Source organism: Trichococcus flocculiformis, from assembly GCF_900113645.1.
In the GTDB taxonomy this organism is placed as follows: domain Bacteria; phylum Bacillota; class Bacilli; order Lactobacillales; family Aerococcaceae; genus Trichococcus; species Trichococcus flocculiformis.
This window is the reverse complement of sequence record NZ_FOQC01000004.1, coordinates 57,672-115,342: the sequence shown is the minus strand read 5'-3', so window position 1 is coordinate 115,342 and position 57,671 is coordinate 57,672. Positions and strand designations below refer to the sequence as shown.

The window sequence follows — 57,671 nt, the reverse complement described above, 5'->3', positions numbered from 1 at the left end:
CAAAAACAGTCTAAACTAATGTACCCAGTGCGCGGATTGTTCGCGCTGCTGTTCCCATTGTCTTTTTTGATTAGGTATGGTCCTGCTCGTAGTGTTCTATCTTCTTGTTCAGTGTTTCCAACGTTTTTCCTAGTTCATTGTAACGTTCTTGCATTTTTTTCTGTTCTTCGATCAGGATTTCTTTCCTGGCAGCGACGGTTTCCAGGCCTTTGTTGAACAGGGTTGTGTATTCAATCAAGGATTCAATCGACAAACCGGCATTGCGCATGCACTTGATGAAATCGATCCAGCCAAGATCGGATTCTGTATATAATCGGACGCCACCCTTGCCCCGCGTCACAGGTGGAATCAGGCCGATCCGTTCGTAATAACGCAAGGTTACTGCTGTCAGTCCTGATTTTTCTACTGCTTCTGAAATATTCATGTTTTTCACCTCCAGATTGGTAAATATCTGCATGTACTAAGCATACAACTTAAAGTGAAGGTTAAGTCAATTAAAACTTTCAGATGAATCAAAAGAAAACGGTTCTCAGCTCCAATGAGGGCCGTTCACCGTAGCAGCTGGAGCAACACCGTCACTTGTGCTGTACGTACCAAATAAATAAAAAACGAAAACACGCACAGCCTCTACCGGTGTGCGTGTTTTGACATTTCTAACGTTTTTAAGTGGTTTGGGTTTCAAGAATGGACGATTTTTCGTCGACCTCAAAGTCTTCCTGCCGCAACTGTTTCCGCTTGAATGCGTAAAAAAGGATGATCAGCAGATTGAAGACAACCAGGATCGCCAACAGGATGAACAGATCCACAGAGATGCTACCGCCGATGCCGAACAATTGGCGGTAGGCATCGATCGAATACGTCATCGGTAGATAGGGATGGATGGCTTCAAAGAAACTGTTGGACAACTGGATCGGATAAGTACCGCCCGATCCCGATAGCTGCAGGACGAGAAAAATCAGCATCAAGAAGGAGCCGACTTTATCGAACAGCAGATTGAAGAGCATGACGATGGAAACCGAAACGAAGGCGGTCAAAATGGTGACTAACAGCGTCTTTTCGATCGACAACGGCGCTAAACCATTCACCTTCACCAAAAGTGCGACCATGATTACAGCTTGGCCGACACCGACAGCCGCAAGTACAGAGATTTTGCTGGCCCACCAGCTGATGCCGTTTCGCGGATATTTCTGCGGCGTAAAGCTGTCGTACATCAGGTTCAGGCTGATGGAGCCGACGAAGAGGGCGACGGACATCATGTAGGGAGCCATGCCGGAGCCGTTGTTGGCGACCGGAGCCGTTTCGATTTGGTTCGCGATGACCGGTTCGACCATCATTGCGTAGGTGTTTTCGTTTGCATCGACTTCATTCAGCGCGGCGCTGCCGTCCAGCAGTTTGGCACCGAGTTCGTCTGTGCCGCTGAGCAAAGATACCAGGCCGGTATTGAGTTGCTCCGACCCAACCGCTAATCTGGCGGAGCCGTCACTGATTTTTACAGCACCGTCAGCAAGTTGGTTGGTCCCATCGGTCAGCAGGTTGCCGTTTTCGACCAACTGCATGGTTCCGTCGGCCAGTGCCTGTGTGCCATTCTGGAGTTCCATTGCGCCTGCTGCGAGGGTTCCGGTCTGTTCATTCAGGGTGTGCAGACCGGCGCTTACTTGTGCATTGCCTTCCGTCAGGCTCTGTCCCCCTGCAGCCAATTGTTCGGAACCGGTTGTAAGCTGGTTCAGGCCGGCTGAGAGTTTCTGGGATCCGCTTTGTGCGCTTCCGATGGCCGTCTGCAATGCTTGGGCGCCGCTCAGAAGCGCTTGGCTTGTCGTTCCGAGTTGGTCAAATCCCGATACGAGTGTTGTAGCTCCGCCGTAGACAGCGGCATAGCCGGTCGATAGGTTGCTGACGCTGCTTTGAAGTGCGGCAACCTGCTGCGCGATGGCAGAAGCATCGATAACGCTCAGCCCAGAAAGACCGTTGAGGCTGGTAGTGATCGATTGGACAGAGTACGCTTGTTCATTTGCGACGGTCGCCAGCTGTGCAGAGACAGCTTGGCTGACTGCAGCTTCCTGCTCAGCGGTCAATTCGGTTCCACTTTGGGAGATCGCAGTCATGATGGCTGCGGTATTGTTGACGGGGTCCACCGAGGCCGTGATAGTGTTGAGCTCGGTTTGGACTGCCGCAATTGTGCCTGAGAGGCCGTCCAGTTGGGACAGGACAGTCCCCAAGTCCGATGAAAGATTGGAGTGTTTGAGTTGGCTGTCGAGCGTTTCGATACCGTTTTTCATTTGGTCGAGTCCACTCTGCAATGCAACCAGTTTTGCCTGTTGTTCAGCACTCGTGAGACTCGTGTTCAGTGCAGCCAAGCCTGCTGTCAAAGCTTTACTGCCATCCGCCAGTTGGCCCATGCCGCTGTTCAAACTATCCATGCCTGCCGAAAGCGTAAGGCTGTTCGTGGCCAAGCTGGAAAGCCCGGTACTCAACGATGCACTGCCGGCAGCCGTTGCAGAAGCGCCAGCGTTCAGTTTGCCAACGCCTGTTTCCAACGCCGGCATGGCGGCTGTCAGCTTGGCGGTGCCATCGTTCAGTGCTTTGGCGCCGGCATCCAACTGGCCGACTCCATTCAGATACGTCTGCAAGCCGACTGCCAGCGTCTCTGCTCCGTCACGGAAGGTGAGGGTGCTGCCCGCCAGCGTTTCGAGGTTTGCTGTAATGGTCTCGTTGCCTTCCTTGATCTGGGCTGTACCGTCGCTGAGCTGCGCGCTGCCGTCAGCAGCAGCAGTCATCCCATCTGCGACGGTCTGCAGCTGGTCAAAGACGGTTTCGGCGTAGATGGCCGTCACTTCATCGGAGATGGTGTCCTTGATTTCGTTTGCCGCAGAAGCGGTCAGTTTGGAGGCAATGTAGCTTCTGCCAGCGCTGGTGCTGTAAGTCAATTCCATCCGCTTGGGTGTTTCATCCAACAAGGTGGTTGCATTTTCCGAGAAGTCCTCCGGGATGGTGAGCGCCATATAGTAGCTGCCATCCGCCAGTCCGGCTTCCGCTTCTTCCTGAGAAACGAAATCGAAGTCCAAGGCATCGGATTCCTCCAAACCGGCGACAAGCGAGTCGCCTACCGCCAAAGTTTCCTCATTATAGTTGACGGCCTTATCCTGGTTCACGACGGCGACCGGAAGTTCGGCCAGTTTACCGTAGGGATCCCACATGGAACTGAGAAAGAGGACGGTGTAAAGGGAAGGGATCAGGCTGATCCCGAACAGAATGATTAACATTTTTTTCGATTTTAAAACAGATTTCCATTCTTGCTTCAACAAGATCGTGCACTTCCTTCATTTAAATTTCTGCAGACAGGACGATGGCTTCCCAATCTACGTTTTCGACCCTGTCCGATCCTTCGACCAAGAGGGAATCAAGTGTGTATTTCTGCAAGCGGGCTTTGAATTGCTGCTCTGCATCGAAGAATACTGAGAGGACTTCCTTCTTTTTGTTCTTGATTTTATCCGCTCGCAAGAACACCTTTTCGGCCAGATTGGTGGGGCGGACAAAGCTGTGGGTTCCTTCGATTGCTTCATAGATATGCAGCATTGTGATTTCTTCCGGCATCCGGTTCAATCGGAATCCGCCATCTTTGCCTGACTCTGAATCGACTAAGCCTGAAACGACAAGGGAGCGCATCACTTTCTTGAGATAGGAATCGGAAACTGACAGACGCCTGCTTAGGATAGCGCTCTTGATCGGGCGTCTATCGATTTGAGTCGCTAACATGATCAGTATGCAAATGGCTTGTTCCACGCCGCTTTTCATTTTCATCATTTTCGCCTTCTTTCGTAGATGTATTTCATCCATGGATGTATTTTATCGCTCAATAAAGAATTGTTCAAGAAAAAGTTTATAATTGTGATGCAAAAAAATAACCGAGCAAGCCAAAAAGGCGGTTTGCTCGGTCTTTTCCTTAATTATCAGAATATTTCAATTTTGCGTTTGGAAGGTATAGTAGGTTCTTTCTTCGGAAGCACCAAGTTCAAAACGCCTTCTGTCAGAGTAGCGGTTATGCCTTCTTCGTTGATGCCTTTCAGATAAATTTCCCTGTGGACGGAACCCGAAGAACGTTCTTGGCGGATGATTTGGCCTTTTTCATCTTTGTCGACTTTTTCCGATTTGCGTGTGGCTGAAATGGAGAGAATGTCGTTTTCATAATCCACAGTGATATCCTCTTTGGCATAGCCTGGCAGATCGGCGGTCACTTGGTAGTTATCCTCGGTTTCGTGGACATCCATTTTTATTTCCTGGAAGAAACGATTTTGGAACAGCGAACCGGTGTCCGACAGCAAGTCGAAGAAACTGTTGCTTCTGCGTAACTCATTTGACATTTGAAAAATCCCCTTTCGTTTTTTTGAACATTTCTTTCATCATCAGTATAAACCTTCAGACATCAGAACTCCACAATTTTGAATACGGTTCCATTTTATGCGCCTGAAGCAAAAGCTGATTCCAAAAGGTTTATATGGTAAACTGTTAGAGGAGTTTTGAGACAGTAAGCGCCTGACGCCGTATGAACGCGCGGGCCGAGAAAGGGTAGTATATCATGAAAAAAATTGAAGCGGGCAGTCTCTATCTGAAAAAGCATCGGACCCTTTTCCAGTGTCCAATCTGCAAAGCGGACTTTGAAAAGGTGGACGGGCATAGTATTATTTGCGCGAATGGACATCACTTTGATGTTTCCAAAAAGGGGACCCTGCATCTTTTGATGAAGGGCGGCCAGAACGAATACGGCAAGGAAATGCTGTCGAGCCGGAAAAATTTGGCGGACACCGGTTTCTTTTTCCCATTGTTGGATGCCGTATATGCCCATATCGACAAGCCGGAGTCGGCGACGGTTCTGGATGTCGGTTGCGGGGAAGGGTCGCATCTGCATTATTTGACCGAAAAAGGCTTGAAGAGGACAAAAATAGGCTTTGATATTTCGAAGGATGCGATCCAGTTGGCGGCCAGCAACTTTTTCCCGGATGCTTTCTGGTGTGTGGCCGATCTGGCGCATTCGCCTTTTGCAGAGAGTGCTTTTGATGTCATCTTGAACATCTTCTCACCATCGCAGTACCAGGAATTTGACCGTGTTTTGAAACCAGGCGGCAAGGTCATCAAAGTTGTGCCGAATGCACAGTATCTGATCGAATTGCGGGAGCAGTTGTATGCCCTGGATACGACAAAAAGAGAGTACGACAATCAACAAGTGGTGGATCGATTCTACGAAATCTATCCGGATGCAATCAGCGAAGAAGTAGCTTATAGTGTGGCTCTTGATGCGCAAAGCTATGGCTGGCTGATGGAGATGACGCCTTTGTCATGGGGTGCTTCTGAAACGGCGTTGGCAAATGCGGCGGCAAATCCTTTGAAGTCCGTCACAGTGGCAGTCACACTTTTGGTCGCCAGCAAGTCAATCTGATTTATGTACAACCGGACTATGACCTCAATTTTCAGAAAAATGTTGACACAGCGGTGTGATATGCTATAATACGTATATCATTTTGTAGCCATTATTATCGTTTTGTTTGACAAAATGACCTTGACCAACGTATCGCATTCGCCGTGCCTGACACCGAAACGATACGTTTTTTTTGTGCGTATTTTCGCAATCTTTTTCGGAGGTCGACAAGGACACCGAACGGTACATAAAATACTGATTGTCAGGAGTATAGGAAATGGATTTTGCAGCATTAAAGGCTGAAATAATAGAAGAAAGCAAAAAACTCGGAATCGATAAAGTTGGTTTCACGACTGCCGAACCTTTTGAATATATGTTGGAAAGTCTGAAGGAGCAGCATGCGAAGGGCCACACTGTCGGTTTTGAGCACCCGGTTCTGGAGGAACGGATCTATCCGGACCGGATATTCGATAACCCGCAAGCAATCCTTTCGATTGCGCTAGCTTATCCGAGCAAAATGACCGAAAAGGCTGAGCGGGTGCGCGGAGAACGCCGCGGCAATTTCTCGCGCGCTTCCTGGGGGACTGACTACCATGTCATCCTCCGCGAAAGGATGGACCGATTGATTGCTTTTATCCAGGAAAAGATGCCGGATGCCCGCTTCAAGCCGATGGTGGACACGGGCGAGCTGATCGATACAGTGGTGGCGCAACGGGCTAGATTGGGCTTCATCGGCCGTAACGGGCTGTTGATCACGCGCGAATTCGGGTCCTATGTCTACTTGGGGGAAATCATCACCGACATTCCTTTCCCAGCGGATGAGCCGGGTGTCTTCGGTTGCGGGGAATGCACGCGCTGTGTGGACTTCTGTCCGACCGGAGCGATCCTCGGTAATGGCCAACTGAACCCGAACATTTGCCTTTCCTACCAGACGCAGACAAAAGGGTACATGCCGGAAGAATACCGCCAAAAAATTGGCCATGTCATTTACGGATGTGATATCTGCCAGCAAGTCTGCCCGTATAACCGCGGCATGGATCATCATTTACATCCCGAAATGGAGCCTGAACCAGCAAGCGTCACGCCCGTGTTGCAACCGATGTTGACGATTTCGAATCGGGAATTCAAGGAGCAGTTCGGTCATCTGGCAGGCTCATGGCGCGGCAAAAAACCGCTGCAGCGCAACGCTGTCATCGCCTTGGCGAATTACCGCGACCGGACGGCGATTCCGGAACTGCTGCGGATGATCGAGCAAGATCCCCGTCCAGTGCTGCGTGGAACGGCTGCTTGGGCTATCGCGGAGATTGTACGCGAGCCTAATCCGGAAATGTTGGCTTTTTTCTCCGAACGGCTTATAATCGAAACGGATGAAGAAACCAAAGCTGAAATGGAGAAAGCGTATCTGAAAATGCTTGAAATCCAGAAAACAGATTAATCTAACAGAATAAAGGAGCCTCATTTATGACCAACCATATCGTACTATTTGAACCGCAGATCCCTGCGAATACAGGCAATATCGCGCGCACTTGCGCTGCAACCAACACTACTTTGCATCTGATCGAACCGTTGGGCTTTTCGACCGATGATAAGCAGCTGAAACGTGCCGGGCTTGATTATTGGCATGACGTGAACATCATCCATCATGCGGATCTGGCGGCTTTCCTCGACTATTTGGGCGATCGCCAGCTCTATCTGATCACCAAGTTCGCCGACCGCATCTACAGCGAGGCCGACTTCACGAAGGACGAGGACATCTTCTTCATCTTCGGCAAAGAGACGACGGGCCTACCTGAATCTTTCATGCAGGAAAACGCTGAAAAATGCCTGCGCATTCCGATGAACGATGAGCATGTGCGCTCCCTGAACCTGTCGAACACAGCCTGCATGGTGGTCTACGAGGCGTTGCGTCAGCAAGGATTCCCGAATCTGGAATTGACTCACACGTATGAGAACGATAAATTGAAGGGCTAAAGCCTCACCCAGTTGATAATTTCACAAATAGAATGGCCAAAAGCGAAAAAGCTTCGGCCGTTCTTTTTTTATTTCCAGTGAATAGGTATAATGGATGTAACGTAAAATTGAAAAGGGGATGGAATAATGGATAAAGCTGCATTATTGGCCTTACAGAATGGATCGGATGTCCGCGGGATTGCGATTTCGACGGAAAAACATGAAGCGACGCTTACGGCGGACAAAGTGACGCGTATCGGATACGGTTTCGTGGAGTGGTTGCAAAAAGATAAAAATATCAATCTGAACAGCGAAAAGAAAGTCAAAATTGCGATCGGACAGGATAGCCGCTTATCCGGAGGAGACATCAAAACTGCACTGATGGCTGGGATGGCGCCTTTTGCCATCGAAATCGTCGATGTGGGCCTTTCCACTACACCGGCGATGTTCATGTCGACGCAGTACAAAGATTACGCGACGGATGCAGCGATCATGATCACCGCCAGCCATCTTCCTTTTGAATACAATGGACTGAAATTCTTCACTAAAACAGGTGGAGCGGAGCACGAGGACATCGAGGCAATTTTGGAATACGCCTACGAAATACCGGAAGCATTCGCTGAAGAAGAACAAACCGCAGTTGTGACCGAGATGGATCTGCTTTCGACTTATGCAGCCGATCTCCAGGAAAAAATCCGCAAAGGCATCGCTTCAGCGGAAAATCCTGAGAAACCATTGACTGGACGCCACATCATCGTGGACGCCGGTAACGGAGCGGGCGGATTCTTTGTGGAACGGGTGCTGCAGCCTTTGGGGGCCAACACTTCCGGTAGCCAATTCCTGGATCCGGACGGCACTTTCCCGAACCACGTCCCGAATCCGGACAATAAAGCGGCAATGAAGAGCATCCAGGATGCGGTGATCGCAAACAAGGCCGATCTTGGGATCATCTTCGACACGGATGTGGACCGTTCCGCGATCGTCGACAGCGACGGAAAAGCGTTCAACCGCAACAATCTGATTGCGTTGATTTCGGCGGTGTTGTTGAATGCAGAGCCAGGCGCCACCATCGTCACGAATTCGGCGACATCCGCTCACTTGGAGACGTTCATCACGGGCCTTGGCGGGGTCCAGGACCGTTATCTGACCGGCTACCGGAATGTCATCAATCGCGGCATCGAATTGAATGAAGCGGGCACCAATGCAGTGTTGGCGATTGAAACGAGCGGACATGCGGCGCTGAAAGAAAATTATTTCCTGGATGACGGTGCCTACCTGATCGCAAAGCTGCTGATCGCAGATGCGCAGTTATCAACGGAAGGAAAACGCTTGGGCGATTTGATCGCGACACTGGGTCAACCGGCGGAAACGATGGAGTATCGCTTTACGATCATCGAAGAACCGATTTTTGAAGTGGGTAATGCCATCATAAAGGATTTTGCGGCTTTCATCGCTGCGACCGAGGACATGGCATTGGTTGCAGATCATCTTGAGGGCGTGCGCGTGAATCTGAGTGGCCAGTACGGGGAAGGCTGGTTCATCCTGCGGTTGAGCCTTCATGAACCGTTGTTGGTATGGACAATCGAAAGCGATGTAGTCGGCAAACTGCCGTTGATCGCACAGACCGTGCTGCCTTTCTTCAAAGGGCGTTCGGAGTTGGATACAGGGCATCTTCATTAAGAAATCTCATCAAAAAAAACTTTGCGACAGGCGTTCAAAAGCCTGGTCACAAAGTTTTTTTTTGCTTAGCATGTAGGAATTTATAAAATTTGTTCAACTCAAAAGTGCATCACCGTAGGTGTTTCACAAGTTTGGAAAATGTTTCATGCATCTAAAATGATGTCCAGCTTCACGGGTTAGCCCTTCGGAAATTAGATAAATCTGTCCTATTGCGCTCTTCGATGCTCAGTCGGACAGATTTCCTAAATTTCTTTCAGGGCTGAACGAACCCGTTCAGCTTTTCTTATTCGGTTACTTCGGGTTCTTCATTTTCTTCCGAATCTGCAGATTCGACTTGGTTCTTCATTTTCTTTGTCGTGAAAATATCGATGACGATAATTGAATTTTTTTCTTTTTGGATCGCCTTGAAGCGGTAGCCGTGGTATTCGACTTCTTCGCCTTCCTTGACGTCATACTTTTGGTCCAGCAACCAGCCACCCATCGTATCCACGTTTTCGTTGTCGATGTCCAAGCCGAACAGATCATTGACATCGTCGATCAACATGCGGGCACTGATGCGGTAATGGTTTTCGCCAAGCATGATGAATTCAGGTTGATCTTTCGTCTCGAAATCATCGCTGATGTCACCGACGATTTCCTCCACGATGTCCTCCATCGAAACAAGGCCGCTTGTGCCGCCGTACTCGTCGATCAGAATGGCGACTTGGTTGTGTTCCTTTTGCATCTTGACCAGAAGTTCCTTGATCGGAATCGTCTCGATTACCGTGATGACCGGACGAACGAAGTCGGTGACGGTGAATTTGCTTTCGTCTTTATTCTGGACGGCTTCGACAAAGGCGGCAAAGACTTCTTTCGTGTTGATGACGCCTACGATCGAATCCTTGTCATCGCGCATGACCGGATAGCGGGTATATTTTTCCTGTTGGACCACATTTGCGATATCGCTAAGTGACATATCGAAGTCCACCGCTACGATTTCCGTCCGGGGAACCATGATTTCACGTGCCATCCGCTCATCGAAGTTGAAAACATTTTCCACGAATTGATACTCTTCACGATTGATTTCACCGCTCTTCAAGCTTTGACTCATGATCAAGCGCAGTTCTTCTTCGGACACATTGTCGTCCGATTCGCCGATCGTTTTCATCCCGATCGCTTTGGAAATGCCGTTAGCCGTTTTATTCAGCACAAAAATCAAGGGAAACATCACGCGGTACCAAATATTCAACGGTCTTGCGATACGAAGGCCCATTTTCTCCGTGCGGCTCAAGGCTACGTTTTTGGGAACGAGTTCACCGATGATGACTTGGATGGAAGTCAAGACAGAGAATGAAACAACAAAGGACAGGATGGTTGCGGCCGCATCGGGGATCGGCAAGTTACCGAAAAGCGTATCGAACAGGCGCTTAAAGGTAGGATCCCCTAACCAACCAAGGGCAAGAGATGTGATCGTAACCCCCAGTTGCGTCGCTGAAAGATAGCTGTCGAGTTTAACGGTCATATTTTTTAATAATTTTGCTTGCGGATTTCCTTCTTCAACCAGGAAATCCAGCCGGGAAGGGCGGATCCTCACGAGCACATATTCGGACATAACGAAAAAAGAAGCAATGAAAAGAATGAGGGAAAATAATAGTAAACCGGTTGTAATTGACATAATTGATTGCCTGCTTCCTTTATAGAGAGCAGACTTCACCTCCTGTGAAATAATGATCCTGAATAGGAAATTTCTTCACGAGATCTCTGGTTTCACGCTGAAACAAATGAAAGCGACCAAAAGAATCCCTGAAAATACGCGTTTTCGAAAATTCTTTTGGTCTACAGATGGTTGTCATCTGATGCGTTCTGTCCCACTGGTGCCACCTACCTTAATAATTATTTAAGCAAAATTCGGTTAATTCAAAACGATACTTATGCTAAAATTATAAATCAAAATAGAGAAATTGCAATACGAGAGCATTTCTGCGACTTAAGTCGGTTTCTTATTTGAGCGATTCCTGTTACTATGATACGGAATCTGTTGTTGCAATGTGCTTTCATGTGAAAAGCTTAGGTTGTGTCTCCACTGCCACGCGCACCGCAAAGGCATTCAGCAAGTTGGGGGGATGTATTAAATGAAGAAGGATGAAAAAATGCAAAATAAACCATTTAAAGAAATGTTGAAAGCCGGATGGGCCCGTTTCAATGAGAAACGCAAGAACCTCTGGCGGAAATACAGGATCAACAAGTTTATCATCTTGTTCTTGTTGATCGGGACATTAATCAGCAGCACCTATCTAGTATTTTTGGCTAAGACCGCCAATGTCGAAAATCTCAAGGCAGGTCTGGAACAGACAACTGTCATCTACGATCGCTACGGCAATGAAGCCGGGGAACTCTATTCGCAGAAAGGGACGTTCGTGACGATCGACCAGATTTCTCCAAATATCCAGACTGCCGTCGTTTCAACGGAGGACAAACGGTTCTATAAGCACACCGGTGTTGACCCGATCGGAATCGGCCGTGCCGCTGTCGGTTTCGTTCTGAACGGCGGTAATATTGTCGGTGGGGGTTCGACGCTTACCCAACAGTTGGCCAAAAATGCCTACCTGACATTGGATCAGACATTGATCCGCAAAGCAAAAGAGCTGTTTTTGGCATTCGAAATCGAAAGTAAATACACGAAGGACGAGATCCTGGAGATGTACCTGAACAACGCTTACTTCGGTTCCGGGGTGTGGGGTGTCGAGGATGCCTCGCAGAAATACTTCGGAAAACCGGCGAGTGAAGTCAGCTTGTCGGAAGCAGCGATTCTGGCGGGAATCCTGAAGTCGCCGAGTTACTACAATCCAATTGACAATAAAGAAGCGAGCATTGCTAGAAGGAACACGGTTCTGCAACTGTTGGCGGACAACGCGTTCATCGATCAAGCCACCGCTGATGCGGCAATGGCTGAAGACATCAATGTGGTGGGTACCTATTATGCAAACAGCAGTTACAACTATCCCTACTATTTCGATGCGGTCATCGATGAGGCCGTCAATACCTACGGCTTGGATGAAGAGGATCTGCTGAACCGGGGCTACAAAATCTACACCGGTCTGGATCAGGATTATCAGCTTCAGATGGATAATGCCTATGCGAATGCCTATCTGCCGACAGCGGAAGATGGGACTCTTGTACAGAGTGCCTCTGTGGCTATGGAACCGGCAACCGGTGATGTACTCGCGGTTGTCGGAGCGACAAAATATGAAGGTTTCCGGACCTATAACCGTGCAACGCAGATGCCAATGGCGCCTGGTTCGACCATCAAACCATTGTCCGTCTACACACCGGCTCTTGAGGCCGGATACGCAGTCGATGCGGAAGTGATGGATGATGATTCCTTGACTTACGGTGATGATGCTTATTCTGTTTCGAACTATGACCGCAACAGCTTGTATGACACTTTACCGATGTACCAGGCGATTGCCGAGAGCAAGAACACATCTGCAGTATGGCTGTTGGATAAACTGGGTATCCAAAGAGGAATCTCCAAACTGGAAGATTTCGGAATCTCGATCGGCGAAGCGGATGAGAATTTGGGCGCTATTGCGCTCGGTGGGATGAGCAAGGGCGTGACACCGGTGCAACTGGCCAGTGCCTATACGACTTTCGTGAATGAAGGGGTGCGCACGCAAGCACGTTTCATCACGAAGATTGTCGATGCGACCGGAGCGGTGATCGTTGACAATACCAAGCCCAAGACGAACCGGGTTACGACCGCCGCGGTTGCGGAAGAAATGACAAGCATGCTGATGGGCGTGTATGCAGATGGCGGAACCGGGGCATCGGCGCAACCATCGAACGGCATGGTGATCGCCGGCAAGACCGGAACGACGGAGCTTGATCGGGAAACAGGCTACATCAAGTCACAATGGATGGTAGGATACACACCGGATCTTGTTGTTGCTACCTGGTTGGGATATGATAAAACCAATGAAATATACAATCTTAACAATGCCGGCAAGACGATGGCAAATTTATACAGTGCCGAAATGGGGGCTTTGCTGTCGATCAGCCCGCAGACAGAATTTGCCGTCGCTGCTGCCGAAGAAACCTATGATAGTGGCATCATTAATGGGCTGAAAAATGGCTTGGATGAGTTCATGAATGACATGGGTTCGTTCGGTCAAAGCCTAGGTGAGGGTTCAAAAAAATTGTTCGATTGGGCCAACGAGGCTTTCGGGCAGTAAGAATTGATTTAAGGGGAAGGCAGGCTGTGACGGCTTGTCTTTTTTTGTGCTCATCCTCTCCCCCGAATCATCACGCTCTGCGTAAACGCGTTCTGAATCCCAGAAATCTGTGCCTAAGCTGACTACCACACACGGACAAAAAGCGTCCGCTTAGTGTTAGTCCTCTTAGTGCTCGATTTCTACCCGGGATTCATCACGCTCTGATAAGAACGTATTTTCGTGTTTTTTGATGGCTTTATTGTTCGGATAATGTTATAGTTTATGTAATATGCGAATGGAAGGAATGAGATAATGAGTAATATTTATGATACAGCTTATGAGTTGGAAAAAAATCTGCGTGAAGCTCCTGTTTTTACGGAGTTGTCTGCAGCTTATACTGCAATGAGAGAAGATCAAGTTGCGTTTGAATTGTTTGAGGAGTTCCGTAATGTGCAAATAGGACTGCAACAAAAACAAATGACTGGCGAAGCGATCACTGATGACGATGTGGCTTCTGCTCAGGCCATCGCTGAAAGAGCATCCGGCAACGAAGTTATCCAATCTTTGATGGCTAAAGAGCAACAGTTGAGCCAATTGATGGAAGAAGTCAATGCCATCATCACAAAACCGTTGCAAGAACTATACGCGCCTGCACAAGATTAAGACTTAATTTTTGACGACAAGCTGTGACCATTTCCGAAAGAATGGCCGGATGATAGACAAGGACAGGATTCAACGCATTGCCGATCAATGCCATCCAACGTTCTTCATCCGCTATTTGGAAGAAATGGCGCAGCTTTTTTGATGCTTCTAGGACCATATAAAAATTTTTAGAATCAAAAGTGCGTCACCGTAGGTTTTTCACAGGATTGCAAAATATTTCATGCATCCAATATAGATGGCTAGCTTCACGGGTAAGCCCTTCGGAAATTAGATAAATCTGTCCTATTGCGCTCTTCGATGCTCAGTCGGACAGATTTCCTAAATTTCTTTCCGGGCTGAACGAACCCGTTCAGCTTTTCTTATTTAACAGATTTAGCATAGAATGCAGAGAGAAGGACAGCTTGTGATTACATTTATCCATACAGCGGATCTCCATCTGGATAGCCCTTTTAAAGGAATCAAACAGCTGGAACCGCAACTTTTTGATGCGATTTACCAGTCCACTTTTGCTTCTTTTCGGGAATTGGTGACGCAAGCCATCTCGGCAGAAGTCGATTTTTTCCTGATCAGCGGGGATATCTACGATGAGGAGAATCAGAGTGTGAAGGCGCAGGCTTTTCTGAGGGATGAATTGGGACGGCTGGATCGGGCGGGTATCCCGGTTTATTTGTCGCATGGGAACCACGATTTTCTCGGAAGGGAGTCGCTTAAACTGCAGCTTCCCGGAAACGTAACTGTCTTCGAAAAAGAGGTCACCACCGAAATTTTGACTACGAAAGCAGGTGAGCGGGTGGCTATCACCGGCTTCAGTTACCCGTCCAGATGGGTTGAAGAGCGGATGATTGTCGATTATCCGAACCGGAATCATACAGTGGATTACCACATCGGGATGCTGCACGGCTACCTTGAAGGACTGAACTCTTCCGAAGGTGTCTATGCGCCGTTTTCTTTAGGCGAATTGAACGCGAAAAACTATGATTATTGGGCTTTGGGACATATCCACAAAAGACAGCAGCTTCAGGAGGCTCCTCCTGTCGTCTATTGCGGAAATACGCAAGGGCGTAATCCGAACGAGACAGAAGCAAAAGGTGCGTATTTGGTGACACTCCGGAAAGGAATGTTACCGACATTGACTTTTCTCCCAACGGCGCCGATTGTTTGGGAAAAAGAAATGATGTCGTTACATGGCTGTAAAACTTTGAATGATGTGCTTGCGCGCATCGAGGAACGTATGGAGCAGCATCGTGCTATGAGTGAATCGAGCGTACTGTTTTCGTTACAGTTTACAGACATCCAAGGGCTACATCCCGATGTCGTCAAAAAAATCGAGGACGAAGAAATACTGGACGGTGTCCGGCAAAGGTTGGAACAGCCTTTCATTTACCTGTACCAGTTGAAAATAGCAGTCGATACGGAAAAAGAACTGTTTTCGTTCGATCAGGTCATGAAGGAAAGTTTTTCGAAAAGTTGGACGGAAATCAGCGGAGATGACGTATTCTATCAACAGCTGGACAACTTTTTCCAGCATCCACTCATCAGGACCACTTTCCCTGATTTAAAAAAAGACCGAAGCTTCAAAGAGGAAGCGTTGGCGGCTGCCAAAAAGAGGATCGTGCAGGCCGTCGCGTTTGAGGAGGAAGACAGTGAAGATACGGAAGATTGAAATATACGGCTACGGAAAATGGGTGAACCGAACCTTTGATGATGTGCAGGATCTGCAGGTCTTCCACGGCAAAAACGAAGCCGGCAAAAGTACCTTGTCATCCTTCATCAACAGTATCCTCTTCGGGTTCCCCAATGCCCGCAAGAAAGATCAGAATCTGTACGTTCCGAAGCAAGCGCAAGCATACGGTGGTCGCTTGTTTTTGGCGGACACGCGGTTCGGTGATGTCATCGTGGAGCGGGTGAAAGATCGCAATAAGGGGCAAGCAGTTGTTACGCTGGCAGATGGCGTGCAGCAGACGACAAAAAATCTCGGGCGGTTTTTATTGGGGATGGACAGGGAAACTTTCGAGTCCCTTTATACATTCAAAATAGACAGCTTGCTTTCCTTGAAAAAAACTCAAAAAGAAGATCTCAATCATTATCTGCTGAGCATCGGCACCAGCGGGAGTGAACGCTTGCTGCAATTAGCGAAAGAATACCGGGACGAAGCGGCGAAACGTTTCAAACCGACAGGCAGCGTCCCGCCATTGAACAAGAAAATACAGGATGCTGAAAAACTGCAAAGGAAGCTTCAGCAAGCAAAAGCGAAAAATGCGACGTATGAAACGTCGCTGCTGCATTTGTCGGATAGTCAAAAACAGCAGGCCGAACTATTAGCCCGTCAACAGGAACTGGAGCAGGAACAAACTGCAATCGCAGAGAGCTTACGGTTGGCGGACAGTTATCAGGAGTGGAAACGGCTGAACAAGGAAATCACGGCAGTCGATTACAGCGAAGTGCCGGAAGATGCCCGCTACCAATGGCAGAGCCAGCAGGAAAGAATGGCCACTTCGATCCAAGCGCAGACGCAGCTTCAGGAAAAATTAGCGCAAATGCAGAAACAGTTGGGCGAATTTGTCCACGTGGAATGGTACAAAGAGCACCAATCCGATTTTGCTGCTTTGCAGCACAGTGTCGCCAAAACGCAAGCGGATCTGAATAAGATTACGTATCTGGAAAATGAAGTCAGCAACAACAAAGCCGATTTGGCCAAACAAAAAATGGCCTTTGGGTTGAATCTGGCCCTTCCCACACCGGAGCCGCTTAAGGAAGAAGAACGCGTCCGACTGCAGCGGCTTGCCCAGGACTTCAAACAGATCGAAGAACAACTACTGCGTTTGGACCACAACATCGGCTTCCATGAAGACCAGCTGGAAACGCTCCAGAAAGAAGAGACACGTCTCCAACACGAGAAGTTGGCTGATGATGCTTATGCGGCGCTGCAAAGCGATGTGCAACAGCCGAGCCAAAGGAGGCCTACGCCTGCAGTTACGAAAAAAAGTCCGCTCGGCCTGTTGTTTGTGGCTGCAGCTGTATTTCTGGTACTGTCCTTTGTGCTGGCGGATTTCAGGGTAATCGCTTGGACGTTGTCTGCTGTGCTTGCTGTCGGTGGTGCTATCCTGACCAGAAGGAAACAACAGACACGAACGAAGGACGTTGCCTCCCCAGAAGGCTCTCCCGAAAATACGATGGAGCAATTTCTGAAGCAGGCTGCCGTCCGCGAAAGAATCTCGGCAATAACAAGAGAGCTCGAAGACTTGCAGGATAAATTCCTGGAGATTTTGAACGATCGTGAGGAGCTGGAGGAACGCGGAAAGATACTCAAAACCGAATGGGAGATCTTCCTGCAGCAGAAAGGCTATCCGGCCCGCATGACGGCACCGGAACTCCTGCAATTGGATCCCGGTGCCGTGTTGGCGGATAAATCCACCTTGATCATCAAACAGGAAGCAGAAATGGACGATCTGAGTCTCGCCGTGGACAAATGGAATGAGCAGACTGCGTTCATCCGCAGCCGTTTCCATTTTGAACATCTGACAGTCACTGAAATGGCCGCACGCTTCCCCGAGATACTGAATGCCGTCGTTTTGGAAGAAAGCATGGCTGCGAATGTTCAGGATAAAATCAACGAACTGCAGCAAGAGCTGGAACTGATCCAACGCGACCTTGCTGAGTCCCATCGACAGCGGCAGCAGCTCTTGGATCAGGCCAACGCAAAGACCGAAGCCGAGTTCTACCAGTTGCTGGCGTTGAAGGAGAAGCAAGAACAAAACCTCAAGCGCAAGGAATTTCTGGATGAACAGGTCAATGGCCGCGAGCAACTCCTGGATCGATACGGCGATGCGAAGAAAAGCATGTCCCTTTACGAAAAGAATGATTTGGAAATGCAGCAGCTGAAGACCGAATTGTCGAGACTGCAAAGAACGGAAGTAGAACTGAAGCATCAGCTGGAACAATTGGAAGAAGGCGGGACATACAGCGCCTTGCTGCAGGAATTTGCTTTGGCCGAAACCGAGCTGAGGGATCTTGCCGTCGAGTGGGCTGGCTTGGTCACTGCCGGAGAATGGATAGAACGGGCACTGCGGTATGGAAAAGAGGATCGCCTGCCGCTGATGCTCGACGATACGATAACCTTCTTCAGTCGTTTGACGGAAGGTGCATACACCGGCATCGCGTTCCAAAAGAACGGTATGAAGGTGCAGCGTAAGGACGGAACAACCTTTTTCCCGAATGAATTGTCGCAGGGGACAGTGGAACAGTTGTATATTGCGCTGCGGTTGGCGTTTGTGAAGAACACTGCCGATATCGTCAGCATGCCGATCTTGATCGATGATGGTTTTGTGAACTTCGACGAGGACAGGAAAAACATCATGTTTACTTTGCTGGAGGAGCTGAGCGAAGACGTGCAGGTACTCTTTTTCACATTCGATGACGCTTGCGTTCAACGTTTTTCACAGAAACAAGTATACATGTTAAAATAGGAGTGAAAGGGGCTGGTAGGGGTGGCCAAAAAAATATACGAACATGAAATCGATGATAATTTTGAAATTTATGTACTGATCAAAAGTGCGGATATCCGTCTGGCGAAAAACGGCAAGAAATTCATTGCCTTTACTTTCCAGGACCGCAGCGGTCAGATCGATGGGAAATACTGGGACGCAAAAGAGGAGGACATCCAGCAATTCCAAGCTGGTCAAGTCGTTGCCGTAACCGGCAAACGGGAACTGTATCAGAACAATCCCCAACTGCGCATCACAAAGCTAAGGCTCGCTAGGGAAGGGGAACCAAGCCGACCTGAACTTTATATGGAACGTGCTCCGTTGAAATCGGAAGAAATGGTGGAGGAAGTCAGCCAAATTTTGTTTGAGATCACGAGCGCGCCGATCAACCGGATTGTCCGGCATATACTCAAAAAATATCAACGGGAATTTTTCGAGTATCCCGCTGCGAAGCGTCATCATCATGCCATCGTGGGCGGACTGGGTTTCCATACGGTTTCGATTTTGCGGATGGCAAAAACGGTCATTCAACACTATCCATCAGTCAATAAGTCTTTGTTGTACGGTGGCGTGATTCTCCATGACATCGGAAAAACGATTGAGTTGAGTGGTAGTATGTCGACAGAGTATACCCTGAAAGGGAACCTGATCGGACACATCGTCCTTATCGATGAAGAAATCACCAAAGCCTGTCTCTCTTTGAACATCGATGAGGATAGTGAAGAAGTCATTCTGTTGAAACACATTGTTCTGGCGCATCACGGCAAACAGGAATTCGGCTCGCCGGTAACACCGCATCTCCTGGAAGCCGAAATCATCCATCATCTGGACAATTTGGATGCTTCCATCAATATGATCGATACGGCTTTGTTGCGCACGACGCCAGGAACGTTCAGCGAGCGCATTTTCGGGTTGGAGAACCGCAGCTTCTATAAGCCGCTCTTTGTCCAACCTTCTGAAGAAGGGCAATAATAAAAACACGCAAGTTACCGGAATCAAGAGCCGGTAGCTTGCGTGTTTTACGTTATTGGTATTAGTTTGAAGATTCGGATGTAGCTGATTCCGCTTCTTCAATTGCAGAAGTTGCTTCTGAACTAGTCTCTTCTGAAGTTGTTGCTTCGGATGTTGCATCTGATGAACTAGTTTCTTCAACAGGTAAGAATTGATCGATCGCTGTTGCCAGGTCTTCGTCTTTGATTTCAACGTTCGCGGCTTGGACGATTGTGGACATGACGGATGTCAGATAATCATTGTCGGCAAGTTTTTCGTCCATCATCACTTTCTCGATGTTTTCGCGTTCTTCTTCCAATGTTCCTTTTTCTGTCTTCTCGATCATTTTGATGATGTGGTAGCCGTATTCGGTAGCGACTGGTGTTTGTGTCACTTCACCGACTTCTAGCGCATAAGCGGCTTCTTCGAATGCTGCGACCATTTCGCCTTCTCCGAACAATCCTGTTTCTCCGCCATTTGAAGCTGTTCCGGTATCAGTCGAGTTGGCTTTTGCCAATTCCGCGAAATCCGCGCCTTCATTGATCTGGTTGATCAAGTCTACAGCAGTCGCTTCATCCGCAACCAAGATATGCTGTACGTTGATTTGTGGTTGGTAAGCTTCATAATAAGCCTCCACTTCTTCATCCGTGAAAGTTGTTTCAGCTCTTACTGCTGCTTCGATCAGTTTGTTCAAATATAGAACATCTTGGTATTCTTCCTTATTTGCGAAGCCTGATTGTGACAAGATATAGTTGAATGTTTCTTCACCGCCGTATTGTTGGATGGTCGTCAACAGTTCAGCTTCCGTCTCCGCTTCCAACTCATTCTTGCCGATCGCATCGTTCAATACGTCGATCAAGATCAGACGTTGCAAGACGGTTTCACCGATCGAGGCTTTCATTGCTTCATATAGTTCATCTTTCGTGACATCGCCTGCTGGAGTCGTTGCGACAGTTTCGCCAGTCGCACAGCCTGCTAACGTGATGGCCGTCAGGAAAGCAACGGACGTCAATGATAATTTCTTCTTCATGAATGTGGCACTTCCAATCTATTTCTATTTATCTATCCCATGAATAACCATCTATAAATATATCATAAACGCCGTGATTATGGAAAATATTCCTTAAAAACGCTAGCAAACTTCTCAGAAAATTCATATCTGCAGATAAAACCGGAAGTATACAAAGTATCCGCGTCGAGTCGCGGCAGATTGCTCAAAATGCCAATATTTGGTATCATAAGCTGATAATTCGAAAGGGATGGAGGGGACTTTGTGAAATGTGAAATGAGTTCTGCGTTTTGCCAATGGCTGGAGATCAACAATTTTCATCTGAAAGTCGAGAGCGCATTGGAAAAAAGTTTGCAGATGAACCATAATCTTTCTCTGAAAGAGTTCTATGTCCTTTATTTCTTATCACAGGAACCGGAGCAAAAACTGAAGCTCCAGGATTTGGAGGGAAAGGTTGGTTTAAGCCAAAGTGCGGTATCGAGACTGGTCAGCAAGTTTGAGGCTAAGGGCTGTGGTGCGTTGGAGCGAAATGTCTGCGAGCATGATCGGCGGAGCATCTATACGTCCTTAACCGAAACGGGCGCGGCAAAACTGAAGGCAGCGGCTGCGACGGTGGAACAGGTACTCACGGAGTCTTTTTCGGAAATGCCAATCCAAATACTGTTTAAACAAGATGATATTCAAAATAAGTAGAGCTTCTTGATTGGAGTCTTTTTGATAGGAAGTAAAAAAATACGACTTGCCAAATGACCGATGATCCGGTGTGCATTTGGCAAGTCGTATTTTTAATGTACATTATTGTGATGGGGCATCTGTCGTTGCAGGCATTTGCGATTCCATGCTTGCTGCGACTTTTCCATATCATCAGTCAAAACGGCAAGTTTATCGTTGATGCGGTTGATTCTTGGTTGGGCCTGTTGCGTAAAGCTCTCAATCGATTTGGTGACTTCCTCTGAAACGGCATTGACGGAAGCCAATCCTTCGTTGGTCAAGGATTGGATCGCTTTGCGCAAACCTTGAACGCTCTCATTGAGATCCTCTACCGCAAGCGTGTTGTCCTCAAGGTAAGCTTTCGCTTTCGCGCGGTTTTCTTTTCCGCTGCGCGGGGTGTTCAGCAACCCCAGCAGACCGCCGACTACCGTACCGAATACTATTCCTTCCATAAATGAGCGCATATCTATTCCTCCAGACTCTCTTTGATGGATGCCACTACTTTCGCCAATTCTTCCTGTGAGTATTTTCCTTCGTGCGTTTTCCATTTCAAACCGAAACCATCCGAGTCCGAATCTTCATAACGCGGTAAGAAATGGATATGCGAATGAAAAACGGATTGATAAGCTATCGAACGGTTATTGTTCAGAATATTCAGCCCTAAAATGTCATCGCTGGAACGTTCGATTGCGCGTGCGATTTTAGGGACGCGCGAAAAGACTTCCTTCGCCAATTCTTCATCATATTCAAAAATATCAGCGACATGCCTCTTGGGTACCAGCAGTGTATGACCTTTCGTCACTTGGGATAAATCCAGAAACGCAATGACGACATCATCTTCATAGACAATGCTGCTCGGGATTTCGTGGTTCGCGATTTTGCAAAAAATACAATCTGTCATAGGCTCGACCTCTTTCTGTCCATTATCTACTTTATTCTATAGCATAACTTTATCATATTTGCGTTTTTTTTGATATCCTGAGGGCAAAATGGCGCTTCGCTCAGCAAGATATTTGGGTTGGGGCGAGGCTGTGTTATAATATAAGGCACAAACGCATGTGAAAGGGACGGTTAAATGTCACTATTATTGGAGAATGTCACGGGCGGCTATACACAATTGCCCGTCATAAAAAATATAAATTTTGAGGTCAAAGCTGGTGAACTGACTGGATTGATCGGATTGAACGGAGCAGGCAAGAGTACGACCATCAAACACATCATCGGTCTGATGATGCCTTTCAGCGGAAAGAGTGCGATCGATGGCCGGACATTGCGCGAGGATGCAGAACGATATCGTCAGTCCTTCGCTTTTATTCCGGAGACGCCGGTGCTCTATGAAGAGCTCACCTTAAGGGAACATCTGGAAATAACGGCGATGGCCTACGGAATCACGGAAGCAGTCGCCATGGAAAAGGCGATGCGCTACATCCGGGATTTTCGTCTGGAGGACAAGCTGGACTGGTTTCCGGCTTATTTTTCAAAAGGCATGAAGCAAAAAGTGATGATCGTTTGCGCGTTCATGTTGGATGTGCCGGTATACGTCATCGATGAACCATTCCTGGGTCTGGATCCGCTTGGCATCCACTCGTTCCTGGAGATGGTCAGGGAGAAAAAAGCGCAAGGTGCAGCTATTCTGATGTCCACGCATGTATTGGCGTCTGCCGAGAAAGAATGTGATAATTTCGTCCTGCTGCACCATGGTGAGGTCAAAGTGACAGGCACGATGGTAGACCTGCAGCATGAAATGGGTATGCCGGGAGCAAGTCTCGATGAGCTTTACATCAGCTTGACGAAAGAAGTGGCGCAACCATGAACTTGGACAGTATCTGGAAAAGAAGGCAGCAACTGCACCTGAAAAAATTCAGCCGCTACAGCAAATATATCTTCAATGATCATTTCGTCCTCGTGCTCCTCTTTCTGTTGGGCGCTTTGGCTTATCAATATTCCGAATTCGTGAAAACCGTGACACCGGATTTCCTTTGGGGAAAGCTTCTGATAGTAGCTATTTTTTCCGGCAGCATTTTTATCGGTAAGCTGGCGACTTTTTTGGAGCCGGCCGACCAAGTATTCCTTTTGGCTAAGGAAAAGGAATGGGGAAGCTATTTCAGCAAAGCGAAAAAATACAGCTTGATCCTTCCGGCGATTCTCTTATTCTTTGTGGCAGCCGCAGCTATGCCGATGCTTTTTGCCGGGAGAACGATTGGGGCAAGTGATTTGCTGCCGATTTATGCAACTTTGTTCCTCTTAAAAATCGTCGATTTGGACCTCCAGGAGTTGGGTCTGAAGATAGGCGATAAGAAGATCCGGCGAAAAAACAAACTGTATCTGGCATGCGCGGCGATATTATCGGTCACTATCGCGATATTTTTCAATCCATGGGTTGCGTCGGTACTTGTAACGCTGTATACTATGTTTCTGCGTAAAAAAGTACAAGTGGCGTATGAGGCGCGCTATCCGCTCTATCAATGGGAGCAGATGATCGCCTCGGAAGAACAACAAAAAGCACGCATAAACCGAATCATCAATCTTTTCACAGATGTTCCTCAAGTGAAGAGCAAAGCAAAAAGAAGAAAATATTTCGACGGCTTGTTGCGTCAGATTGAAGGCAACAGTAATTCCTATCAGTATTTATATGCGCGGGCATTTTTGCGTGGGACAGATTACAGCGGCTTGTTTTTCCGCTTATTGGTAATCGGAGCGCTGCTGCTTCTGTTTACGCCATCAGCCGGATTTTCTCTAGGCCTCAGTCTGTTGTTCCTTTACTTGACAGGCTTTCAGCTGTTGCCGCTGTACTTCCATTTCAATGAGAATATGCTGTATCGGCTATATCCGACGCAGCACGAAGATAAATTCGCCGGATTCAAGCATTTTCTGGCTTACCTATTGGGAGTGGAAGGCTTTCTCTTTGCGGGAATCATCTTCATCAACAACAGTTGGCAGATGGGCTTGGCTGCAGTTGGCTTGAACGCCGGTTTCGTGTGGCTATTCATTCAGTTTTATACAGGCGGACGTACTCGAAAAAGAGAAACGACAAATTATTGATCTGCAGATTATAATAGATTCAGTTGCGAAACCCTATGGAATATTCTTGACTGAATATGTAAAGAAATCTAAAATAAGAATTGTATGCGAGCGAGGACCGTTGCGCTTTCAGAGCTAAACGAGCTACGTCGCCAAATGAACAAGTAGCGTATGAACAGAAGAGCAGACCGAGATAGCTGGGGCTTTCGTCCCGGCTCCTTCTTTTCAATGATATAAATTTATCAAATTAAAAGTGCATCACCTTTGGTGCTTCACAAGTTTGCAAAATATTTCATGCACCTAAAAAGATGTCTAGCGGTCCAAGCCTGCCTCTCGGAAATTAGATAAATCTGACCCATTGCGCTCTGCGATGCTCATTTGCATGGGAGTCTTAGGGATTCATCCCTTAGATTCCCAGTACAAGGTGACCGCAGGGAACGTTGCGAGGCCAGATTTCCTAAATTTCTTTCGAGGCAGAGCGGGCTTGTACCGCTTTTCAAAATTAATGACAGAGTAAGGAATGAGCTCGATGGATTATAAAATGGACTCAGGGTGGCGGCTACATCCCATCGGAGGAGACACAGGACAAGCTTATATGGGCACCAGAGCCGAGGAAAGAGTCTTTTTGAAAAGAAACTCTTCACCTTTCTTAGCCGCGCTTTCTGTTGAGGGGATCACGCCGCGGTTGATCTGGACCAAACGGGTCGGCAATGGGGACGTCCTGACAGCTCAAGAATGGCTCAACGGCAGGGAGTTGAATCCGGATGAAATGAGAGGGCAGAGCGTTCGGGATATCCTGCATCGCATCCATCATTCCGAAAACCTCCTGAAGATGCTTCAGAAGGTAAAAGGCGAAATTTTCAACCCGATCAATTTCTACAACCTGTATGTGGCGGATCTGCCGGATGACCTTAAATCCAATTCAGTACTGCAACAAGCTGCTGAATATGTGAAGAACAGCATCACCAGCATCGACGACTCGCAAAAAACGGTCTGCCACGGAGACGTGAATCGGAAAAATTTCCTGCTGGATGAGGAAGACCGGTTGTATCTGGTGGATTGGGAAATGGTCAAAATTGCCGATCCGTTCTCTGACATCAGTACCTTGCTGGTACAATACGTTCCCCATGAAGAATGGAGAGTATGGTTGGAGCAGTATGGCTTGCAGATGAATGACAATATGGAACGCCGTTTGGAGTGGTACAGCATGATGGTGTGCCTCTGCCTGATCAAAAAGAGCCATTCCCAGGAACGCAATGTGGAAATGAATCAACTGATTCTGTTGCTGAAACAGCTCTATCAGAATCGCTTGAACAGTTACTTATGAAATCCTCTTCGTCATCATACGAACGGAAAGGATTTCTTTTTTTGAAAAAAACAGATAAGAAAGAGGAGAATTATGCGCGTAAGAAATAAACCATGGGCTGCCGAAAAATTGGCTGAAAGTACCCAATATGTTGTGATGGAACCAGCGGATTGGAAAGGGAAATGGCAGGAACGTTTCGGCAATAGCCAACCAATCCATGTGGAAATCGGCTCAGGCAAGGGACAGTTCATTGTCGAGATGGCCCGCATGCACCCGGAAGTGAATTATATCGGAATCGAACGCCAGACTAGCGTGGCGGTCATGACACTCGATAAAATGATTGAATCAGGTCTGAAAAATGTCCAATTGCTGAATACGGATGGAGAGAATGTAGCAGATTTCTTTGAGGCGGGCGAAGTGGATCGCGTTTATCTGAACTTTTCCGATCCGTGGCCAAAGTCCAAACATGACAAACGCCGCTTGACCTACAAAAAATTCCTGCAGAACTATGAACAGATCCTGGTTTCCGGTGGTGAGATCCATTTCAAGACGGATAACCAAGGCTTATTCGAATATTCGTTGGCGAGCTTCTCGCAATATGGAATGACTTTGAAGCAAGTGTGGTTGGATCTGCACAAGAGCGACTTTGAGGGAAACATCATGACGGAGTACGAAGCGAAGTTCTCTTCCCGAGGAGACCGCATTTACCGCGTCGAAGCAGCGTTCCCGAAAAAAGCAACGGCTGATTCTGAAAAATAGAACCCAGACAAAAAGGAAGGAACGAAGCACTCGCAGCTTTGTTCCTTCCTTTTTCTGTTTTTTACAATTTATAAAGATCCAAGATAGTTCCCGTGTAGGCGTCAGCAATGAATTCATATTGTACCAACACGCCGTCCTCTTTGCGGGATATGCCACCGTAATACACATCCGTCTTTGAAGAATAACGACTGAGCGGGACGGGGTGCAGTTCGATCCATGATCCTTCGATCGGAGCTTCAGCCAAGAACATCTTTTTGACGTTTTCCAGGATTTTATCGCCGTTGACGGTCCGTTTCTGCTCATAGCAAAGGGCTGTCACGACTGAACCGAGTACGAGTCCGGCACCGAACAGAATACCGCCCAAGATTTCTTCTTTGTGTTTTTTACACATGCATTTTTCCAAAAAGTTCATCTTATGTTCCTCCTCAAAGTAATGCGCTTACTCATTTTCTCCTTCAGTATAGCAATAATACGAAAAAAATAATAGGGAAATGTCAGAAGCGCCAGGATGCGCAAAGGAAACGTTTCCTGTACTGGGCAAGCTTTCTTAACAAATGGAATCGTTGCTATGACAAGGATGCTGCGCTATAATGGATAGGATAATCAGACACTTAAGGGGGATCGGGAGCGGCATAAGGCTAAATTTATGCCCTGCTCCATTCAAATATGGATGATAAAACATTTGCTATGATCAAAGAATTGACGGAATTGCAGGGAACAAGCGGAAACGAACGCAACATCCGTAACTATATGCGCGAGAGAATGGCGCCTTTGGTGGATCGCATCGAAACGGATGGCTTGGGCGGGATTTTCGGAATCAGAGAGCATGAAGATGAAACGGCACCGCGCATCATGGTCGCGGCACACATGGATGAAGTGGGTTTCATGGTGTCCGGCATCACGGAGCGCGGATTGTTCCGGGTCGTGCCGCTCGGCGGTTGGAATGCTTATGTCGTTTCGGCACAGCGCTATACCCTGCAGACGTCCAAAGGCGATATTCCTGTGATTTCCTCTTCGGTTCCGCCGCACTTATTGCGCGGGGAGGGTGAAGGCAAAAAAGTCAAAGTGACGGACATCCTGTTCGATGCGGGGTTCGATACAAAAGAAGAGGCGATGGCATTCGGAGTCCGTCCCGGAGATACGATTGTTCCCCAGGTGGAAACAATTTGGACCGCCAACAAGAAGAAAATCATTTCAAAAGCGTGGGACAACCGCTACGGGAATACGGTCGTTTTGGAGACGCTGGAAGCATTGAAAAATGAAAAATTGCCGAACACTTTGATAGCCGGCTCCAACGTGCAAGAAGAGGTCGGACTGCGTGGAACAAAAGGGGCCGTGCACAAGTTCAAGCCGGATCTGTTCTTCGCGGTGGATTGCTCGGCTGCGGATGATTTGACGACGACCAAGGATACGTTCGGCCATCTGGGGGAAGGTTTCCTTTTGCGGATCCAGGATCCAGGCATGATCACCTTGAAAGGGATGCGCGAATTTCTGTTGGATACAGCGGAAACGCATGATATCCCTTATCAGTATTTTGTTTCCAAAGGCGGAACGGATGCGGGTGCCGCCCATGTCATGAATGACGGGGTGCCTAGCGCGGTCATCGGCGTCTGCGCCCGCTATATTCACACACATCAGACAATGTTCCACATCGACGATTACGCGGCAGCCAAGGAAATGGTTGCGCAAGTCATCAAAGCATTGGACAAGAGCACTTATGAAACGATCATGGCCATGAACTAAGGAGGAACTTGATTATGGACAAACTGAAAGATCTGGATCAATTCAAAGAACTGCGTGATTCGGGAAAAACGGTCTTCGTCTTCATGACCGGTTGGTGCCCGGATTGCCATTACATCCGCCCATTCATGCCTGAGGTGGAAAATAAATTTACGGATTTTCGTTTCGTCGAGATAGACCGCGATGATTTCGGCACGCTGGGTGAAGCGTTACAGATCTCCGGAATCCCGAGCTTCGTCGTCTATGCTGAGGGAGAACTATTGGGTCGTTTCGTCTCACGCAACCGGAAGACGCAAAAAGAGATTGAAGCCTTTTTGGAACAATTGTGATACTATTTCGGTTGGGAAAAATAAATGAAGAAGCATAAAGGAGCAAACATAACATGTGGTTAAGTTTTTATAATCGTGAAGCAGTCGGGGATACATTAATGTTGACGAAAGGGGATATCGCTGTCCGCCAAGAACAAGCATGCGAATCAAAAGGCAATGTGACACGCATTTTCAACAACCGTACAAATGAAACGATGGGCTACAATCTATTTTCGATTTCAGACACGCTGGTGTTGGATGCAAACGGACAAGTGCTGTTATCCGATGAAGAAGCGGCAAAAGTGAATACTTTGATCCAAGCGGCAGGTTTCAGTGACGCCATCGTCGTCGATCGTTCGCCTAAATTTGTTGTGGGTTACGTCAAGGAATGCGTGCCGCATGAAGACTCCGACCACCTGTCCGTTACGCAAACGGAAGTGGACAACGGTGAAGTGCTGCAGATCGTCTGCGGTGCAGCCAACATCAAAAAAGGCCAACGCGTCGTCGTGGCCAAACCAGGCGCTGTCATGCCTAGTGGTTTGATCATCTGGCCAGGTGAATTGCGCGGCGTAGCCAGCCAGGGCATGATCTGTTCCGCCAAAGAATTGCAATTGGAGAACGCAAGCCCTAAAAAAGGCATCCTTGTGTTGGATGACAGCTATGCAATAGGCGCAGCATTTTCCAAATAACCCTATGGAATTTTGTCGGAAAAAGAAGTACTATAATAAAGGAATTCCATTGAAACCAGGCAGCGCATTGCCTGAAGCAAAACAAGAGAGGAGTTGACTGGATGAGTCGCTATGATGGACCCAGTTTTTTTCGGCATGACCATCATTCAGGGATGGATGGAAGTCATCCTGCAACAAATAAGTTTGATTTTCCGAATTACCTGAAAAAAGAGGATGAAGAGCATGGCATGCTGGAAGAAAAAGGCGATTCTGCACAACCGTCCTCCTATATCTCACAAGATTTGCTGCATCCTATGGATACTGTCCCTTACATCCGCCACAACAAAGAGGCATTCGTTTCCTTCAGGGACAAAGTTGTGAAGCCTGCCGAAGATGTTTTTGCAGTCGAGAAAAAAAGACTAAAGGAAGAAAAGCAGAAGGAGCGCCGCACGGAATTGGGCATGCATCCTTTCGCATCCTATAAAAGCAGAAGACCTTTCCAACTGACCGAAGTGCCGGAACCGTTGAAAGGTTGGGGAAACCTGCATGAAAAGAGAATCGACTATCGCGCGATCGCAGCCTTATTGAGAAAAAATAGCTCAGATTTGCTTCTTTTCGAATTGGGTGCACCTGTTGAAGACGATGCGGTTTTGAAAGAGGACAACGTGGGAGGAAGTGAGTTGCAGCCGTTGGAAGGCAAATCCAAACGGGCGATGAACCGATCGTTGTTGGGTATCATGGAGCAGGAACGCTCTTACGATGCAACCGGGAAATTTGTCCATGAGGCAGCTGATTCGGCAAGTCACTCTTATTTTTAGTCATGGCATTGTAACATTAACTTGATTTGTATGCTGCGGTTGGTGGCATAATGAAATTATTGACATGTTTGACATCAAATTTTAAATAATTTCATGCATTTTCTTAATTCGTGCGTGCTATACTGGTTCCGGTTCAATAAATGGACAGCAAGTCATCATGTCCTAAGAGAGTGTTTTGAGGCACAAACATCAGAAGGTAGCCGAAAGACTAACCTTCCTTATTCATTTGGAGGTAATTATGGAAACGGAAACGATTTATCATTTTGTCGGCATCAAAGGTTCCGGGATGAGTGCGTTGGCATTGATCCTGCATGGAAAAGGCTATAGAGTCCAAGGTTCCGATGTCGAAACTTATTTCTTTACGCAAAAAGGTTTGGATGATGCAAGCATCACAATCATGCCATTCAACGAAGCGAATATCACACCGGGTCTGACGGTCATCGCAGGGAATGCTTTCCCTGATTCCCATGAGGAAATCGCTAAAGCGAAAGAACTTGGTTTGACGGTTATCCGCTACCATGATTTCATAGGCGAATTGATCAAAAACTATACGAGCGTCGCCATAACCGGTTCTCACGGAAAAACAAGCACAACCGGTTTGTTGTCCCATGTGTTGGACGGGATTGCTCCGACTAGCTATTTGATCGGCGATGGCACTGGCTTCGGCCGGGAAGATGCGGAGTACTTTGTGTTGGAAGCTTGCGAGTACAGACGTCATTTCTTGGCCTATTCCCCGGACTACGCCATCATCACGAACATCGATTTCGATCACCCGGATTACTACCAGGATATCAATGATGTTTACAGCGCGTTTGCTGCTTTTGCATCCCAAGTGAAAAAAGGCATCATCGCTTGTGGGGAGGATGCCTATGTCCGTGAACTGAAAGGTAAATATCCGGTAACGTTTTACGGGTTCGCTGAAGACAATGATGTTGTCGCCAAAAATGTCACGAAAAACACAAACGGCAGTCAGTTCGATGTGGAAATAAATGGCGAGTTGTTCGGTCATTTTGAAATCCCGTCATTCGGCACGCACAACATCCTCAACTCATTGGCCATCCTCACATTCTGCTGGTTGGAAGGATTGGACAAAGACAAGGTTGCTGCTCAGTTGAAGACCTTCTCAGGCGTAAAACGTCGCTTCAGCGAAAAATATATTTCGGATATGGTCGTCATTGATGATTATGCCCATCATCCATCCGAAATCCGCGCTACACTCGATGCAGCTAGACAAAAATACCCTGAAAAGGAAATCATTGCGATTTTCCAACCGCATACCTTCACGCGCACGGTTGCTCTGCTTAGTGAGTTCGCCGAGGCGCTGGAATTGGCCGACAAGGTCTTCCTTTGCGATATCTTCGGCTCCGCTCGTGAAAAGGACGGACAGGTTTCAATCGGCGATTTGGCCGAAAAAATCGAAAAAGGCGCAACGGTGTTGAACGTCAACAACATGTCTCCGCTTTTGCAGTTTCATGATGCTGTCGCCATTTTCATGGGTGCAGGGGATGTTCAGAAGTTTGAATTGGCTTACGAAGAGCTGTTGAGCCACAGTGTGCCGACAAAAAATTAATTCAATGCATCAAAAAAGTCCAGGAAGCAATTCTTGGGCTTTTTTTAATGCAAGACAGAGCGGGCTTGGTCCGGTTATCTGAATAAATAGGCCCAAACGGTTAAACGGCTTTTATCGGGACGGGGTTTTTGATATGATAGACATATATGTGTTCAAAGAAAGGAAAAGTGAAAATGGGTCTGAAAGATATAAAGCTTGGGAAATCGATTGATGAAATTCAAGAGGGGGATTCGTTGACTGTCACCGAAATCATCGAAGACAAAGATATTTTGCTGTATCTTGGGTTGACGAATGACGGGAACCCGCTCTATATTCAACATGATTATTCGCAGACGACTCGGTTTCATAAACCGATTGTGCCAACCGTATTGTTGGTGGGGATTTTGACGAGCAACGTATCCAAACATTTACCGGGTCCGGGTTCACATATTGTGGACGTTTCTTTGAATGTGATCGAACCGATCTACCATAACAACATGATAACCTTCAACTTTGAAGTGGAGCGCGTGGACGAGCGCCGTGAACAAGTCACAATCAGCGTTGTCGGAACGAATATGGATAATGAACGAGTATTGGATGCGGAATTGATCGTAGAGACACCCTGCAAATTGATTTTTGATGAGGCAGAGAACGTGATCATGAACGAGCGAACTGAAGTCGAGGAGAATGCCGATAAGGTAGTTTATCCTACAACGATGGCAGATGACGATTCAGAATAAGCAGAGTTAGGATGTTAACAGATGACTGATAAAAAGAAAAAATTACTATTGGTGGATGGCAGCAGTGTGGCTTTCAGATCCTTTTTTGGATTGCCGAATCTGGATGGGTTCCGCAACAAAAACGGCTTGCATACGAACGCGCTCTACGCCTTCAATAATATATTGGAACGCATCTTCCAGACAGAAGAGCCGACGCATCTGTTGGTAGCATTCGATTCAGGAAAAACGACTTTCCGCAATGCCCTTTATGGCGACTACAAAGGCGGGCGTGCAAGCATGCCGTCGGAGTTATCCGAACAGTGGCCCTATTTTGGCGTCCTTGTCCATGCCTTTGGTGGCAAGACGTATGAATTGGTCAATTATGAAGCTGACGATATCATCGGGACTTACTCGCGGATGGCCGATCAAGCCGGCTATGATGTCGTCATCATTTCAGGCGATAAGGATATGATCCAATTGACGACGGATAATATCCGGGTCGATATCACCGTCAAAGGCGTGTCGGAATTGAAATCCTACACCCCGGACGTCATCCGTGGAGAATACGGCATCGAACCGAGACAGATCATCGACATGAAAGGTCTGATGGGCGACTCGTCGGATAATTATCCGGGCGTCACTAAAGTAGGCGAGAAGACTGCTTTGAAACTCTTGACCGAATATGGTTCCATCGAAAATCTATACGAGCATATCGATGAACTGAAGAAAAGCAAGATGAAAGAGAACCTTATCAATGATAAAGAGAATGCGTTCATGAGCAAAACTTTGGCTACAATCGATCTGGACTCGCCGGTGACATTGAAGCTTGATGAACTGGCGGTTGAAGGCAAACAGATCGACAAACTGACCGACTTTTACCGCGAAATGGATTTCAATGGCTTCTTGGACAAACTGGGCGTGGCCTCGGAAGACCGCTCGGAATCCTTCGAGGACATCCATTTCGAAGTCCTGACGGAAATCCGTCCCGAGCATTTTACGGACCGGATGGCACTGTATGTAGAGATGCTTGAAGACAACTACCATGATGGGAAAATCCTCGCAGTCAGCTGGGGAACGGATGAAAAGATTTACACAGCTTCTTTGGAAACAGTGCTGGCAAGTGTTGCTTTCGAGGAATGGGCTGAAAATGTGGGAGCCCATAAAATTGTTTACGATGGCAAACGGACGATGGTCATGCTGCATTACGCCGGTATCGCGCTGGCAGGCATCGACTTTGATATCCTGCTGGCTTCCTACATCCTGAATGCGAAGGACAACAGCAAAGATCTTGCGCAAGTCGCCCAGGAATACGGCTACAACGATGTCTCCTTTGATGAGGCCATCTACGGAAAAGGCGCTAAAACGGCGGTTCCCGAGGATGCAATACTGCATGACCATTTAGCGCGCAAAGTGAAAGCGATCCAGGCGCTGTTTGCCCAATTGAACGCTGAACTGGAAAGCAACGTGCAAAAAGATTTGTATTACGAAATGGAGCTGCCGTTGTCGTTTGTCTTGGCGCACATGGAAATCCAAGGGATCAAAGTGGAACCGCAGCGTCTTTTGACAATGAAAGAGGAATTTGCCGGCCGCTTGCTTGAAATCGAAAAAACCATCTATGCCGAGGCGGGTGAGGAGTTCAACATCAACTCACCGAAGCAGCTGGGTGTCATCCTGTTCGAGAAGATGGGCTTGCCCGCCATCAAAAAGACGAAAACGGGCTATTCGACAGCGGTGGATGTATTGGAGAAGCTACAGGCGCAAGCGCCGATCGTGGAGCACATCCTGAATTACCGACAGTTGGCCAAGCTGCAATCCACCTACGTGGAGGGACTCCTGAAATTCATCAAACCGGAAACCGGAAAGATCCATACCCGTTATCAACAGACATTGACGCAGACCGGTCGTTTGAGTTCCGTCGATCCGAACCTGCAGAACATCCCGATCCGGATGGAGGAAGGCCGGAAAATCAGACAAGCTTTCGTTCCGCAACAAGCAGGTTGGAAGCTGTTCGCCTCCGACTATTCACAAATCGAATTGCGTGTGCTGGCGCATATTTCCGGGGATGAGCATCTGCGCGAAGCCTTCCTGGAAGGCCAGGATATCCATACTTCGACAGCGATGCGTGTATTCGGCATCGAGAAACCGGAAGACGTCACTGCCAATCTGCGCCGACAAGCGAAAGCCGTCAATTTTGGTGTTGTTTATGGCATCAGTGACTATGGTTTGTCCCAAAACCTGAACATCACCCGAAAAGCTGCTCAAGAATTCATTGACCGTTATTTCGACAAATATCCAGGTGTGAAGCAATTCATGGAGGATATCGTCAAGGAAGCGAAAGAGACCGGTTATGTCGAAACGCTGTTCCACAGACGCCGTTACCTGCCTGACATCCATAACCGCAATTTCAATCTGCGCTCCTTTGCCGAACGCACCGCCATCAATTCGCCGATCCAAGGCACTGCCGCCGACATCATCAAAGTGGCGATGGTCCGGATGGATAAAGTCCTTAAGGAAAAAGGGCTTCAAGCGAATATGTTGTTGCAGGTGCATGATGAATTGATCTTCGAATGCCCGGAAGAAGAGATTCCGGTCTTGGAAAAATTGGTGCCGGAAATCATGGAGCATGCAGTTGACTTGGCTGTGCCGCTCAAAGTGGACAGCAACTCCGGAGATAGCTGGTATGATGCAAAATAAAAAAGGAACAAACCGATAAATGAAAGGGGCCTGCTTATGCCGGAATTGCCAGAAGTAGAAACCATCCGCAAAGGACTCATCAACCTTGTCGGAGGAGCCGTCATCATAGATGTAGCCGTCTTTTGGGATCGTATGATCACGCCGCCTTTCTCCACGGAACGTTTCAAGACGGTTCTGCGGGGGGAACAGATCCACACCATCGAACGCCGCGGCAAGTATCTGATCTTTTTGTTGGACCACTGGGCGATGATTTCCCATCTGCGGATGGAAGGCAAATATGAGGTCAGCGAATCCGATGAACCGATCAAGAAGCATACGCATGTCATTTTTTATCTCGCCGATGGCCGCCAATTGCGTTACCTTGATGTGCGCAAGTTCGGTAAATTTACGTTGTTGCCGATCGAAAAGCGAGATGAGTATGAACCTTTCAAAAAAATGGGGCCGGAACCGACCGCGGATTTCTTCAAATTGAGCAAATTCAAAAAAGATCTTGCCAAGTCGCATCGTGCAATCAAAGCGGTCATCCTGGACCAGAATATTGTGGCCGGCGTCGGGAACATTTATGCGGATGAATCACTTTTCCAAGCTAAAATCCATCCCCTGCAAGCCGCCGATACAATCGGCCCGGCTGCAGCCAAAAGGCTGCATGAAGCCGTCATGGATGTGATCAGTAGATCAGTGGAGGCCGGAGGGTCGACGATCCGGACCTACAAAAATACGTTAGGAGAGGCCGGTAAATTCCAAGTCTCTCTTGCCGTTTACGGTCAAACCGGGCAACCTTGTCCGAACTGTGGTCATCCGATCGAAAAGATAAGGGTTGCACAGCGAGGAACGCATTATTGTCCGCATTGTCAACAACTGCCGAAGACGCGTTCAAAGGCACCAGACATCACTGATATTGCCTACGAAGGGGCGAAATAAACGAACATGAGCTATATATTAGGACTTACAGGAAGCATCGCTACAGGGAAATCGACTGTAGCGAAGCTGTTTTTGTCTGCGGGCATTCCGGTTGTCGATGCAGACTTAGGAGCAAGGGCTGTCGTTCTTCCGGGTGCACCAGGGTTAGCGGACATCATCGAACATTTTGGGGAAGCCTATCTGCTGTCTGATGGTACGTTGGATCGCAAACGTTTGGGAGCGCTGATTTTTTCGGATAGGGAGAAGCGTAAAGAACTGGATGTGTTGCTGAAGGAGCGCATCAATGATTGGATACAGGCAGAAAAAGAGCGTTATATTTCGGAAGGGCACAATCTGATTGTGCTAGATATCCCATTGCTGTACGAAGGCGGGTATGAGGACAGTTGCGATGCTGTGATGGTCGTCTATGTTCCAGAAGAACTTCAAGTGCAAAGGCTGATGAGCCGCAACCATTTGGATGCGGATGAAGCTACCCGGAGGATGCAAAGTCAGCTATCGATCGAGAAGAAAAAAGAACTGGCTGACTTTGTCATCGACAATTCCGGAACAATTGAAGAAACAAAAAAACAAGTCAACGATTGGCTGCTCAAACATAGAACTGTGTAGCCTGAAAGTGCCATAAAGACCATCTTTTCAAGGTTTTTGAGCCACAAGTATGTTATAATGAAGCGATAATAAACGAAAGAAAAGGGGGAAAGCCGATGCAATGCCCAAAATGTCACTATCACGGATCGCGTGTTGTCGATAGTCGTCCGGCTGATGACGGGAAAGCCATCCGCCGCCGTCGCGAATGCGAACAATGCCATTTCCGTTTCACTACATTCGAAAGGATCGAGCAAACGCCGTTGCTTGTCATCAAAAAAAATGGCACGCGCGAAGAATTCAGCCGTGAAAAGTTGTTGCGGGGATTGATCCGCTCCTGCGAAAAACGGCCGATCGCCCTTGAACAGCTGGAGACTGTCGTCAATGAGGTGGAAGCCGAAATCCGAGCGCTCGGAGAAAACGAAGTATCCAGCATCGTCATCGGGGAATACGTCATGGACAAGTTGGCCAAAATTGATGATGTCGCCTACATCCGTTTCGCAAGTGTTTACCGCCAATTTTCGGACCGGAAAACCTTCCTTGATGAATTGAAGAATATGGAGAAGAAAAAAGCCGAACAAGCGGCTGCTGAAGCTTCAGACATCCAACCATCCGATGCTCCTCCCCACGAGGCAGCCCCCGGAAAGGAAGACAATGAACAATGAGTTATCCATGGCAAAATATAAGTCCTAAGGATGCTTTCAGAGCAAGCCAGACGAACTTAATTTCCGATGTGGACCGCAAAATCCTGACGCAATTGTATCAGCCCATCATCGGGCCGCAAGCGTTCAGCCTTTATTTGACGTTGCTTGCGGAGATTCCGCAGGAGAGCTATTGGAGCAAGGAGTTGCTTCACACCGAATTATTGGCTCTATCAAACAGCGGAATCCAAGAGTTCTATCAAGCGCGCGTGAAATTGGAAGGGATCGGTTTGCTGAAGACATTTCTGGTAAACGAGCCTGAGAAGCAATACCTTTACGAATTGCAGCAGCCGCTGTCCAGTTATGCTTTTTTCAGTGATGACCTGATGGGGTTGCTGTTGTACGAAAAAGTCGGCGAACGGAAATACCGTGAGTTGCAGCAACGGTTCAGTCGGCAAGTCCGCGACCTAAAAAATGCGGAAAATATTACCAAGTCCTTTTTGGATGTTTTTTCTTTCTCGGAAAGCGCCTTTACGGAGCAAGCGCGGATGCGGCAGAACGATAATACGTTGTTGGGTGATAATGCGGCAAGTCTGCCCGTTATCGAGAATGATGGTTTTGACTTCTCGTTTTTCCGGCAGTTGTTGAACAAACAATTTGTTAAACGCGAATCCATCACAAAGGAATTGGAGCACACAATCACTATCCTCTACACCTTGTATGGTTGCGACGAACTTCAGATGGCCCAGTTTATTCTGGAGGCCGCCGATATCGAATCCGGCAAAGTAGACGGAGAAACGCTCAAGAACATTGTGTCTGCTGCCTATGAACAGCGACACAGCAATCGTTTGGAAGTTAAGGACAAAGTCACTCAGAGCATCCAACTGGCTAAAGATACTGAAAAAGGCCGGGAACAAAAATTGATCCAGGCACGCTTTTCCAGTGAAGAGATCTCGTTCATCAAGGCGTGTGAACAATTGACGCCGCATCAATTTTTGACGAGCATCAAAAAGCAGAAAGGCGGCATCGTGACCGCTTCGGAGACGCAATTGCTGCGCACGCTGATGGAGAAAGCCGATTTCAAGCCGGGTGTGCTCAATGTACTGACGCACTATGTGTTGGTCATCCTCAACAATCCGCATCTTTCCAAGGCCTATGTGGAAGCCATCGCAAACGATTGGCTGCAGGATGGTGTCGATTCGCCGGAAAAAGCGTTGGCGAAAGCAAAACAATTCGCCGGCGAGATGAAAGCGAAAGCTGAGAAGCGGGCAGCCAGCCGAACAACCGCGAAGAATTACGGGAAAACGGTGGCGCGCAAGAAAGAAAACTTGCCGGATTGGGCTAAAGATGAGCAAAAAGCAGTTGTGGAAACACCGCTGACGCCGGAAGCGCAACAAAAATTGAATGAACGCATCAAAAAATTAAAAAGTAGCGGAAAGGCAGGGGATGAGTGATGGATCATATCGGAAGAGCATTTTACAAATATATGAATAATCCCGAAATCAGCCAACGCTACAAAGGCATGATCGACACAATCATGAAGGATGCCGATGTGCAGGCGTTCTTCCAGAAACACGAAGAGCGACTGTCGCGGGAAATCGTCGAGAGAAGCTATTCGAAATTGCACGAATATGTGCAGGAAAAAGAGAAAATCAAGCTGGGGAAAGAATCGCAGAATCCCGGTTATGAGCCGAACCTCGTCTTGAATGCCGGTTACATAGATGTCGTCTATACACCGACGGACGAGACAATGGCGAGGGAAAAAGAAAAGGAATTGCGGAGCCGGGTCCATTCCATGTCGATGCCGAAGGATGTCCGTACGGCGACGTTGGAGCGGTTTGTCCAATCAAACGAGCGGATGCCCGCCATTCTGGAGTCGTTGAATTTTATTGATTCATTCAATGGGAATCCGAAAGAGCATCACCAAGCTTTGTATTTCTACGGGCCTTTCGGAGTAGGGAAATCTTATCTGCTTGGTGCGATTGCGCATGAATTGGCAATGGGCGGCCATCTGACGACACTGATGCATTATCCGACCTTCACGATGGAGATGAAGCAGGCGATCCAGAGCAACACGGTCAACGAAAAGATTGATGCCGTGAAGAAAGCTGAGATTCTGATGTTGGACGACATCGGAGCGGAAGCCAATTCCACCTGGATCCGTGATGAAGTGCTCGGTGTCATCCTTCAGTACCGGATGCAGGAAGACTTGCCGACCTTCTTCAGTTCCAACTTTACGATGCAGCAGTTGGAGGAACATTTGCGCATGGGCAACCGAGGCGATGACGAGCCGATGAAGGCGAAACGTCTGATGGAGCGGATCCGTTTCCTGTCGCGCGAGGTTCCTATGACCGGGAAGAACCGCCGCTTCGAGCAATAGGCTGACGTTCAGCTTTTCTTAAATTAAGCTTGAAAACAATTATTTTTTGTGTTTAAATGGACTACAGATGAAACGAAAGACAAATCGATGAGAAAGACACCGATGGATGAACTGATTTTTAGCGAGGGATGGCTTGGTGAAACATCCTAATCAATCATGTATCGACCCCTTTCGAGAGATTCCCTGAAACTTCAGTAGGGGGAAACGGTACGCTCGTTATCGCGTTCAAGTAAGGATGAGACAGAATCTGAAGCGGATGGCTGTCGCACTCTTTGAATTTGGGTGGAACCACGTAGACACGTCCCATTTCCGGCACAAGCTGGGGATGGGCTTTTTTTATTGCCTTTTTTAACATTTAGGCACGTACAGAATTTAATTAACTGGAGGAATCAGCATGTCAGAAATCAAAATCACTTTCCCAGACGGCTCCGTAAAAGTATTCGAATCCGGCGTAACAGTGGAAGAAGTAGCAAAAAGCATCAGCAACAGCCTAGCCAAAAAAGCTTTGGCCGGAAAATTCAACGGGGAATTGGTCGACTTCACCCGTCCGTTGGAGACGGATGGATCGCTTGAAATCGTGACACCGGATCATGCAGATGGATTGGGTATCCTGCGCCACTCGGCTGCCCACTTGATGGCGCATGCCTTGACGCGTCTGTTCCCTGAAATTCATTTGGGGGTCGGACCGGCGATCGAAACGGGTTTCTATTACGACACTGATATGGAAGTGCAGCTTTCCGAAGAGGATTTGCCGAAAGTCGAAGCGGAAATGATGAGCATCGTGAAGGCGAATTATCCGATCGTCAGACGTGAGGTGAGCCGTGCGGAAGCGTTGGAAATCTTCGCAAATGATCCTTACAAAGTCGAATTGATCACAGCGTTGCCTGAAAATGAAATCATCACTGTGTATACGCAAGAAGACTTCACGGACCTTTGCCGCGGCGTCCATGTGCCGGCAACCGGAAAAATTCAAGTCTTCAAGCTGTTGTCGCTGGCGGGTGCTTACTGGAGAGGGAATTCGAACAACAAAATGATGCAGCGCGTCTACGGGACAGCCTTCTTCGACAAGAAAGCCTTGGCTGAATTCATCAAGATGCGCGAAGAAGCGAAAGAACGCGATCACCGCAAGTTGGGCAAAGAGCTGGATTTGTTCATGGTTTCGCAGGAAGTCGGTTCCGGCTTGCCATTCTGGTTGCCGAAAGGCGCGACGATCCGTCGTACGCTTGAGCGTTACATCGTCGACAAAGAAGTGAGCCTGGGTTACCAGCACGTCTACACGCCGATCATGGCGAATGTGGAATTGTACAAAACTTCCGGCCACTGGGACCACTACCATGAAGATATGTTCCCGCCGATGGATATGGGCGATGGCGAAATGTTGGTGTTGCGTCCGATGAACTGTCCGCATCATATGATGGTCTATAAAAACGATATCCACAGCTACCGTGAATTGCCGATCCGCATCGCTGAGTTGGGTATGATGCACCGTTACGAAAAGAGTGGCGCTTTGTCCGGATTGCAGCGTGTGCGTGAAATGACTCTGAATGATGCCCATGCATTTGTCCGTCCGGATCAGATCAAGGACGAGTTCAAACGCGTACTGCAGTTGGTCATGGATGTTTATGCAGATTTCCAGATCACTGATTACCGTTTCCGTTTGAGCTACCGCGATCCTGAAGACAAAGTGAAATACTTTGATGATGATGATATGTGGAATAAAGCGGAAGCGATGCTGAAGGAAGCGATGGATGAATTCGGTCTTGAATACTTCGAAGCTGTCGGAGAAGCAGCGTTTTACGGCCCTAAATTGGACGTGCAGTTCAAAACAGCGATGGGATTGGAAGAAACGATGTCCACGATTCAATTGGACTTCCTGTTGCCTGAGCGCTTCGACCTGACTTATGTCGGCGAAGACGGCGAAAATAACCATCGTCCAGTCGTTATTCACCGAGGTGTCATTTCCACAATGGAGCGTTTTGTGGCGTATTTGATTGAAGAGTACAAAGGTGCGTTCCCGGTATGGTTGGCTCCTGTCCAAGCGACGATCATCCCTGTAAACTTGGACTTGCATGCTGATCAAGCTTTTGAACTGAAAACCGTAATGGAACAGTTGGGTATGCGCGTTGAAGTTGACGACCGTAACGAGAAGATGGGCTACAAGATCCGTGCTTCCCAGACTCAAAAAATCCCTTACCAATTGGTCATCGGTGACCAGGAATTGGTGAACGGAACCGTCACTGTCCGCCGCTACGGCTCGAAAGAAATGGTTACTTTCAGCATGGATGATTTCTTGGCTGAAATTCAATCTGAAATCAAAAACTTCAAATAATCTTATCAAATCCACATTTTTCTGAGCAAATCATGATACAATAAGTTTCAGTGATGTAGCTTTGATTCTGTTAGCTTGACGAAGGCCCGGAACATGGCAGTTTGTGTTCCGGGCCTTTATTTTCTTATATAACTAGGCAAGTATAAAATTTTTTTTAGTATATTTTGCTGGATAGGGGATGAAGGGTTTATGTTAAGAGAAGAATTGATGAAAATGCTGGATGGCCGTGAAGATGACATGATTGCTTTGCGCCGTCATTTCCACGAGCATCCTGAATTGTCATTCGACGAGAAAGAAACGGCTGCGTTCATCGCCCGTTTCTATGAAAATAAATCGGTTGATGTACAAACGAACGTCGGGAACGGCTATGGCATCATCGTCACGATCAAAGGAAATAAACCCGGCCGGACCATCGCGCTTCGGGCAGATTTCGATGCGCTCCAGATCGAGGAGCAGACCGGTCTGCCGTTCGCATCGAAAAATCACGGTGTCATGCATGCTTGTGGCCATGACGGGCATACCGCTTACCTGATGATCTTGGCGGATTGTCTTATCCGCTTGCGGGACCAATGGGAAGGAACCGTTAAAATTGTGCACCAACATGCCGAAGAGATGGCTCCGGCCGGTGCCAAGAGCATCATGGACTCCGGCTTATTAGATGATGTCGATGAAATCTATGGCATCCATTTCTATCCGGACTATGAAGTGGGTACCGTCTTTTATACGAGCGGATTCGCCTACGCTGGCTGCAGTGACATCAAAGTCACGATCCAGGGGACAGGCGGGCATGGTTCGCAACCGCATCGCTCCAATGATACGATTGTGGCGGCCTCCAGTTTCGTGATGAACCTGCAGACCATCGTTTCCCGGCGCATCAACCCTTATGACATGGCTGTCGTGACGATCGGCTCTTTCGAGGCGGTCGGCAGCAGTAATGTCATCAAGGATAGTCTGATTCTGCGCGGGGATGCCCGCTATATGGATCTTGAGGTGGGAAAAGTCATCGAGGAACACTTCCACCGGATCGGTCGCGGTCTTGAGGAGATGTATAACGTGAAGGTAGAAATCGACTACAACTCCGATTACCCGCCTTTATACAACCATCCAAAAGAGACTGCCAAAGCAGTAGCTGTTCTGGAACAAAACGGTGTCGGTTCTTATTTGAACCAAGTCATCGCAACTTCTGCCAACACTGGAGCGGAGGATTTCGGACAGTATCTGTTGAAAATCCCCGGCGCTTTCCTGAATGTCGGTGCCCGTCCGAACCAGGCAGAAGTGTTCAATAATCATCACCCAAAATTCGACATCAATGAAAAAGCTCTATTGGTCGCAGCTAAAGCAGTCGCTGACATCACCCTTGCGGCGTTATCCGCAAAATGAGCGTTTAGGAGGATAAATATGGATTTAGAGAAGATAGAAGTCGCTGTCCAAATGATTTTGGAGGCGATCGGGGAAGACCCGAAGCGCTCAGGGTTGCAGGATACACCGAAGCGCGTGGCGCGCATGTATGCAGAAATTTTTTCCGGTCTCGAAAAAGATCCAGCCGATCACGCCAAAGTGATCTTTCATGAAGATACAGACGAAATCGTGTTAGTGAAGGATATTCCTTTCTATTCAACTTGCGAACATCATCTGGTTCCGTTTTTTGGTGTGGGGCATATCGCTTATATGCCGAAAGATGGACAGGTGATCGGTTTGAGCAAACTTGCCCGCATCCTGGATGAAGTCAGCAAAAAACCGCAGATACAGGAGCGCATCACGACGACGGTTGCGGATATTCTGATGGAGCATCTGGAACCGCAGGGAGTCATGGTCATTTTGGAAGCCGAGCATATGTGCATGACCATGCGCGGCGTGAAAAAACCGGGCAGCAAGACTGTGACATCCGCAGTCCGTGGTGGATTCAAACAATCCTTCAAATCCAGAAGTGAAGTACTGGAATTGATCAAACTTTAAACGAAGTACACGCTGATGAGGAGAATGGACCTTGAAATTAACGACAAAGACGAAAGTATATGAACTGTCACAGCGCAGTTACATTATGGGAATCCTAAACGTGACGCCGGATTCATTTTCCGATGGCGGAGAGTGGAACACGGTCGAAAAAGCTGTCGCCCACGCGCTGGAGATGGTTGCTGATGGCGCCGATATCATCGACATCGGCGGGGAATCCACCCGTCCTGGTCACACGCAGATATCTGATGAAGAGGAGATTGCGCGGATTGTGCCCGTCATTGAAGCGCTAAAGAAAGCGGTCGATGTGCCGCTTTCAATCGACACTTACAAGTCGGCGGTCGCTCGAGCGGCTTGCGAAGCCGGCGTTGATATCATCAATGACATTTGGGGCTGCAGGTACGATCCTCAGATTGCAGCTGTGGCGGCGTCATTTGATGTGCCGATCATTTTGATGCACAATCGGGAAAAGCCGGATTATGCCTTTTTGATCGAAGATATGTTGACTGATTTGGCGGAGAGTGTGCGGATCGCAGTGTCCGCAGGCGTCAAAAGGGAAAACATCATTCTCGATCCCGGCTGCGGATTCGGAAAAACCTATGAAGACAATCTGAATGTGGTCCATCATCTGAAGCGGTTTGCGGATCTCGGCTACCCGTTGCTGCTGGGAACGTCCCGCAAACGGTTCATCGGAACGGCATTGGGGGATATCCCCTTCAAGGAGCGCGATCTGGGGACAGCCGCCACGACTGCATTAGGCATCGTAAACGGTGCGCAAATATTCCGCGTGCATAATGTAAAGGCCAATGCGGAAATGGCAAGGATGATGGATATCATGTTAAAAAAAGGAGAGAGCCCGATTGGATAAAATCTATTTGAATAATCTACAGTTCTATGCTTTCCATGGATTGAATGCGGAAGAAAAAGTGTTGGGACAACGTTTTAACGTAGATATTGTGCTGCATACTGATACAAAAAAAGCCGGTTACAGCGACAAGATGGAGGATTCCATCCATTACGGACATGCCTACAAGGCGGTCAAAGCAGTAGTGGAGGGCGAAAACTTCAACCTGATCGAAGCTTTGGCCGAGCATATTGCCATCGCTTTGTTTGCGCGTTTTGATGGGTTGCAAGCCTGCCAAGTGAAAGTGACCAAGCCGGATCCACCGATCGTCGGCCATTACGATTCCGTTGCGGTGGAGATCTACCGCGAAAGGGAAGGGAGCTAAGCGCATGCCTATCGTGTACATTGCATTAGGCACGAATCTGGAGCCGCGTGCAGCCCATCTTGATAAAGCCTTGGAGCTTTTCCACTCCTTGTCGGGTGTCGAAGTGAAGCGCGTATCTTCCATTTATGAATCGAAACCGGTAGGCTATCTCGATCAGCCTGATTTTCTGAACCTAGTGTTTGAAGCAGAAACGGAATTGTTACCTTTGGATTTGCTGGACAGCTGCCAAACTATCGAACAGGAGCTCGGTAGAGTACGGACGATTCGATTCGGACCGCGTACCCTGGATGTCGACATTGTTTTGTACGGAGTGGAGAGTATCGATGAAGAACGGCTTACTGTGCCGCATCCGAGAATGCAGGAGCGCTCCTTCGTACTGTTGCCGCTGCAGGAACTGAATCCGGAGTATGTCGTTCCGGAATGGAATAAGACAGTCAATGAATTAGTGGCGGAATTGCCAGCGAAGGATCTCGAAGAAATCTGGAAATACGCACCGGAATCCTGAATGTCTGAACGTATATTGAAAATGAAGATTTTTGTTGAAATGTTCTTGACGTTTTCATTTTAACAAGGTATACTGTAAAAGTTGAGAAATTAAGCAGAGGCACCCGCTTCTCGCCTAAGTGGACAATTGCGTCCCTGGGCCAGATATGTACAAGTAACTTGCAGCAATGCGAGTATTGTCGGCGGGGTTAGTATGACCCGCCGACTTTTTTCTGCGTTCTTTCTCTCAAATATCATGGAGGTGAACGACCATAGCAAAAGATATGATGGTTAACGACGGCATCCGTGCCCGCGAACTACGCATCATCGGTAGTGACGGCGAGCAACTAGGAGTCAAATCGAAAAGTGATGCATTGCAGATTGCAGAAGCAGCTAATTTAGATTTAGTTTTGGTATCGCCAAATGCAAACCCGCCCGTTGCCCGTATTATGGATTACGGCAAGTTCCGTTTCGATCAACAAAAACGTGAACGTGAAGCCCGTAAAAACCAAAAAGTGGTAAGCCTTAAAGAAGTACGCTTGAGTCCTTCCATCGACGAAAATGATTTTCAAACGAAATTGCGGAATGCACGCAAATTCTTGGAAAAAGGTGACAAAGTGAAAGCATCGATTCGATTCAAAGGACGTGCGATCACCCACAAAGAAATCGGACAAAGGGTCCTTGATCGCCTTGCTTCTGAGCTTACTGACATTGCGACGATTGAATCTCATCCTAAAATGGACGGAAGAAGCATGTTCTTGATGTTGGCACCCAAAGCCGATAAATAAATTTGTAACTTAATTTAGGAGGAAAGACAAATGCCAAAACAAAAAACTCACCGTGGTTCAGCTAAACGTTTCAAAAGAACTGGTAACGGCGGACTAAAACGTTGGAGCGCTTTTACAAGCCATAGATTCCACGGAAAAACGAAGAAACAAAGACGTCAATTGCGTCAAGCTTCAATGGTTAGCGCATCTGATATCAAACGCATCAGCCAACAATTATCACAAATGAAATAATTCTAAATAACAACAATAAGAGATAGAACCATGGTTCTAATAAGGAGGAAATCACTATGCCACGTGTTAAAGGTGGGACAGTAACCCGTAAACGCCGCAAAAAGATTATTAAATTATCTAAAGGTTATTACGGTTCAAAACATACATTATTCAAAACAGCTAAAGAACAAGTAATGAAATCTTATACTTATGCTTACAGAGACCGTCGTCAAAAGAAACGCGACTTCCGTAGATTATGGATTGCCCGTATCAACGCGGCTGCTCGTATCAACGGCATGAGCTACAGCACTTTGATCCACGGATTGAAACTTGCTGGTATCGAAATGAACCGTAAAATGTTGGCTGATTTGGCTGTTACAGACGCTGCGGCATTCGCTGCAGTAGCTGAGCAAGCTAAAGCTGCTTTGGCTAAATAATTTTTGAATCGCTGCCTCCCCGGTCATTGACTGGGAGTGCAGCGATTTTTTGTTTTTCTTGTAGTAAATGCTATACTTATTTTATGTCACTAAATCAATGGGGGTATCATTTTGGAAGAGAAAGAATTACAAATGCTGATCGATTTGACGGATGCGAGAGGCGTTCCAGGCAATGAAGGGGAGGTCCGAGAAGTTTTTAGACGCTACGCGGAACCTTTCGCCGAAAGTTTTTCGCAGGACGGATTGGGTGGGCTCTTTGCCAAACATACAGGGGCGGAAGAAGGGCCAACCATTTTATTGGCGGGGCACTTGGATGAAGTCGGCTTCATGGTCACAAGTATCACCGAGAAGGGATTCGTCAAATTCCAAACATTAGGTGGATGGTGGAATCAGGTCATGCTGGCCCAACAAGTGGAAATCACCAACTCTAAAGGCGAACGTTGCCACGGAGTCATCGGTTGTAAACCGCCACATGTACTGACGCCGGAAGCGCGCAAAAAACCTTATGAAATTAAAGATATGTTCATCGATATCGGTGCTTCTTCAAAGGAGCAAGTAGCAGAATGGGGCATCAAACCTGGCGATATGATCACGCCATACATTTCTTTCAAACGCATGAACAATTCCAAATTTCTTTTAGCGAAAGCTTGGGATAACCGCATCGGACTTGCCGTTGCACTGAAAGTATTGGAAAATCTTGCAAATACTGCGCATCCGAATATAATTTACAGTGGCGGCAATGCTCAGGAGGAAGTGGGGCTGCGTGGTGCAAAGACAGCCACACACATGATCCGTCCGGACATCGCCTTTGCTTTGGATACAGGAACTGCTGGAGATACGCCGGGAATGACGCCTCAAGAAGCGGATTCCGAATTAGGCAAAGGGCCGCAATTATTGATTTATGATGCGTCGATGGTCCCGCATCGTGGTTTACGCGATTTTATTGTTGGTGTTGCCGAAGAATGTGAAATTCCGTTCCAGTACACGGTCATCACAGGTGGCGGAACAGATGCTGGTGCTCAGCATCAGAGCCTGGATGGTATTCCATCTTTTGCTATTACTGTTCCGGTACGATACCTGCATTCACACACTTCCATGATCCATGAGGATGACTATTTGAACGCAGTCAAATTAGTCACTGAAATAGTCAAACGTTTGGATGCGGAAACAGTCAGACAGATCCGCGAAAACGTCTGACAAATATGCAAAATATGAACATCTGTCAAAAAATATCCACATATTTTTGCGGAGTGATAGAGTAAGATATAGATAGTGATAAAGTAGGTGTCAAGAAAGCAAGAGGAGGGGATGGAAGGATGGAGAAGTTGAAGCGACGTATCGTAATCATCGGCGGTGGACTTAGAGGATTGACAGCTGCTTATGAAATCGATAAAGCCATCCGGAAACAAAACCTTCCGTTTGAGTATGTCGTTCTGGAGGATCGATCCGCAGTGGGCGGTATGATCCATACGATTGAGATGGACGGGTATGCGTTTGATGTAGGCGCATCAGCTTTCGATTCAAGACGAGCGGATATTTCCGGGTTTTTTCGGGAATTAGGCTTGGAAAGCGAAATTCAATTCAGCAAAGGTGGGAAACTGGTGTTGTTCGATGGGTATGCAGTCATCGATGACGGTATGCCTACCTACCACGGCATACCACTTTTTCCGAATGGTATTTGGCAAGCCAATGGATTGACCTTTGATGCAAAGCTCCGAGCGTTCATGAATAGTCTGTTTTTGTCCAAAAACTTGCATGAGAACCCTGAGTATTCAACCGACAACTTTTTGGAATTTCGTTTGGGACGGGAAGTGGTCGACTATATGGCTGAGCCCTGTTATCCTGATAACGTCTACGGCTCTATGGAATTAATGCCGGTAAAATTGTTCGATGACAATTTGGTGACCATTTTCGGAAGGGCACATATCGGAAAAAATAAAAAAGAACAGTTGTTGCGTTTTGCGGATGGATCCGGTCAGGAGTATACCTTCAAAGGCGGACTGACAACCTTAATCAAATCTTTGGCCCAGCACTCGGAAGGCCATCTGTATGTGAATCAGAAAGTGAAATCATTGAGCAGTGTTGCGGAAGACTTGCTGCTGATTGAATTGAATGGACGTGAATCCATGCGTGCTGGAAGTGTTCTCGTCACAACAAACCCTCAGGAATCCTTAAGTTTTTTGGAAGGTCTTACCAGTGAGGTTGCTATCCCGAAAGCCGAAAGTACCAGTGTCGGAACCGTTTTTTTCAAAATTAACAAAACAGCAGTCAAAAATCCGCCTGAGGGACAAGGATTTGTGATTCCGCGAAAAAGTTCCTATCATACTACCAAGGTTGTTGTCCTGAACAACAAATGGCCGTTGCTTGAGCAGGCTGAACACTATTATATACTTGTGGAATTCGGCAGACGTTTGGAAGAAACCTTGATAGAATTAGCTGATGCTCTCGTGATGGAGATCATCAAGAATGAAGTGAAGGAAATTTTGACTTTGGCTGAAGAACCTCTACAGGTCATTTTTTATCGCTGGGAAAAAGCTGTACCGCATTTCAGTCTGCAGCAAAGACAAGAGATGCTGGATGATGATTATCCAGTCGATAGAGAGTATGCAAAAAGAGGCGTTTTTGTCGGAGGGAACGGAATGGCGGGTTATGGAATGGAAAATGCCATCATAGAGGGAAAACGCTTGGCTGATGAGGCGATCCGCTACATGAAAGAAATGGAAAAGAACAACAGTCCGAATTAAAAATAAAACAGTTCGCCTATCTGTATGATTACAAAGGAGGGTGGACTGTTTTTTAAATTCATATAGTGTTTATTTTTGTTTGGTGCTATAATAAATTCAATGATGTTTAACTGTTACCTATTTACCGGAAAACTGTTTCTTTCTACAAGGGTGAAATGATTTTCGATTGTCGAAAGCTGAAGGCATGTTATAATCTGAATAAGATTCTTTGCTTATCAGATATTGGATTGGAGGATGTTTAATGGAATTGACTATTTTGGGCTGTATGGGTGGCTATCCTACAAAAGATGTCGGTACGACAGCTTATCTGCTGACATCCGATGACTTTAAACTATTGATCGATGTCGGTAGCAATGCTTTATTGTCTCTGGAACATCATCTGGATCCGTTGGATTTGGATGCGGTCATTTTGACCCATTATCACGCGGATCACATTGCGGATTTGGGTGTTCTGCAGTACACTTTCCAGCTGAAAGAGCCTGCAGTCGGTAAATCTAAAAAAATATTGCCGATATACGGTCATGTCGAATCGGAATTTTTCCGCTTGTTGGAGATGCCGGGGGTGAGCGAAGGGATTGCCTATGCTCCGGAAGAAACGTTGGAGTTGGGACCTTTCCGGATCCGTTTTTTGAAAACCGTCCATCCGGTTCCGTGCTATGCGTTGCGGATCGAGGAAATCGCAACCGGAAAAGTCTTCGTTTTCGGGGCGGATTCAGCCTATTTACCGGCATTTGTGCCTTTCGTGAAGGATGCTGACCTGTTCTTGGCTGATGCCAATCTGTTCAACGGAAACGAGCGTCACCATGCACATATGACTGCAGGCGAAGTCGGGACGTTAGCTGAAGAAGCCGCGGTCAAACAATTGATCCTGACTCATTTGCCGCAAAAAGGTACGCTGTCTGTGCTCCTGGACCAAGCGAAAGATGCTGCGCCATCCGTGTCCGTGACGTTGGCTGAAAAAGATCGGATCATCACCATCTGACCGGATTCAGAATCCGGAATGAAACAACAAATCATAATGAAGAATGGGAGAGGAACAGGCATATGTATTTTGTAGATAATCAAGGACAGTTGGATCCAAGCGTTAATATTGCGTTGGAGACATTTTTATTGAAGGAAAAGATCTTGGACGAGCCGATTCTGTTGTTCTATATAAATGAACCGTCGATCATCATCGGACGCAATCAGAATACGATCGAAGAAATCAATGCTGACTATGTCGAAGCAAATAAAATCCATATCGTCCGCCGCATGTCCGGAGGGGGCGCAGTATACCACGACCTAGGTAACTTTTCATTCTGCTTCATCACGAAAGATGATGGCGATTCTTTCCGCGATTTCGGAAAATTCACTAAGCCGGTCATTTCCTTTTTGCACAGCGTAGGCGTCAAGGAAGCTGAATTAAAAGGAAGAAACGACTTGGTTATCGGAGAAAAAAAATTCTCAGGGAATGCCATGTACGCGACAAACGGAAGAATGACGGCCCATGGGACGATCCTGTTCGACTCTGATTTGGATGCCGTAACGGGTGCGTTGAAACCGCGCAAAGAGAAAATCGAATCGAAAGGGATCAAGTCGATCCGTAGTCGTGTAACCAACATCAAACCATTTGTTGATGAGGCTTATCAAAATCTGACTACGGAACAATTCCGTGACTTGATGCTGCTGTCGATTTTTGATGTCGAAACGCGTGAAGAAGTAAAAGAGTACCACTTGACCGATGAAGATTGGAAACGCGTATATGAAATCCGGGAAGAGTACTTTGGCAACTGGGATTGGAATTACGGTAAATCGCCTAAATTCGAAATCCAAAAACATCATCGCTTCCCCATCGGCTCCATTGAAGTCCGCTTGAATGTTGAAGAGGGGCATATCCAACAGTTGAAGATTTTTGGTGATTTCTTCGGATTGGGTGAAATCAAAGATGTTGAAGAAGCGTTTATTGGCGTCAAATATGCCAAACAGGACATCCTGGACAAACTGAATGAACTTGACATCAAGAAATACTTCGGCAATGTGACAGCCGAAGAGTTGTTAGAAGAGTTGTACTGATAAAGAAAGAGAGGCCCCGCAATGTTTGCGGAGCTTCTCTTTTAGATCTTTATGGCTAAACGAACCCGTTCAGCATTTCTTGTCCAGCTTCACGAGTTAGCCCTTCGGAAATTAGATAAATCATACCTATTGTGCTCTACGATGCTCATACGGTATGATTTCCTAAATTTCTTTCAGGGCTAAACGAACTCGTTCAGCATTTCTGTTCTATCTGTGGAGGCCGATTGCTGTTTCCATGCGTCTCAGTGTTTCCGAAGCAACTGCATTCGCTTGTTTAGCTCCTGCATCCAAAATGTCATCCAGTTCTTTGGAACTCAATAGCTCATAATAACGAATCTGCATTGGTTCCAATTCAGCGATGATCGCATCCGCCAATTTTTCTTTGAAATTACCGTAACCTGAACCGGCAAATTCTTTGACCAATTCATCAATCGATTTATCGGTGAAGGCCGAGAAAATCGTCAACAAATTCGAGATGCCAGGCTTGTTTTCTTTATCGTATTCGATGATGCCGCTTGAGTCGGTGACGGCACTCTTGATTTTTTTGCGGATGACTTTTGGCTCATCCAGTAAGGAAATGTATCCTTTGGTATTCTTGTCGGATTTGCTCATTTTGCTGGTAGGGTCTTGGATGCTCATGATCCGTCCGCCGTCTTCTGGAATCATCGGTTCAGGCATCGACAGGATTTTGTTGCCTTTTCCATATTTGTTGTTGAAACGTTGCACAAAGTCCCTTGTCAATTCCATGTGCTGCTTCTGGTCTTCGCCAACAGGGACGAAATCCGTATTGTAAAGGATGATATCAGCTACCATCAATGGAGGGTAAGTCAGTAATCCGGCCGAAACGGTCTCTTGTTTGGAAGATTTATCTTTGAATTGGGTCATTCTCTCCAATTCGCCCAAGTAAGTGTTGCATTGGACGATCCAAGCTGCTTGAGCATGCGCAGGGACTTCCGATTGGATGAAAATAGTCGATTTGTTCGGATCGATTCCAAGCGCCAGATAAAGAGCTGCCAACCCACGTGTCCTTTCTGTAAGGGTGGCTGGATCTTGTGGAACGGTAATCGCATGCTGGTTTACGATGCAGTAGGTGCAGTCATAATCTTCTTGACGCTGCACAAATTGCTTCATCGCTCCGATATAGTTCCCGATTGTCGGGATGCCGCTGGGCTGAACGCCGGAAAATATTTTCTTTTTCATAAATGCCTCCTAGGTTAAGTACGTCACTTTTTATTATAACGCAAATCCGGCTTGTATTCACGATTTTATTCGAATGCACAAAGTTGAACGATTGCGGAACGAGTGGAAGCGTTTTTATTAATTAGGCTGAATTCGGAAAAAAATAATTATCAAACGATATTTATTATAAATTATAAAGTTTGATAAGAAAGGTGCCCGATGTAAAAAAGCCTTTAAATAAAGGTTTCACAATGTTTTTGCTGACTTTGAAAAAGTGTAAATGTGTCTGAAATGTGTCTGGAATTTGTAGAGTCCTTAACAAAAGGATAGCTATTGTGCTTAGATTGGTTTATAATAAGTCTTGTAAGTGATTCACAAACAAAACTTACGAATAAAGGAGAGATCAGAGATGGTAACATTATATACTTCCCCAAGTTGTACCTCATGTCGCAAGGCACGTGCATGGCTAGAAGAAAATAACATCCCTTATACTGAAAGGAATATATTCTCCGAACCTTTGACAGAAATTGAAATCAAGAGCATCCTAAAAATGACTGAAGAAGGCACTGAGGAGATTATTTCCACTCGATCCAAAGCATTCCAAGAACTTAACATCGACTTAGACGAATTACCTTTAAATACATTATTCACTTTGATCGAGGATAATCCCGGTCTGTTGCGTCGTCCGATCATTTTGGACGAAAAACGTTTGCAAGTGGGATACAACGAAGATGAAATCCGTCGTTTCTTGCCAAGGGAAGTCCGCGCGCTGGAATTACAAAAAGCGCAAAGATTGGCAAACTTCTAGTCAAAAGCAATCAAAAAAGAATCAACAGACAAGTGCACCGGAAAAACGGTTGTACTTGTCTTTTTTACGGAAAAAAATGAATAGATGAGAAAGTAAATGAGAAGTTGAAAGATTTTGCGCTTTTGTCTTTACATTTTTGCGATTTGATTTACAATGGGTATAAGAAAAATAGGGAAAGAAAAGTGGGGTGAAGCATGATGGAAATGGAAAACATCAACGAAAACACAATTCGCGTTTTGATTGAGAATTCTGATTTGGAGGAAAGAGGTATCACCTTTCTGGATTTATTAGGAAATCAAAAGCAAATCGAGAGCTTTTTTTACAGCATCCTCGAGGAAGTAGATGTCGATAATCAATTTCATGAATCAGATGCAATTACTTTCCAAGTGCTGCCTAATGGAAATGGGTTAGAGTTATTCATCAGTAAAGGGATGAATAACGAAGACGACTTCGATATGGCGAATGGCTCCAATCAATTGGAGCATGTAGTGGATTACATCAAAAAACAGACGAAGAGTTTCAATGAACGTGACAAAACGGCTGCTGCTACTGAAGAAGAGGATATGGCACCTTTGGAAGTCGTATTCAAATTCCAGAGTTTTGACGACTTTTTGGAGCTGGCGAAACGGATGTTTTTGGAGAGCGGCGTCTCTTCGCTTTACTACTATGATAATCAGTATTATTTGGCGGTTGTCTATTTCATAGATGAGATGACGGAAACGAATATCGACAACGAAATCTTGAAGGCACTGGAATTTTCTGAGGAATCTGATATCGCTGTTGAGATACTTGGCGAATACGGCAAGCTGGTTATCCAAGACAACGCATTGGAATCAGCCAGACATTACTTCAAATAAATAAAAAAATCTGATCCGACCCTCGACTGGGTCGGATTTTTTCTTGTCCATTCGCGGATATTATGGGAAACAGAAAGAAAGGGCGGTTGTTTATGTTGATCGCTAGAAATGCAAGTGGGGAATTGATTCCAGCTTATCAAGCCTCAAAACAAAAAGGCAAAACTATCGGGGAGTACTATTGCCCGGCCTGTAAGGGGAGATTGGTGCTGAAAAAAGGGGATGTCATGATCGCTCATTTTGCCCATCACCAACAATCGGATTGCGCCGTTTTTTCGGAAGGTGAAACACTTCCTCACCTGATGGGAAAACAAATGCTTCTGGAGAAATTTCGGCGTGAAGGGGTTGCTGTCACTTTGGAGTGTTGGCTTCCGGAATTGCAGCAGCGTCCGGATCTCCTGCTGGTTCTGGAAAATGGAAAGAAAATTGCTGTGGAGTACCAATGCAGTCCGATTTCGCCTGCCGATCTTAGGGCACGTACACAGGGGTACCAAAGATTCGGCTACGAAGTGTGGTGGATTTGTGGAACGCATTATCAACCGGGGGGAATCAAAATAACGCAGTCGATCTGCCAATTCTTGAATCATTCCGATGCACTCGGGAATTGGATTTGTATTTTGGATACAGCAGCGAATGAAATAGCCATCCATCACCATCTAAAGTTGAGCAGCGATGATCGCTTTCATTTTATGAAGATTGCGATTCCGGTGGATGATCTTAAAGTTGTTGCTTTAGAAAGTCTTTACGCAAAAGGTTGCTTGCCAGGGTACAAAGATTTGCTGCTGCCGTCTGCCGGCAAAATCGTTGACCGCAAACATATGCAGGCGAAGGATATCAATCTGTTGCGGTATCGAACCGATCCGGAGCATCGGAAATTTCTTTTGGCGGTCTATCTCGATCGGAAGGATTTGTATCATTTGCCGGCATTCCTGTTTGAGTTACCTTGTCGAACGTTAGGCATCCGAACGCCGGCCTACATCTGGCGTTACTATCTTCTTAAAGACTTCAGTAATCCGGAAACGGCAAAGCTTCTCACAAAAAAATACCTTCTCGAGTGGCTGTCAACTTGTATACGCACGAACAGAATCCGGACACGTGTTGCGATGGAGGCCAACATGGAACTTCTATGGGAACCCTTGCTCCAATTCATGATGCGGTTGGTCGAGGATGGCCACGCCGCAGCCATTGGCAGGGAAGCATGGGTCCTGCTGTCCGAGCCGTTGAACAGAAATGAAACGGATCATCATTCGTGTTTGAGTTAGAATCTGTATATTCTTGCCAGTACCCTTTCGGCCCTAAGGTATGCTAAAATTATACTATTGAAATAATTTTAGGGGGAAAGTGGATGACAAACACAGAGAAACATTTAAAGAGAGCGGAAGTCCCTGAGGCTTCCACGTGGGATTTGACAGCGATCTTTCCGACGGATGCAGCTTTCGAGAAAGAGTTGGATGAATTAGCGGGAGCGGTTCCTTTCATACGGGCTTTGCAGGGAACCATCGGCTCGAGCAGTCAAGCTCTATTGAAAGGGATTGAAGAAGTCCTCGAAATCAATCAAAAGTTGGAACGGGTCTATGTCTATTCCCATCTGAAGAATGATCAGGATACGTCGGACAGTCTGTATCAGAATTTGCACGATAAAGCCTTGTCGATTTTGACGAGCGTCAGTGAAGCTACCTCTTGGTTCGAGCCAGAAATCATGGAGATTCCGGAGGATGAACTGGAGAAGTACTTAGCAGAAAACGATAAGCTGAAACCTTACGCGCATTTATTGGATAGCCTTACCTCTGCTCGTGAGCACGTCCTTACCGCCAGAGAAGAAGAGTTATTGGCGGGTGCGGGAGAAATTTTTGCTGCGCCAAGCAAGACTTTTTCCGTTCTCAATAATGCTGATATGACATTCCCGAAAGTGAAAAATGAAGAGGGCCAGGAGGTCCAATTGACTCATGGTTTGTATGGAAAGTTGATGGAAAGCCCGGATCGGGAAGTCCGTGAAGGAGCCTTCAAAGCACTATACAAGACATATGATGGTCTGAAAAATACGTTTGCGACTACCTTATCGACTAACGTGAAGGCGCACAATTACAAAGCCAAAGTACATAAATATGAATCCGCCCGTGCAGCCGCTCTGGCGAATAATCACATTCCGGAATCCGTTTACGACACGTTGTTGGATGTGGTGAATGAACATCTACCTTTGTTGCATCGCTATGTGGACTTGCGTAAAGACTTGTTGGGGGTCGAGGAGTTGCATATGTACGATATGTATACGCCATTGACAGGGGAAGCCCCAATCAAATACAGCATCGAGGCGGCGATGGAAGAAACCTTGAAAGGTCTTCAGCCGCTTGGAGAGGACTATTTGGCTATCCTCCAGGAAGCATTTGACAATCGTTGGATCGACTGGCTTGAGAATGAGGGGAAACGCAGCGGAGCTTATTCTTCCGGTGCCTACGACACGAATCCGTATATCCTGATGAATTGGCAAGATTCGTTGAATCAATTGTATACATTGGTCCATGAATTGGGACATAGCGTGCACAGCTATCTGACAAGAAAGAGCCAGCCTTATGTGTACGGAGATTATTCGATTTTCCTGGCCGAAATCGCTTCGACAACGAATGAAAATATTTTGACCGATTATTTGTTGAAGACCCAAACCGATCCCAAAGTCCGCATCTATATTTTGAATCATTACCTGGATGGTTTCAAAGGAACGATATTCCGCCAAACCCAATTTGCCGAATTTGAGCACTATATCCATCAGAAAGCCTTGGAAGGTGTCCCGTTGACGCAAGATTTCATGACTTCTTATTATGCGGAATTGAATGCCAAGTATTATGGTCCGAGCGTCGAAAAGGATCCTGAAATCGGCATCGAATGGACCCGTATTCCGCATTTCTACTATAATTATTACGTCTACCAATACGCTACCGGCTTTTCGGCTGCGACGGCATTGGCTAAACGCATCGTGGAGGGTGAAGAGGGCGCGTTAGAGAAGTACCTTTCCTATCTGAAAGCAGGAAACAGCGACTATCCGATTGAAGTTATGAAAAAAGCAGGCGTGGACATGACTCAGTCAGCTTACATCGAGGATGCTATGAAAGTGTTCGAGGAACGTCTGAATGAACTCGAACAATTGATTGCAGCGCAACAGGCTTAATCAAATGAGTCCTTCTAATAATAGTCTTCATTAGAAAAAGCTTCGCGGCCCTCCGAGGGTCGCGAAGCTTTTCTTAATCAGTGGGTGATGCGTTGGTAGTTTTTTCCGATTGTCGTGATGTTTGCTTTCTTCAGGTTGGCATTCTTCTGGTCGCACGCTACCGAGCAATCCTTGATTACTTCATGCAATACTTCGGCAGTGATGTTGTCTTCCAACAAGAGGCCGTATTGATAATTCAGATTATCAAAG

The 57,671-nt window shown here is 47.0% G+C and carries 54 protein-coding genes (1 of these 54 only partly in view); 43 read left to right on the top strand and 11 right to left on the bottom strand.

Annotation, left to right across the window (positions count from 1 at the left end; all coding sequences use genetic code 11):
- Positions 1-70 precede the first annotated feature (70 nt).
- The 4 genes from BMZ71_RS03395 to BMZ71_RS03380 all read right to left on the bottom strand — a co-directional run bounded on the left by BMZ71_RS03395 (position 71) and on the right by BMZ71_RS03380 (position 4,358).
- A complete protein-coding gene (locus tag BMZ71_RS03395) occupies positions 71-424 on the bottom strand; it encodes a MerR family transcriptional regulator (protein ID WP_086988273.1) in 354 nt (117 codons plus the stop codon).
- A gap of 238 nt (positions 425-662) precedes the next feature.
- Entirely contained in the window at positions 663-3,302 is a 2,640-nt protein-coding gene (locus BMZ71_RS03390; RefSeq protein ID WP_086988274.1) for a YhgE/Pip domain-containing protein, read from the bottom strand.
- A 19-nt stretch (positions 3,303-3,321) separates the two neighbouring features.
- The gene (locus BMZ71_RS03385; protein WP_245734372.1) at positions 3,322-3,801 is read right to left on the bottom strand and encodes an RrF2 family transcriptional regulator; all 480 of its coding nucleotides are present in this window, start codon (positions 3,799-3,801) and stop codon (positions 3,322-3,324) included.
- 146 nt (positions 3,802-3,947) lie between these two features.
- Positions 3,948-4,358, bottom strand: a complete 411-nt coding sequence (locus BMZ71_RS03380; protein WP_086988276.1) for an Hsp20/alpha crystallin family protein — start codon at positions 4,356-4,358, stop codon at positions 3,948-3,950.
- A 215-nt stretch (positions 4,359-4,573) separates the two neighbouring features.
- On the opposite strand from BMZ71_RS03380, the gene BMZ71_RS03375 reads away from it, so the two are divergent.
- From BMZ71_RS03375 to BMZ71_RS03360, 4 genes are all read left to right on the top strand, one after another.
- A complete protein-coding gene (locus BMZ71_RS03375; protein ID WP_086988277.1) occupies positions 4,574-5,431 on the top strand; it encodes a methyltransferase domain-containing protein in 858 nt (285 codons plus the stop codon).
- Positions 5,432-5,687: 256 nt separating this feature from the next.
- Entirely contained in the window at positions 5,688-6,845 is a 1,158-nt protein-coding gene (gene queG / locus BMZ71_RS03370) for a tRNA epoxyqueuosine(34) reductase QueG (protein ID WP_086988278.1), read from the top strand.
- A gap of 26 nt (positions 6,846-6,871) precedes the next feature.
- Entirely contained in the window at positions 6,872-7,381 is a 510-nt protein-coding gene (trmL, locus tag BMZ71_RS03365) for a tRNA (uridine(34)/cytosine(34)/5-carboxymethylaminomethyluridine(34)-2'-O)-methyltransferase TrmL (protein ID WP_068559865.1), read from the top strand.
- A gap of 126 nt (positions 7,382-7,507) precedes the next feature.
- Positions 7,508-9,040: a phosphohexomutase domain-containing protein gene (locus tag BMZ71_RS03360; protein WP_086988279.1), complete on the top strand. Its 1,533-nt coding sequence runs from the start codon at positions 7,508-7,510 to the stop codon at positions 9,038-9,040.
- Positions 9,041-9,323: 283 nt separating this feature from the next.
- Here the strand turns inward: BMZ71_RS03360 and BMZ71_RS03355 are convergent, their stop codons facing one another.
- Positions 9,324-10,694 carry a hemolysin family protein gene (locus BMZ71_RS03355; RefSeq protein WP_086988280.1) on the bottom strand — a complete coding sequence of 457 codons (1,371 nt, stop codon included), beginning with the start codon at positions 10,692-10,694 and terminating at the stop codon, positions 9,324-9,326.
- A gap of 457 nt (positions 10,695-11,151) precedes the next feature.
- On the opposite strand from BMZ71_RS03355, the gene BMZ71_RS03350 reads away from it, so the two are divergent.
- From BMZ71_RS03350 to BMZ71_RS03330, 5 genes are all read left to right on the top strand, one after another.
- A complete protein-coding gene (locus tag BMZ71_RS03350; protein WP_086988281.1) occupies positions 11,152-13,251 on the top strand; it encodes a PBP1A family penicillin-binding protein in 2,100 nt (699 codons plus the stop codon).
- A 291-nt stretch (positions 13,252-13,542) separates the two neighbouring features.
- Positions 13,543-13,893 (top strand): YlbF/YmcA family competence regulator, encoded by a 351-nt coding sequence (locus BMZ71_RS03345; RefSeq protein WP_177187476.1) that lies wholly within the window; start codon positions 13,543-13,545, stop codon positions 13,891-13,893.
- 403 nt (positions 13,894-14,296) lie between these two features.
- The gene (locus BMZ71_RS03340; protein ID WP_177187475.1) at positions 14,297-15,556 is read left to right on the top strand and encodes a metallophosphoesterase family protein; all 1,260 of its coding nucleotides are present in this window, start codon (positions 14,297-14,299) and stop codon (positions 15,554-15,556) included.
- Positions 15,537-18,359 carry an ATP-binding protein gene (locus tag BMZ71_RS03335; protein WP_177187474.1) on the top strand — a complete coding sequence of 941 codons (2,823 nt, stop codon included), beginning with the start codon at positions 15,537-15,539 and terminating at the stop codon, positions 18,357-18,359. Before BMZ71_RS03340 ends, BMZ71_RS03335 begins: the two co-directional genes overlap by 20 nt.
- Before the next feature lie 21 nt (positions 18,360-18,380).
- Positions 18,381-19,349 (top strand): 3'-5' exoribonuclease YhaM family protein, encoded by a 969-nt coding sequence (locus BMZ71_RS03330; RefSeq protein WP_068559883.1) that lies wholly within the window; start codon positions 18,381-18,383, stop codon positions 19,347-19,349.
- A gap of 61 nt (positions 19,350-19,410) precedes the next feature.
- Here BMZ71_RS03330 and BMZ71_RS03325 read toward each other — a convergent pair whose 3' ends face one another.
- Positions 19,411-20,397, bottom strand: a complete 987-nt coding sequence (locus tag BMZ71_RS03325; RefSeq protein WP_086988285.1) for a peptidylprolyl isomerase — start codon at positions 20,395-20,397, stop codon at positions 19,411-19,413.
- A gap of 243 nt (positions 20,398-20,640) precedes the next feature.
- Here BMZ71_RS03325 and BMZ71_RS03320 point away from each other — a divergent pair, with 243 nt between their 5' ends.
- Complete coding sequence (locus BMZ71_RS03320) at positions 20,641-21,069, top strand: MarR family winged helix-turn-helix transcriptional regulator (RefSeq protein ID WP_218142760.1); 429 nt, start codon at positions 20,641-20,643, stop codon at positions 21,067-21,069.
- A gap of 92 nt (positions 21,070-21,161) precedes the next feature.
- Here BMZ71_RS03320 and BMZ71_RS03315 read toward each other — a convergent pair whose 3' ends face one another.
- Together BMZ71_RS03315 and BMZ71_RS03310 are read right to left on the bottom strand one after the other, a co-directional pair.
- On the bottom strand, positions 21,162-21,551 hold the full coding sequence (locus tag BMZ71_RS03315; protein ID WP_177187473.1) for a YtxH domain-containing protein: 390 nt from the start codon (positions 21,549-21,551) through the stop codon (positions 21,162-21,164).
- Positions 21,552-21,553: 2 nt separating this feature from the next.
- Positions 21,554-21,988 carry an HIT family protein gene (locus BMZ71_RS03310; protein WP_068559889.1) on the bottom strand — a complete coding sequence of 145 codons (435 nt, stop codon included), beginning with the start codon at positions 21,986-21,988 and terminating at the stop codon, positions 21,554-21,556.
- Between the two features lie 174 nt (positions 21,989-22,162).
- Here BMZ71_RS03310 and BMZ71_RS03305 point away from each other — a divergent pair, with 174 nt between their 5' ends.
- The 4 genes from BMZ71_RS03305 (at position 22,163) to trmB (ending at position 26,173) form a co-directional block, all read left to right on the top strand.
- The gene (locus tag BMZ71_RS03305) at positions 22,163-22,900 is read left to right on the top strand and encodes an ABC transporter ATP-binding protein (protein WP_086988287.1); all 738 of its coding nucleotides are present in this window, start codon (positions 22,163-22,165) and stop codon (positions 22,898-22,900) included.
- A complete protein-coding gene (locus BMZ71_RS03300) occupies positions 22,897-24,129 on the top strand; it encodes an ABC transporter permease (protein WP_086988288.1) in 1,233 nt (410 codons plus the stop codon). The genes BMZ71_RS03305 and BMZ71_RS03300 overlap by 4 nt, the downstream gene beginning before the upstream one ends.
- Before the next feature lie 508 nt (positions 24,130-24,637).
- Positions 24,638-25,435 carry a phosphotransferase family protein gene (locus BMZ71_RS03295; RefSeq protein ID WP_068559895.1) on the top strand — a complete coding sequence of 266 codons (798 nt, stop codon included), beginning with the start codon at positions 24,638-24,640 and terminating at the stop codon, positions 25,433-25,435.
- 72 nt (positions 25,436-25,507) lie between these two features.
- Positions 25,508-26,173, top strand: coding sequence for a tRNA (guanosine(46)-N7)-methyltransferase TrmB (gene trmB, locus BMZ71_RS03290; RefSeq protein ID WP_086988289.1), 666 nt, complete (start codon positions 25,508-25,510; stop codon positions 26,171-26,173).
- Positions 26,174-26,234: 61 nt separating this feature from the next.
- Here trmB and BMZ71_RS03285 read toward each other — a convergent pair whose 3' ends face one another.
- Positions 26,235-26,585 (bottom strand): PepSY domain-containing protein, encoded by a 351-nt coding sequence (locus tag BMZ71_RS03285; protein WP_232309280.1) that lies wholly within the window; start codon positions 26,583-26,585, stop codon positions 26,235-26,237.
- Between the two features lie 254 nt (positions 26,586-26,839).
- On the opposite strand from BMZ71_RS03285, the gene pepA reads away from it, so the two are divergent.
- From pepA to lplA, 25 genes are all read left to right on the top strand, one after another.
- The gene (gene pepA, locus BMZ71_RS03280) at positions 26,840-27,916 is read left to right on the top strand and encodes a glutamyl aminopeptidase (RefSeq protein WP_086988290.1); all 1,077 of its coding nucleotides are present in this window, start codon (positions 26,840-26,842) and stop codon (positions 27,914-27,916) included.
- A 14-nt stretch (positions 27,917-27,930) separates the two neighbouring features.
- Positions 27,931-28,242: a thioredoxin family protein gene (locus tag BMZ71_RS03275; RefSeq protein ID WP_086988291.1), complete on the top strand. Its 312-nt coding sequence runs from the start codon at positions 27,931-27,933 to the stop codon at positions 28,240-28,242.
- A 53-nt stretch (positions 28,243-28,295) separates the two neighbouring features.
- Positions 28,296-28,910, top strand: coding sequence for a YtpR family tRNA-binding protein (gene ytpR, locus BMZ71_RS03270; protein WP_086988292.1), 615 nt, complete (start codon positions 28,296-28,298; stop codon positions 28,908-28,910).
- Positions 28,911-29,011: 101 nt separating this feature from the next.
- Positions 29,012-29,707, top strand: a complete 696-nt coding sequence (locus BMZ71_RS03265; RefSeq protein WP_086988293.1) for a hypothetical protein — start codon at positions 29,012-29,014, stop codon at positions 29,705-29,707.
- Between the two features lie 238 nt (positions 29,708-29,945).
- The gene (murC, locus tag BMZ71_RS03260) at positions 29,946-31,277 is read left to right on the top strand and encodes a UDP-N-acetylmuramate--L-alanine ligase (protein WP_086988294.1); all 1,332 of its coding nucleotides are present in this window, start codon (positions 29,946-29,948) and stop codon (positions 31,275-31,277) included.
- A gap of 173 nt (positions 31,278-31,450) precedes the next feature.
- Positions 31,451-31,996, top strand: a complete 546-nt coding sequence (locus BMZ71_RS03255) for a MaoC/PaaZ C-terminal domain-containing protein (protein ID WP_086988295.1) — start codon at positions 31,451-31,453, stop codon at positions 31,994-31,996.
- Positions 31,997-32,017: 21 nt separating this feature from the next.
- On the top strand, positions 32,018-34,669 hold the full coding sequence (polA, locus tag BMZ71_RS03250) for a DNA polymerase I (RefSeq protein ID WP_086988296.1): 2,652 nt from the start codon (positions 32,018-32,020) through the stop codon (positions 34,667-34,669).
- Between the two features lie 36 nt (positions 34,670-34,705).
- Positions 34,706-35,590, top strand: coding sequence for a DNA-formamidopyrimidine glycosylase (mutM, locus tag BMZ71_RS03245; RefSeq protein WP_086988297.1), 885 nt, complete (start codon positions 34,706-34,708; stop codon positions 35,588-35,590).
- Positions 35,591-35,596: 6 nt separating this feature from the next.
- The gene (gene coaE / locus BMZ71_RS03240; protein ID WP_086988298.1) at positions 35,597-36,196 is read left to right on the top strand and encodes a dephospho-CoA kinase; all 600 of its coding nucleotides are present in this window, start codon (positions 35,597-35,599) and stop codon (positions 36,194-36,196) included.
- A gap of 95 nt (positions 36,197-36,291) precedes the next feature.
- Positions 36,292-36,837: a transcriptional regulator NrdR gene (nrdR, locus tag BMZ71_RS03235; protein WP_086988299.1), complete on the top strand. Its 546-nt coding sequence runs from the start codon at positions 36,292-36,294 to the stop codon at positions 36,835-36,837.
- Positions 36,834-38,267 carry a replication initiation and membrane attachment family protein gene (locus BMZ71_RS03230; RefSeq protein ID WP_086988300.1) on the top strand — a complete coding sequence of 478 codons (1,434 nt, stop codon included), beginning with the start codon at positions 36,834-36,836 and terminating at the stop codon, positions 38,265-38,267. Before nrdR ends, BMZ71_RS03230 begins: the two co-directional genes overlap by 4 nt.
- Positions 38,267-39,193 (top strand): primosomal protein DnaI, encoded by a 927-nt coding sequence (gene dnaI / locus BMZ71_RS03225; RefSeq protein WP_086988301.1) that lies wholly within the window; start codon positions 38,267-38,269, stop codon positions 39,191-39,193. The genes BMZ71_RS03230 and dnaI overlap by 1 nt, the downstream gene beginning before the upstream one ends.
- Before the next feature lie 394 nt (positions 39,194-39,587).
- Positions 39,588-41,522 (top strand): threonine--tRNA ligase, encoded by a 1,935-nt coding sequence (gene thrS / locus BMZ71_RS03220; protein ID WP_086988302.1) that lies wholly within the window; start codon positions 39,588-39,590, stop codon positions 41,520-41,522.
- A gap of 189 nt (positions 41,523-41,711) precedes the next feature.
- Entirely contained in the window at positions 41,712-42,902 is a 1,191-nt protein-coding gene (locus BMZ71_RS03215) for an amidohydrolase (protein WP_086988303.1), read from the top strand.
- Between the two features lie 18 nt (positions 42,903-42,920).
- Positions 42,921-43,478, top strand: a complete 558-nt coding sequence (gene folE / locus BMZ71_RS03210; RefSeq protein ID WP_086988304.1) for a GTP cyclohydrolase I FolE — start codon at positions 42,921-42,923, stop codon at positions 43,476-43,478.
- Between the two features lie 85 nt (positions 43,479-43,563).
- Complete coding sequence (gene folP, locus BMZ71_RS03205; protein WP_086988369.1) at positions 43,564-44,343, top strand: dihydropteroate synthase; 780 nt, start codon at positions 43,564-43,566, stop codon at positions 44,341-44,343.
- Positions 44,336-44,704, top strand: coding sequence for a dihydroneopterin aldolase (gene folB, locus BMZ71_RS03200; protein ID WP_086988305.1), 369 nt, complete (start codon positions 44,336-44,338; stop codon positions 44,702-44,704). Before folP ends, folB begins: the two co-directional genes overlap by 8 nt.
- A 4-nt stretch (positions 44,705-44,708) precedes the next feature.
- Positions 44,709-45,209, top strand: a complete 501-nt coding sequence (folK, locus tag BMZ71_RS03195; protein ID WP_086988306.1) for a 2-amino-4-hydroxy-6-hydroxymethyldihydropteridine diphosphokinase — start codon at positions 44,709-44,711, stop codon at positions 45,207-45,209.
- Positions 45,210-45,471: 262 nt separating this feature from the next.
- Complete coding sequence (infC, locus tag BMZ71_RS03190; protein WP_086988307.1) at positions 45,472-45,975, top strand: translation initiation factor IF-3; 504 nt, start codon at positions 45,472-45,474, stop codon at positions 45,973-45,975.
- Positions 45,976-46,005: 30 nt separating this feature from the next.
- Positions 46,006-46,206 carry a 50S ribosomal protein L35 gene (gene rpmI / locus BMZ71_RS03185; protein WP_068559934.1) on the top strand — a complete coding sequence of 67 codons (201 nt, stop codon included), beginning with the start codon at positions 46,006-46,008 and terminating at the stop codon, positions 46,204-46,206.
- A gap of 56 nt (positions 46,207-46,262) precedes the next feature.
- The gene (gene rplT / locus BMZ71_RS03180; protein WP_068559936.1) at positions 46,263-46,622 is read left to right on the top strand and encodes a 50S ribosomal protein L20; all 360 of its coding nucleotides are present in this window, start codon (positions 46,263-46,265) and stop codon (positions 46,620-46,622) included.
- Positions 46,623-46,733: 111 nt separating this feature from the next.
- Entirely contained in the window at positions 46,734-47,819 is a 1,086-nt protein-coding gene (locus tag BMZ71_RS03175) for a M42 family metallopeptidase (protein ID WP_086988308.1), read from the top strand.
- Between the two features lie 119 nt (positions 47,820-47,938).
- Positions 47,939-49,366: a protoporphyrinogen oxidase gene (gene hemG, locus BMZ71_RS03170; protein ID WP_086988309.1), complete on the top strand. Its 1,428-nt coding sequence runs from the start codon at positions 47,939-47,941 to the stop codon at positions 49,364-49,366.
- A 241-nt stretch (positions 49,367-49,607) separates the two neighbouring features.
- Positions 49,608-50,348 (top strand): MBL fold metallo-hydrolase, encoded by a 741-nt coding sequence (locus tag BMZ71_RS03165; RefSeq protein WP_086988310.1) that lies wholly within the window; start codon positions 49,608-49,610, stop codon positions 50,346-50,348.
- Positions 50,349-50,410: 62 nt separating this feature from the next.
- Positions 50,411-51,418 (top strand): lipoate--protein ligase, encoded by a 1,008-nt coding sequence (gene lplA, locus BMZ71_RS03160; protein WP_086988311.1) that lies wholly within the window; start codon positions 50,411-50,413, stop codon positions 51,416-51,418.
- A 207-nt stretch (positions 51,419-51,625) separates the two neighbouring features.
- Here the strand turns inward: lplA and trpS are convergent, their stop codons facing one another.
- Positions 51,626-52,618: a tryptophan--tRNA ligase gene (trpS, locus tag BMZ71_RS03155; protein ID WP_086988312.1), complete on the bottom strand. Its 993-nt coding sequence runs from the start codon at positions 52,616-52,618 to the stop codon at positions 51,626-51,628.
- A gap of 388 nt (positions 52,619-53,006) precedes the next feature.
- On the opposite strand from trpS, the gene spxA reads away from it, so the two are divergent.
- From spxA to pepF, 4 genes are all read left to right on the top strand, one after another.
- Complete coding sequence (gene spxA / locus BMZ71_RS03150) at positions 53,007-53,405, top strand: transcriptional regulator SpxA (RefSeq protein WP_068559948.1); 399 nt, start codon at positions 53,007-53,009, stop codon at positions 53,403-53,405.
- Between the two features lie 194 nt (positions 53,406-53,599).
- Entirely contained in the window at positions 53,600-54,262 is a 663-nt protein-coding gene (locus tag BMZ71_RS03145; RefSeq protein ID WP_232309282.1) for an adaptor protein MecA, read from the top strand.
- A 92-nt stretch (positions 54,263-54,354) separates the two neighbouring features.
- Positions 54,355-55,521, top strand: coding sequence for a competence protein CoiA family protein (locus BMZ71_RS03140; protein WP_177187472.1), 1,167 nt, complete (start codon positions 54,355-54,357; stop codon positions 55,519-55,521).
- 83 nt (positions 55,522-55,604) lie between these two features.
- Complete coding sequence (gene pepF / locus BMZ71_RS03135; protein WP_086988314.1) at positions 55,605-57,422, top strand: oligoendopeptidase F; 1,818 nt, start codon at positions 55,605-55,607, stop codon at positions 57,420-57,422.
- Between the two features lie 77 nt (positions 57,423-57,499).
- Here the strand turns inward: pepF and BMZ71_RS03130 are convergent, their stop codons facing one another.
- Positions 57,500-57,671, bottom strand: the 3' end of a protein-coding gene (locus tag BMZ71_RS03130; protein ID WP_177187471.1) for a DsbA family protein. The gene runs 527 nt beyond the window's last position; the window shows 172 of its 699 coding nt (coding positions 528-699); its start codon lies off the right edge, out of view; it ends in the stop codon at positions 57,500-57,502.

Bases quoted from the DNA above. Each gene is read 5' to 3' on its own strand.
- BMZ71_RS03395 (WP_086988273.1), bottom strand. From the start codon at position 424: ATGAATATTTCAGAAGCAGTAGAAAAATCAGGACTGACAGCAGTAACC.
- BMZ71_RS03385 (WP_245734372.1), bottom strand. From the start codon at position 3,801: ATGATGAAAATGAAAAGCGGCGTGGAACAAGCCATTTGCATACTGATC.
- BMZ71_RS03380 (WP_086988276.1), bottom strand. From the start codon at position 4,358: ATGTCAAATGAGTTACGCAGAAGCAACAGTTTCTTCGACTTGCTGTCG.
- BMZ71_RS03375 (WP_086988277.1), top strand. From the start codon at position 4,574: ATGAAAAAAATTGAAGCGGGCAGTCTCTATCTGAAAAAGCATCGGACC.
- queG (WP_086988278.1), top strand. From the start codon at position 5,688: ATGGATTTTGCAGCATTAAAGGCTGAAATAATAGAAGAAAGCAAAAAA.
- trmL (WP_068559865.1), top strand. From the start codon at position 6,872: ATGACCAACCATATCGTACTATTTGAACCGCAGATCCCTGCGAATACA.
- BMZ71_RS03360 (WP_086988279.1), top strand. From the start codon at position 7,508: ATGGATAAAGCTGCATTATTGGCCTTACAGAATGGATCGGATGTCCGC.
- BMZ71_RS03355 (WP_086988280.1), bottom strand. From the start codon at position 10,694: ATGTCAATTACAACCGGTTTACTATTATTTTCCCTCATTCTTTTCATT.
- BMZ71_RS03350 (WP_086988281.1), top strand. From the start codon at position 11,152: ATGAAGAAGGATGAAAAAATGCAAAATAAACCATTTAAAGAAATGTTG.
- BMZ71_RS03345 (WP_177187476.1), top strand. From the start codon at position 13,543: ATGAGTAATATTTATGATACAGCTTATGAGTTGGAAAAAAATCTGCGT.
- BMZ71_RS03325 (WP_086988285.1), bottom strand. From the start codon at position 20,397: ATGAAGAAGAAATTATCATTGACGTCCGTTGCTTTCCTGACGGCCATC.
- BMZ71_RS03315 (WP_177187473.1), bottom strand. From the start codon at position 21,551: ATGCGCTCATTTATGGAAGGAATAGTATTCGGTACGGTAGTCGGCGGT.
- BMZ71_RS03310 (WP_068559889.1), bottom strand. From the start codon at position 21,988: ATGACAGATTGTATTTTTTGCAAAATCGCGAACCACGAAATCCCGAGC.
- BMZ71_RS03305 (WP_086988287.1), top strand. From the start codon at position 22,163: ATGTCACTATTATTGGAGAATGTCACGGGCGGCTATACACAATTGCCC.
- BMZ71_RS03300 (WP_086988288.1), top strand. From the start codon at position 22,897: ATGAACTTGGACAGTATCTGGAAAAGAAGGCAGCAACTGCACCTGAAA.
- BMZ71_RS03295 (WP_068559895.1), top strand. From the start codon at position 24,638: ATGGATTATAAAATGGACTCAGGGTGGCGGCTACATCCCATCGGAGGA.
- trmB (WP_086988289.1), top strand. From the start codon at position 25,508: ATGCGCGTAAGAAATAAACCATGGGCTGCCGAAAAATTGGCTGAAAGT.
- BMZ71_RS03285 (WP_232309280.1), bottom strand. From the start codon at position 26,585: ATGAACTTTTTGGAAAAATGCATGTGTAAAAAACACAAAGAAGAAATC.
- pepA (WP_086988290.1), top strand. From the start codon at position 26,840: ATGGATGATAAAACATTTGCTATGATCAAAGAATTGACGGAATTGCAG.
- BMZ71_RS03275 (WP_086988291.1), top strand. From the start codon at position 27,931: ATGGACAAACTGAAAGATCTGGATCAATTCAAAGAACTGCGTGATTCG.
- ytpR (WP_086988292.1), top strand. From the start codon at position 28,296: ATGTGGTTAAGTTTTTATAATCGTGAAGCAGTCGGGGATACATTAATG.
- BMZ71_RS03265 (WP_086988293.1), top strand. From the start codon at position 29,012: ATGAGTCGCTATGATGGACCCAGTTTTTTTCGGCATGACCATCATTCA.
- murC (WP_086988294.1), top strand. From the start codon at position 29,946: ATGGAAACGGAAACGATTTATCATTTTGTCGGCATCAAAGGTTCCGGG.
- BMZ71_RS03255 (WP_086988295.1), top strand. From the start codon at position 31,451: ATGGGTCTGAAAGATATAAAGCTTGGGAAATCGATTGATGAAATTCAA.
- polA (WP_086988296.1), top strand. From the start codon at position 32,018: ATGACTGATAAAAAGAAAAAATTACTATTGGTGGATGGCAGCAGTGTG.
- mutM (WP_086988297.1), top strand. From the start codon at position 34,706: ATGCCGGAATTGCCAGAAGTAGAAACCATCCGCAAAGGACTCATCAAC.
- coaE (WP_086988298.1), top strand. From the start codon at position 35,597: ATGAGCTATATATTAGGACTTACAGGAAGCATCGCTACAGGGAAATCG.
- nrdR (WP_086988299.1), top strand. From the start codon at position 36,292: ATGCAATGCCCAAAATGTCACTATCACGGATCGCGTGTTGTCGATAGT.
- BMZ71_RS03230 (WP_086988300.1), top strand. From the start codon at position 36,834: ATGAGTTATCCATGGCAAAATATAAGTCCTAAGGATGCTTTCAGAGCA.
- dnaI (WP_086988301.1), top strand. From the start codon at position 38,267: ATGGATCATATCGGAAGAGCATTTTACAAATATATGAATAATCCCGAA.
- thrS (WP_086988302.1), top strand. From the start codon at position 39,588: ATGTCAGAAATCAAAATCACTTTCCCAGACGGCTCCGTAAAAGTATTC.
- BMZ71_RS03215 (WP_086988303.1), top strand. From the start codon at position 41,712: ATGTTAAGAGAAGAATTGATGAAAATGCTGGATGGCCGTGAAGATGAC.
- folE (WP_086988304.1), top strand. From the start codon at position 42,921: ATGGATTTAGAGAAGATAGAAGTCGCTGTCCAAATGATTTTGGAGGCG.
- folP (WP_086988369.1), top strand. From the start codon at position 43,564: ATGGGAATCCTAAACGTGACGCCGGATTCATTTTCCGATGGCGGAGAG.
- folK (WP_086988306.1), top strand. From the start codon at position 44,709: ATGCCTATCGTGTACATTGCATTAGGCACGAATCTGGAGCCGCGTGCA.
- infC (WP_086988307.1), top strand. From the start codon at position 45,472: ATGATGGTTAACGACGGCATCCGTGCCCGCGAACTACGCATCATCGGT.
- rpmI (WP_068559934.1), top strand. From the start codon at position 46,006: ATGCCAAAACAAAAAACTCACCGTGGTTCAGCTAAACGTTTCAAAAGA.
- rplT (WP_068559936.1), top strand. From the start codon at position 46,263: ATGCCACGTGTTAAAGGTGGGACAGTAACCCGTAAACGCCGCAAAAAG.
- hemG (WP_086988309.1), top strand. From the start codon at position 47,939: ATGGAGAAGTTGAAGCGACGTATCGTAATCATCGGCGGTGGACTTAGA.
- BMZ71_RS03165 (WP_086988310.1), top strand. From the start codon at position 49,608: ATGGAATTGACTATTTTGGGCTGTATGGGTGGCTATCCTACAAAAGAT.
- lplA (WP_086988311.1), top strand. From the start codon at position 50,411: ATGTATTTTGTAGATAATCAAGGACAGTTGGATCCAAGCGTTAATATT.
- trpS (WP_086988312.1), bottom strand. From the start codon at position 52,618: ATGAAAAAGAAAATATTTTCCGGCGTTCAGCCCAGCGGCATCCCGACA.
- spxA (WP_068559948.1), top strand. From the start codon at position 53,007: ATGGTAACATTATATACTTCCCCAAGTTGTACCTCATGTCGCAAGGCA.
- BMZ71_RS03145 (WP_232309282.1), top strand. From the start codon at position 53,600: ATGATGGAAATGGAAAACATCAACGAAAACACAATTCGCGTTTTGATT.
- BMZ71_RS03140 (WP_177187472.1), top strand. From the start codon at position 54,355: ATGTTGATCGCTAGAAATGCAAGTGGGGAATTGATTCCAGCTTATCAA.
- pepF (WP_086988314.1), top strand. From the start codon at position 55,605: ATGACAAACACAGAGAAACATTTAAAGAGAGCGGAAGTCCCTGAGGCT.